The following is a 57671-nucleotide window of genomic DNA, read 5'->3' on the forward strand; positions in this document are numbered from 1 at the left end:
GGGGGCTTTGTTAAACGCCGTCTTTGATAAAATACATGCGGATTACCCGGATCTGGAACTCCGTCTTCATGAAATAATGCCTGCAACCCGGCTGACCCAGAGTGCCCTGTTTACAGGTGGAAATTTCGGCCTGTCCTTGGATAGTGAGTTAAAAAAAGAAATCAGATCCGCTAACCGTATTGACTTTTTGGTATCCTTTATTAAATGGAAGGCTATAGTGATCCTAAGAGAAGCTTTAGCTGAGTTTATCAGCAACGGCGGACATATAAGGATTATTACCACTACTTATATGGGCGCAACCGACGCAAGAGCGATTCAGGAGCTGGCGGCAATGCCTAATACGAAAGTTAAAGTCTCCTATAATAGCGGTAACGAAAGACTGCACGCGAAAGCTTATTTGTTTTACCGAAACTCAGGCTTTCATACCGGCTATATCGGATCCTCAAATTTTTCCAGATCCGCACTTACGGATGGGCTGGAATGGAACGTTAAAGTGACCACGAAAGAGATTCCACATATCATTGATAAGTTTCAGAAGACTTTTGAAAGCTATTGGCAGCATCCGGAGTTTGAAGCATATGATGGATCACAGGTGGAAAAACTTGAAGCTTCATTGAAAGCCAGCCGCATGGGCAAAACAGATCTGGCGGCTATCCATTTTTTTGATATCCGGCCTTATCATTACCAGTCAGATATTTTAAGCAAGTTACAAGTAGAGCGAACCCTGCATGGACGTCGCCGAAATCTGGTCGTCGCGGCTACAGGAACGGGCAAAACCATTATTTCGGCTTTTGATTTTAAGGACTATTATCAGCAACACCCCACCTGTAAATTTTTGTTTATAGCCCACAGAATTGAGATCCTGAAGCAAGCCTGCGTGGCTTTCAGAAATATTCTCAAGGATCAGAATTTTGGCCAGATACTGGGTGGCGGCGAACAGCCGGGAGATCTGCGCCATCTGTTTGCGACGATCCAATCGTTTTCCAATCGCATTAAAAACGGGTTGTTAGAATCGGATTACTATGATTATGTTGTGATCGACGAAGTGCATCATGCCCAGGCGGACAGCTATCAGCGGATTATTGAGCACCTGAAGCCGGATATCTTACTGGGATTGACTGCGACGCCGGAAAGGGCCGACGGAAAAAGTGTTTTAAAGGATTTTGAGGATCATATCGCAGCGGAAATCCGCTTGCCGGATGCCCTGAATCATAAGTTGCTCTGTCCCTTTCAGTATTTTGCGGTATCCGACTCAGTGGATTTGGATAAAGTGAAATGGGTGCGCGGACAGTATGATACTGTTGAACTGACAAAAATCTATAACAGTAATGATCAAAGAGTCCGGGATATTCTGAGTAACCTGCATAAATACTGTAAAGATATGCATCAGGTCAAGGCCCTGGGCTTCTGTATCAGTATCGCCCACGCAAAGTTTATGCAACAAAAATTTGAGATGGCCGGCTTGAAGGCGGGAGCGCTGACATCCGAGAACGCGCACCAGCGAGGGGAACTGTTGCAGATGTTTAAGCAGGGACAGATCAATTACCTTTTTGTTGTTGATATCTTCAATGAAGGCGTAGACATCCCGGAAATTGATACTGTTTTGTTTTTAAGACCTACAGAAAGTCTGACTATATTTTTACAACAGCTTGGTAGGGGACTTCGGTTGTCACATAAAAAGGAAGTTTTAACCGTATTGGATTTTGTGGGGAATGCCCATGAACAGTATGATTTTGAATCTAAATTCCGGGCGCTTATTGGCAAGACCAATACCACGGTAAAAAAGGAAATAGAGAATGATTTTGTACACCTGCCTTTAGGCTGTTCAATACAGCTGGAAAGAAAGGCCCGGGAGGTTATTTTAGCTAATATTAGCAGGGCGACTTCTCTGCGTAAAGAAGATTTCATTAAAAGAATACAACGATTTGGTAGTGAAACAACTCAGCCACTGAACCTCGCCAGTTTTTTTGAGATTACGAATATTCCTTTTCAACGATTGTATTTAAGAGGCACCTGGACTTCCTTATTACACGCTGCAGGGAAGCTGGAGAGCTATGATACTACGTATGAGGAAAATTATCACAGAATGCTTTCTAAGAAATGGGCAGCGACTAATTCTTGGTCTTATTTCAAATTCCTGCTGGGTTTGGCCGATAAACATTTTGAGATACTGGATAAGGTATTGACCGACCTGGACCGACGCTATCTTACGATGTTGCATTATGATTTTTGGGGGAAAGCCTTGCCTGATATGGACCTCAGCACATCTATTCGTACCATAGGATCGAATAAGGACTATGTGCGAGAAATACGACAGTATTTGAGCTATCGGATTTCATTGATAGACTTTGAAGAATCACCCTGCGAAAGCCTGCCTTATTTGCAACCCCTACAGCTACACGCGCGTTATACCCGGGACCAGATTCTGGCGGCTTTTGATTTGAGTACCCTCGATCATAAAAACCCAAGCAGGGAGGGTTATGCTGAAAATAAAACGTTAAAAACGGAACTGCTTTTTGTGAACCTGCAAAAATCCGAGGAGGAATTTTCACCCACAACCATGTATGAAGATTATGCGATCAGCGAATACCTGTTTCACTGGCAAAGTCAAAGTACTACTTCCGACACTTCACCTAAGGGTCAAAGCTATATCAATCAACAGCAATTGAACAAAACGATACTGCTCTTTATCCGGGAGACAAGAAAAGACGAACTGGGCAATACCGCTGGTTATGTCTTTGTTGGTCCCGTCAGTTTTCAGGGTTATGAAGGCTCCAAGCCGATGTCCATTACCTGGGCGCTGGAAAACCCGATTCCTGATTATCTGTGGACAGCTTCCGCTAAAATGGCCGTAGGCTGACGGGAGATATTGATGCCGATCCATTGTCTGGTCTAAGTGCAGTTCGATTTGGCCGTTTTGCCTTGGGTAATTGCAGTACGTCTTGCCGAACTGGTGGCTTTAGAATATGCAGTATTAATTGTACCTTTGCCAACTTTTGGAGCTTTCGGGCAGGTTACTGTCTCCGAAAGGCGCAAAATTCAAAAATCAGAGAACATGGCATTACAGGCAGGAATCGTGGGGTTACCCAATGTTGGAAAATCTACTTTATTTAATGCGGTGAGCAATAGCGCCAAGGCCCAGGCCAGCAATTACCGTTTTTGTACTATCGAACCGAATGTGGGCCTGGTTGATGTGCCCGATGAACGCATTACCCGGTTGGCGGAACTGGTCCAGCCCGACAGGACAGTACCGACACAAATTGAGATAGTCGATATCGCCGGTCTCGTAAAAGGTGCCAGCAAGGGCGAAGGCCTGGGTAATAAATTCCTGGCCAATATCCGGGAAGTGGATGCCATCATTCATGTTATACGGTGTTTTGAAGATGACAATGTGCTGCGGGAAGAAGGCGCAATCAATCCTATAAGCGATAAGGAGATTATTGATATTGAGCTGCAATTTAAGGATCTGGACAGTGTTGAAAAACAATTGCAGAAAAAAGAAAAACAGGCCAAGACAGACCCTAAAGTTAAATCGGAAATTGAAGTATTGCAGCGTTGCAAGGCCCATCTGGAAGCCGGGAAAAGCATCCGTTCGCTGGATCTGTCGAAAGAGGAACAGGCGGCCATTACTGATCTTTTTCTGCTTACCGGTAAACCGGTGTTGTATGTCGCCAATGTTGACGAAGCTTCGATGCATACCGGGAATCGTTTTTCTGAGGCGCTGTCGCAGGTAGCTGCAGCAGAAGGGGCACAGCTGATCATCATGAATAATAGCATTGAAGCCCAGATTTCAGAAATGGAAGATCCTGACGATAAAGCCATGTTTATGGATGAATATAAGATGAAAGAGCCTGCCCTGCACCGGCTGATCCGCTCCGCTTATCAGCTTTTGGGATTACAAACTTATTTTACTGCCGGGGTGCAGGAAGTGAGAGCCTGGACCTTTCATGAGGGTTGGAAGGCACCCCAATGCGCCGGCGTCATCCATACGGATTTTGAAAAAGGATTTATTAAGGCTGAAGTAATTGGTTTCGATGATTATATGCAGTACAAGAGCGAAGCTGCCTGTCGGGAAGCCGGTAAACTGCGCATCGAAGGAAAGGAATATCTGGTAAAAGATGGCGATATCATGCATTTTAGGTTCAATGTGTAAAAGGGACCTGCCTAAATGCCATTTCGATTAATAATCAAGCCTTTACCTCATTATATTTTTCGACGTTTGATTTCTTTTTGTATCAGGCCCAGTTCACGTCCGGTCTGTCCTTTTACTGAAGTGTTTTCCTGCGCCCGCCGCATCAAATAGGGGATTACGTCTGCAATGGGTCCAAAAGGGAGGTATTTGCTGACATTACAACCTGTTTTAGCCATATTAAATGTGATATTATCACTCATGCCGTACAATTGGCTGAAATGTACTTTGGTACTGCCCACCGGTATATTCAGTTGTTCCATGTGCTCAACCGCTTTCAGATTACTCTGTTCATTGTGGGTGGCGACCAGGGTAAATACCCGATCATGGTGCTGGAGGGCCAGGTGTACTGCGGCATTAAAATCCCTGTCAGCGGTTTCTTTATCCGGCTGAATGGGATCCGGATAGTTTTTTTGTGCCGCGCGCTGTCTTTCCTTTTCCATATAAGCCCCCCGTACCAGTTTTACCCCTAGCTTAAATTTTCGCTCCTTAGCAGCGTCAATGCAATCTTCCAGAAAAGAAAGACGGTCGCGGCGGTATAATTGAACCGTATTATAGATAATTGCCCGCTCCTTGTTAAAGCTGTCCATCATCAACATGACCAGGGCATCCACCGGATCCTGTATCCAGGTTTCTTCCGCATCTACCAGCATGCCAATGCCTTTTTCGGCTGCCTGTTCACATATTCGCATCATTCGAAGTCGGACCCGGTGCCAGTCTTCTCTTTCCTCGAAGGACAGTAATTCTAATGCGCCGAGGTATTTTTTGATCAGCGAACCTTGTTTTTGATGCATCAGCATATCCAGTTTCTCCAGCAATTCGAAGGCTGTCAGCCCGGTAACTTTGACACTGATAAAAGGAATATTGGGCTGGGTAGCTGCATAATTGATGACATTGATGAACTGGTCAGCAGCCTGGTCATAAGCCTTGTCCCCACCTTCTCCTCCTTCAACACCATAGTCGAGAATGACATCGACCTGGAATTTGCCCAGCTGGTTGGCCACAGCCGCCGTCTGCTCCAGTGTTTCCCCACCTGCAAATTGTTTAAATATGGTTTTGCGGATCAAGTTCCTTACCGGTAATCCGGTTTTGATCGCCCAGGGTGTGAGCCAGGTTCCAACTTTTACCAGAAAAGGGTAGTTCATCAGGCTGAATAACCTGCCGGAAGCTTTTAGTTCGCTGTCAGATTTATACTGGAACGCCAGCTCCGTATTGTCGAAGGAAAGGATTCGGTTGCTCATTTAGAAAGCAAATTTACATGCAAGAATCCATTCGAAAATTGTCAACCTATAATCGGAAATTATCCAGTAAGGGCAGGGAAAGAGAATATTTGAAAGCGTATGATATCGGAAGCGGGAATTTACTGTTTTCCCATCATTGGGGATTCCAGTTCCTTCACTTGATTGTCGGAGATAATTATATGTTCCCCCATCCACCATTTAGGTTCAATATTCGCCTCTCGCAGGGTCTGAGACACCGTGCTGCGGCGTCGCTTCCCGTAGAAGTTTCTAATGGCAATTCTGAGTTTAGTTATAGGGTGTTTCATGACGCCTCTATTTTTACTTTTAGCCGTTGTTATATAATTCATTAGGTTTGAAAGGTCACGAAGTTAGGATGTTTTCACGGAAAAACAAATCCCCTAATTTAGTGATATCGACTATATTTCATAATTTTACGAATGGCCGTAGCTTGGGCGGATTGTTTTTTAGCAGGGAAAGCCTTTTAAACCTTATAGCTGTTTGTTAAATATGATTGGCTGGCAAAACATAAACATTTCTGAAAAAGTTAAGATCACGATTGCATTATGTGTTAGTGCATTGATATTGGTCGCCTTGGGCATTTATGCCAACTCTAAAACGATCCGGTACAAGGAATCCATGCGGGATGTCAATCTGTCGGGCATCATCATCACTCAATCGCAGGATGTTTCCAATGGGGTTCGTGACATTCAGTCGCTTTATCGGGGCTATATTATCACTAATGATTCCACGCTGGTAGAATCATATGAGATTTCCAGCAGACTGCTGAGTCGCCGGGTCACTTCTTTGAAAAACCTGCCGATGACTTATCCGCAACGTTTGTTGCTGGATACCATATCCACATTGCTGGCAGATCAGCGTAGTATCGCAGAACAGATCATTACACGCAGAAAATCAGCTTCTTTTTTAGATGCCTGGAATTACCTCAACAATGGTGATGAAGCAACCGTAATTCATAAACTACAGTATTATATTTCCAGGTTTATTAATGAAGAGAAAAGTATTCAGGCCCAGAAATTAAAAACAGAAAACGAAAATTTTGATAAGGTAATTTATCTGGTAACCATTTGTGTTACGACGGCCGTAATTATAATTCTGCTGACGCTTTTTTACATTAGGAAAATATACGAGCGACTGACCAAGGCAGAGCGTCTTTTGATTAAATCGCAGTTACGACTCGAAAGCATTCTGGATAAACTGCCGATTGGGGTCATTATAGTGAATTCTAATAACAATGAATACCATGCCAATCATAAGGCGGTTCAATTACTGGATAAGCTTTTATTGCCCGATGGCCATCTTTTTGACGAACCCAATGCCCGTATCGTGCATGAATCCACCGGAACCTATACCTTTTCGGGTTCATTGAATAAAGTTTTGCGGGAGAAATTACTGATATCGAATGCCATTCACGGAGAGGAGAATATCGGACAGAATGAAACCCTCATTAATATAGATGGCCGGCAGGTTCCTTTCCGGGTAAGCGCGATCCCCTTATATAACGAAAGAGGCCGGCTGGAATATGCCATCTCGGTCTTTGATGATATCAGCAATCTGAAACAGGTAGAAAATGAACTGATAGAAGCCAAGAAAATTGTGGAAGAGTCCCTCAGATTAAAGGAGTCTTTCCTCAGTAATATGAGCCATGAAATCAGAACGCCTATCAACTCCATCCTGGGATTTGCGGAACTGCTCAGTAAAAAGGATTTGGGTGTACAGGAGAATGAGTACGTCCGGATTATTGGTTCTGCGGGGGAAAACCTCCTCAGGCTTCTGAACGATATCCTCGATTTCTCCAAACTGGAGTCCAATATGATGGTATTTGAGGAACACCCTGTCACAATTGACGGCATCCTCAGTTCCATCTGTAATTTATTTTTACCAGGTGCCCGTTCTAAAGGGATCACGATAAGCTATGATTGTGATGAAAAAATTCCGGATATTGTTACCGGTGATCCCGTACGCCTGACTCAGGTACTCACCAATATTGTTGGCAATGCCATCAAGTTCACGCCCAAAGGCAGTATCCTTATCAATGCTAAATTGTTAGAATCGGATGATCAGCAGACGGTAGTGAAATTCGACGTTAAAGATTCGGGAATTGGTATTTCTAAGGACAAGCTGCCCCGTGTTTTTAAACGATTTGAACAGGCTGCTGTCGATACGACCCGTTTTTATGGCGGCACCGGACTGGGGCTGAGCATTGCCAAACATATTGTAGAAAGCCAGGGAGGCTCCATCAGTGTTAGCAGTGAACTGGGGGTGGGTTCGGTATTCACATTTATTCTACCGTTTAAGAATTTTAATACCGAAGTGGAACTGGAAAAGCAGCAGGAGAATCGGGAAGTATTGGATCTTTCCTTTCTAAACAAACTGAGTATTTTACTGGTGGAAGACAATCAGCTTAATATTAAACTTATTCAGGGCATTCTGGCACCGGTAGAGATTGATGTAGCAGAAACAGGCAATGACGCCATTAAAAAATTACAGTTAAACCGGTATGATATTGTATTGATGGATATTGAGTTGCCGGATATGAACGGTTATGCGACGACCCGGATCATCCGCAATGATATGCAGCTGGACCTGCCCATTATCGCACTGACAGCGCATGTGCTGGCCGGAGAGAAGGAGCGTTGTCTCAAGGCGGGGATGAATGACTACCTCACCAAGCCGGTCAATACCCGGCAACTTTTTGAGAAGATGAAAGTGCTGGTACAGAAAAAAGAGGGACCAGAGGAAGAAGCTGACAACGGGAAACTGGTTGTTAAGGCTCCTGATCTGGTCAGTCCCGGTAATGATTTATTTGCACAGACCAACCTGATCGACCTTAGTTATTTGCACGAGCTATCTGACAATAACAAGGAGTTTGAAAAGGAAATTATTGAGTTGTTCCTGGAACAGATTCCTTCCCAGACCGAGGAATTGGAACGTTCCTTTCGGGAAAAGGATTATACCGGACTTAAGATGATCGCTCATAAACTTAAATCTTCAACAGCCGTAACACTGGGCCGGCATTTGATCCCGCATTTTGAACTGTTGGAAGATAATGCGCAGCGTGGTCTTCTTTCTGAAAGTGCAGAAAGCAGTTTTAAAATGATCCATGGAGCGTTGAAAGAAGCAGTGGTTCAGTTGAACCATTTGCTGGCGGAACAATACCAGGAAGCGTAGCCAAAGGCTGCAATGAAAGCGCCTTTTATCCCTGAGGCTGGATTGCTTCGGTAATTTGGCTTGTGGTTCGGGCGCCGGGGAAAAAGCCCGCAACTTTTTCTATTACTTCTTCGACCATGGCATCCGGACAGGAAGCACCACTGGTAATCAGCATATTGACAGGCCGCGATGCTGGCAGGTAGTTGTTGCTCAGGACTTCCTGTTTTTCATGAAAATTAAAATGGAGGATTTCGTCGGGACTGATAATTTTTTCCGCGCTGCTGATATAATAGGTCGGGAGCCGCTGCTCACAGAGCTCCACGAGATGTGAAGTATTGGATGAATTATAGCCTCCCACGACCAGCGCAAGATCAGCCGGTACTTCCAACATGGCCGCCACAGAAGTCTGATTGTCGTTGGTTGCATAACAGAGCGTATCCCGGGTATCGGCAAATCGTTCCGTAACCCGATCCGGGGAGAGACTATATGTCACCGTAATAACCTGTTTCAGATAGTCGGCAATAGCCTGTGTGTCGCTAGCCAGCATGGTGGTTTGGTTGACGACGCCAATACGGTCGAGGTCCTTTTCCGCATCGAAACCGGGACTGTATTGTCCCTCAAAAGCCTGATAGAAATCGGCTTTATTCGCCTGCCCATTTATAAATTTAGCCAGTTTCCTGGCCTCTTCCATATCTTTTATAACGACCGCCGGCGCATTGGCCGCTGCATGGGAAAATGTGGCCCGGGTTTCCTCATGACTGGGTTTGCCATGAATAATGATGGTGTAATTCTTCTTGGCGATAGCAGCACTCCGGTTCCAGACTTTTTGTACAAAAGGGCAGGTCGTATCATACTTCTCCGTCTGAATTCCAATTTCCCGAAGCCGGGATTCGATGGGCAGGGTCGTACCAAAAGCAGGAATAAGTACAATATCTTCGGAACCAAGTTCACCGAAATCGACAAGCTGTCGGCCCCGGGTATCCTGTAAGAACTGCACTCCATGGCTGACCAGATCCGCATTTACCTGCGGGTTGTGGATCATTTCACTGAGTAGAAATATACGTTTGTCCGGGTTTTCTTCTACTGTTTTGAAGGCAATTTCAATCGCATTTTCCACCCCGTAACAAAATCCGAAATGGCGGGCCAGGTGCATGCGAACCGGCCCGAAATCCAGTAAAGTCGGCGAAAAATCCTTTTTCAGCTTATCCTGCTGTTTCCGGTGCGATTTAATCGCAGAAATGAGCGAACTCCGGTAAAAAACAGGCACTTCAAATTGCTTCATAAGCGCAAAGATACTAAGTAAAAAAATACCGATTTTTGATGCCGGATCTTGTTTCGTCTGGAATCGACCCGGCCGGAGGAATATTCGTTAAAAGTGGTATTTTTAGGGATTTGCAGCAATTCTTCAGCACTTGCTGAAAAAACGATAGTTCACGGGAGGGTGCATCGGGTGGCTGTTGCTGCAATCGACCGGATCAGGGTTTTCCCTGAGATGAAATGGTTAAAGTGAATCTGTTATGAAATATAATGTCTCCTGTATGCTTTCCTATACGGTACATTCCAGGGCTGAATTTGTATTCAGCATACAGGCGGCTGTCCTTGAAGTACAGCAGGTCCTGGAGGAGGAACTCATCCTCTCACCTGAAGGAATCTGTATGGAAGCTTTTGAAATACCGGGGAGGCCCGAACGACTGGTTCGCATAAGGGTCGATCAGCCCTGTTACTTTACCATCGGGTATCGGGCACTGGTAGATTCCCGACCCCGGATCCTGCAGCCACCTGCCCCGGATACGGATCGTACCGTAACACAATTATCTCCCGCTGTATTGCCATATCTTTTTCCCAGTCGTTATTGTCAATCCGATCGCCTTTTCAGATTTGTCCAGATGGAATTTGAATCCGCTGAAGGAAATTATGCAAGAGTGGAAGCGATCTGTGACTGGATTTATAAAAATGTCTCCTATGTCAGTGGCAGTACCAATACCCATACATCCGCCTTGGAAACAATTTCCGAACGGCAGGGGGTTTGCCGTGATTTTGCGCATCTGGGTATTGCTTTCTGTCGGGCGCTCTCCATACCCGCCCGGTATTTTACCGGGTTTGCCTACCAGCTCCTGCCACAGGATTTTCATGCTTGTTTTGAAGCCTATATCGGGGGGCAATGGATTGTCTTTGATCCTACCCGTATGGTGCCCCTGGAGGGGCTGGTCAAAACAGGTCATGGGCTGGATGCAGCAGACGCCGCATTTGCCAACATATTTGGAGATGCCACTCCGGTATCTGTCCAGGTGGATTGTACAGCGATGGAGGATGAAACGCCGGATCCCCCGGCTGGCGGCCATCTGCTTAGTTTCAGCTGATACCAACGGTACAGCGATTTTTAGAAAGCTAGCTGCGTCCGGCAGTATTTGCAGGTTACTATTAAACTTTCAATTAATTTTGCTGTTCCTTAGTTAGGATCAGCGATCCAACGGGTACCCGACTGAAAAAGTAATCTGGGTGACCCATGTTGGGTTCGCAACTGACGCGGTACTAGAAAGATATATAGGTATGAGCACACAAAAAGTCCATTTGCTTCAAAAGGAAGTAAAACCCAGGAAATCGACAGGTTATTTGGAAAATTTACTGTTTTGCCGGTGTCCCCGTTGCAGACAAGGAAGTATGTTTGCGGTTGCCAATCCCTGGCGGCTCAAAACGACCATGAGAATGAATGAAACCTGTCCGGTTTGTACCCAACCCATGAATATTGAAGTCGGGTTTTACTACGGGGCAGGGTATATTTCCTATGCGTTATGTGTTGCATTGACGGTTGCTTCCCTTCTTATCTGGTGGATGACAATTGGTCTTTCCATACACGACAACCGGTTGTATTACTGGCTGACGATCAATTCAATACTCCTGGTATTGATGCAGCCGTACCTGATGCGCCTGTCCCGGTCGCTCTGGTTATCGGTCTTTGTGAAATACAATAAGAACTGGGAGACGGAAGCACCTGAACTTCCGGAGCGGACCAACGAGGCCCATGAGGGGAACTGGTAGATATTAGAAATGCCTAAATATGAGAAAAGCAGCCCGATCAAAGCTGCTTTTTTTAGTATTGTTCCGTGAGGCCTTATTTTCCAAAAATCTTCAAAATCGCTCCCATCCCCAACGACCCTTCAAAGGTAGAAATCAGCCTTTTGTTTTTATCGTAGAATGCAAGATAAGGCAGGTTCTTGACCTCATAATAGGAAGGAATCACGTAAGCGATATCCCGGCCTACTGTAATATTACTGTATTTATTGAGTCCGTATCGTTTAATGAAAGCCTTCATTTCAGAAATGGATTTGGTCGTTGCCATTACGATCTGAATATCCTTGAATTTAGAAATATTTTTTATAAGTGCTTCAGTTTCATGCTGGCAATGATCACAATCCGGATTAAATAACATGATAAATAATTGTTTGTTTTTCGCATACCGGGCTTTCAGGGGCCATTTCGTCACACTGTCTGCGAGTAAAAGGGTAGTGGGTGGCGGTGTTTTCTGACTCAAATATAGGGGCGTTCCCTGTGCCTGGGCATTTATCACCATTATCACTGTGAACAACACACTAAAAAAATACTTCATGATTTTATACCGTTTATTTGAATAAAGATAGTTGATTGATGCTTATTTGCCGGGAAAGGCTGCAAGTGGAAATGTTTTTTTGATTAGTTACGAAAATATCGTAGTTTAGCATCAAAGTCGTAAAATAATGAAAAAGCTTACATCACAGGAAGAACAGTTGATGATTGCGGTCTGGAAAGTGGGCGAAGGCCATATAAAGGCCTATATGGAGCAAATGGATACGCCCGGCCCCTATACCACTATAGCCTCTACCATCAAGAATCTGGAGAAAAAAGGATATGTTACCGGACGTTTATTTGGTAATACCTATGTATATCGACCCTCAGTTAGCGAAGATGAGTACAAAAAGAAATTTATGGGAAGTGTCGTCAGGGATTATTTCAGCAATTCTTATAAGGAACTGGTTAATTTTTTTGTCGATCAGAAAAAACTTTCAGCCAACGAATTAAAGGAAATTGTAAAAATGATCGAAGCCGGAAAAAAGAAATAAAGGGGAGATTTTGAAGTTGCAGCTCCCTCTCGCTCGACCACCTAAATAAATATCTCATGCCTGTCATCATTGATTATATCCTGAAAGTAAATATCTGTCTGGCCATTGTATATCTGTTTTACCAGTTATTCTTACGACGGCTGACTTTTTATAACTGGAATCGCTGGTACCTCCTGGGTTATACCGCCCTGAGCTTTATCATGCCGTTGATTAATATTATGCCTTCGCTGGAAAAGCGTAACATTCAACAGGCGCCGGTGATCGATTGGGTTCCGGTGCTGAATTTTACGACTTTCACTAAGGAAGGATTCTGGACGGCCCTTTCTTTCTGGGATTGGGTGAGTGTCGTTGCAGCGTCAGGTGCCCTTTTGCTCGCCCTCAGATTTGCTATCCGTTATTGGTCGTATCGTCGTATGAAGTCCAGGGCGCAACTGATTTCAACCGATAACATTTCCATTTATCAACTGGAAGAACAAATGTCGCCATTCTCTTTTGGCAACGCCATATTCATCAATGTCCACCTGCATCAGGGGGAGGAGCTTGAAGAAGTGATCCGCCATGAGTTTGTTCATGTAAAACAAAGGCATACCATCGATATTGTCTGGTGTGAGCTACTTTGTATTCTGAACTGGTTTAATCCCTTTGTCTGGTTGCTCAAGCATAATGTCAGGCAGAATCTGGAGTTTATCGCGGACGACCGATTGTTGCAGCAGGGCCTTGACAAAAAAAACTATCAGTACCTGCTTTTAAAGGTTATGGGCAACAGACAGTTTGCCTTTACCAATCATTTTAATTTTTCTTCACTCAAGAAACGCATTGCCATGATGAATACCCTGAAAACTGCCCAGGTGCACCTGTTGAAATTTTTGTTTTTACTGCCAGTGGCGACGGTACTTTTATTGTCCTTCCGCAAAAGATCGGAAATGCAGGAACAGGCTTTTCGAACACCTGCCCCTGCATCGAAATCATTGGGGGCAGTTAATTCGAATCCGGTAACACCCCATCGTGGCAGCGATTCGGAGTTTTTCATTGCAGGCGATACGACACCCGCTGTTACGGGGGCTGGAATCAGTGTTCAGTCGGACAAAACAGGGAAAAATACCGGGACGCCCAAAAAGAAGCCACTAATAATTATAGATGGGAACATGCAGTCTCCGGACTTTAATCTACATGAAGTCGACAGAGATCATATTGAATCGATTGAAGTCATTAAAAGTTCCGCGGCTGTAGATACTTATGGGGAGCGGGCTACTAACGGAGTAATCAACATTACTACCAAGGCGTTTGCCACAAAAAAGGTTCCCGGAACGAAGCCCCTGGTCATACTCGACGGCGTGGAGGGCGCGGATATAGAGTCGCTATCTCCGGACAGAATCAGCAGTGTCGATGTCCTTAAAGGCAGTAGCGCTACCGCAACATACGGCGACAAAGGAGCCAATGGTGTTATTATCGTCAGAACAAAAAATAATGTATCCGCGGGCAGCCAGCCCGGCAGTAACCTGGAAGCGGTCACCCTGAAGGGGGTTAACGCCCGCCGGTCTCCCCACCCCGGGCCTGTCGATGGATCTGAAGTGAAAGTTATCGGCGTAAAGATCCGGCCGGATTCGGAAAAACCGCCGGTTGAAAGGATTAAATCTCAGCGAGAGGTTGTGGTTAAGGGATATGCCATTCAGAAAGAAAGGCCGGTTTCGGGGCTGAAGCTTCGAAAGAACGAAGTGTTTAACGTGGATAAGAAAATCTACTACGTTCTTAACGGTCAGAAGGCTACCGCGCGCCAGATTAAAAAGCTGTCTCCAGGTTCGATTAAATCAATCGATGTTTTAAAAGGAGAATCTGCCCTCAAATACTACGGAAACAAGGCAGCGCACGGGGCGATGATCATTACCACCCGTTAAATGAGCACCCCACTAGAACGTTCCGGTCGTTGGACGGCTGTCTTGTTCGAAGGGCGGGTGATCCCCGGCTAATTCGTTTGAGTTCGGTGGATGGTTGGTCTTTTTTTTGGTCAACGCAAAAAACAAGCAAAGGATAGCCCCGCCCAACCAGTATAAATAAATACCAAGGTGGAAACGTTCGCCCAACAACCGATGGGTCAGGTCATTACGGAAATCACGGAACGTAAGGTACAGGCCGATCATCATGATTCCAAAGCAAAGCAGCAGGATGGATTTACGAAGCAGGCCCTTTAATCTGCGGTCAAGCAGAAATAATAGCAGACCGATGACCCCCATAAATACGGCAAATACCAGCGCAGCCTGCCACCATATTTTCAAAAAGCCATAGGCCTTATAAAAAAAATGAATCCCCAACTGTCCCAGCAGCGACACGCCGGCTGTCAGGTTACCGGACAGGACTGCCATAAATAACAGGATAAAAACAAGTAAAGGATAATTACGCCGCATACTAGATTTTAAATAGGGTTCACACAGAGGCCTCTGCTATTAAACTGGCAGAACTTTCCGCTAAGATAAAAATAAGTGAAAGGCGGCTTTTGCCGCTGATTTTTAAGCAGTTTCTGCTAATGGGCTTCCAGTGAGTCCCTGCCATCAATGAGGTAAATCCGTGTGGTACTGTCTTTTTCCGGCGTATATACTTCGCGCCATTTGTTGTTGTTATTGAAAAAATTTACGGTATCCAGCTGGCAATCCTGCCGGTCATGTGTTTGGGGAAAATCCGCACAATTCATATCCCGTTTGGTTTTGTTATTGATGGTCAGGAGAATGGCCTGATAGCCTGGGAAACCGTTTGCAGTAGACAGACTATCCTCGCCAGATCCCGGAATAGGGCCGGTAAAGGCGAGGGTCCTGCCGGGCAGGATCTCCTGGCGAATCGTATAATGCATACGGTCCGCCCCATCCTGGGTAAGATATCCCTGCTGAAAATAAACCGGTACACTTAAATTGTTCTGTAGATACCAGGCTTCAACCGGCTGGTTGTTCTCGGATAATTCGGTCTTTTCGCAGGAACTGACGGCCACCAGAAGCAAAAATGCCGCCGCTAATATGGCAATTCCTTGTTTCATTACAGGGCTTTTCGGTTTACGCTCTTAAAGTTACTTAACTTTTAACATTTCCAGGCGACCTTAAGTTTAATTTACGCAAATAATTGTTAAAGATTTGGGTATCCAGGGCGGTAAATAAACATAAAAACAGATATTTTTGATTGTTTTTAATAGCGTATATGGATAAAGTAGCGATTATAGTAGCCGGTGGTTCCGGAAGCAGGATGGGTAGTGAACTGCCAAAACAGTTTATGATACTGAACGGCAGGCCGGTACTTTATTATACCCTTCATTCGTTTTTGCAGGCTTTTGAGGACTTGAAACTAATTCTGGTGCTGCCTGAGGCTTATATGGATCTGGGTCAGGAGATTATCGACGCTTATTTCGATAAGGACAGAATCCGGTTGACAATCGGCGGGGCCACCAGATTTGAGTCCGTCAAAAAAGGTCTTGAACTCACGCAAGGGGAATCGATCATTTTCGTACATGATGCAGTTCGCTGCCTGGTTTCCATCCCATTGATCCGGCACTGTTATGAATCAGCCCTGGAAACCGGCACTGCTGTACCGGTCATTAAAGCCAATGACAGCCTGCGACTGATCAGCGAAGACGGCAACAGCGAAGTGCTGGATCGGGATAAAGTCGTTTTGGTGCAAACGCCCCAGGTTTTTCACAGCCGGATATTAGTTCCGGCCTTTCAGATCGATTATAAGGACCGTTTTACGGATGAAGCCTCCGTCGTCGAATCTTTTGGTATGAAAGTGACGCTGGTGGAAGGGAGCCGGACGAATATCAAGATTACCCATCCGCTGGATATGGAGCTGGCATCCAGGATTCTCGAAGGTCAACACCTCGAAGCTAGCTCTTGAACAGCCGTAATGGCCAGGACAGGCGGTTCCAATGAACTACATAATAATGTGCCAGCTGTGCGCCAAACTGCCGGAAAAAGAAGGCGGTACCGGGGGCATTTCCACCTTCGAAATCCAGGATCAGGTCCTGACTGCTGAATTCCCGAATCAGCTGGTCGTATAAAAATCGGACGGCTTCGAGCCGGCGTCCCTGCGGTGTGGTAGCCGAGATTATATTATAAATACGCCCCCGATACTTAAAGAATAAACTGGCTGCCAGGACGGTTCCCCGACCATCTTTTACCAGTCTCGAAAAGACTTCAGCACCCAGCGGCGGTTGCGAAGTCAGGTCCTTCAGTCCCCGGAGCGACCGAGATTTCAACCGGAGTTTTCTTCCGTATAAATTTTCGAAAAGCCGGATCGGCAGCAGATTGTCGGTTCCTTCTTCAAAATACAATAATTGTCTGGCCGCTTTTTTCAGGTTTTTTATCAATACCTCCTGATAGCCGGCGGAAATCGATCCGTAATCTTTGTTCAGCGGTAGGATATAATTGTTTCGACGGTGTTCCTTTGCTGCATCAATTTCCCAATTGACAGAAATCCTGCCATAGGAACATTGTTGTAACATGACGTCCAGAAATTGCTGTCCATGGTCCCCGGGTCGTCCTGTGTCGGCAAACAGACCGGTTTTTTGGGTAAAATCCGGCTGTACCAGATAACGAATGCCATATTTCTTTTTAAACGTAAGTGGCAACACACATTGATAGTCATTCAGTATCAATGCACCCCAGCCGGGTGAGAGACAGTCGAGCCAGCGTGAAGTGGCATAAATATCAGGCGTGGTGCTGCGGGCTATGGCGGCATTCCAGCGCGCATCGTTAATCGCTGCACGGTTCAGGTATACTATTTGCCCTTCCATGTTTTTTGGTTATTTGCCTTTGCCCTGCAATATAATTTTTAATGTGTAGATCATTACCTTCATATCAAAAGGCAGGGATATCCTGCTCACATACTCCAGATCGTAACGACTTCGGCTAATCATTTCCTCCACATTATGCGCGTATCCAAACTGAACCATTCCCCAACTGGTTAACCCGGGACGTTCATTGAGCAATAACTGATAGTCTGGATGAAATTGGCTTATTTTGTCAATAAAAAATTTTCTTTCTGGGCGAGGCCCCACAAAACTCATATCACCTTTGAAGATATTCCAAAGTTGCGGCAATTCGTCCAGACGCCACTTACGCATTAGTTTTCCAAAAGGTGTTATGCGGCAATCGTCATCAGAAGAAAGCTTGGGGCCATCTTTTTCCGCATCGGTTCTCATCGACCGGAATTTATAGATATAAAAAGGACTTCCCTTATATCCGATCCTTTGTTGCTGGTAAAGGATGGGACCACGATCCTGCAGATATACCCGAAGGGCGACCAGGGCCATTATGGGGGACAGGAGTACCAATCCCAGAAAGGATCCAATGATATCTGTAAGACGTTTAATATAGTTACGGTAGGCTCTTATGGCTGCCTTATTTAAACTGCACAGGAACTGTTAACAGTCAAGGATTAAAATAAATTGTCATTTTCAACGGGCAATGCTGCTATTGCCAATTTTGGCAAGGATTTGATGGGCTACATCCATTGCCTTGAGGCCGTCTATTTCCGAAACAACCGTTTGGGTATTGTTAAGAATAGCGTCCCTGAATTCTTCCAGTTCTTTTTTAATTGCATTGACCTCGGGAATCTGGGGATTGGCAATCGCTATTGTTTTATTCCCTCCCTGTGTGGCAATGTCAAACGAAAAAACGTCTTTGTCTGTTGGTTCTTTGAGCTTGATTATTTCCGTTTTCTTATCCAGAAAATCAATGCCAATGTACGCATCTTTTTGAAAAACCCGCATTTTTCTCATTTTTTTCATGGAAATGCGACTGGAGGTCAGATTGGCAACACAGCCATTATCAAATTCTATGCGGACGTTGGCGATATCCGGGGTGTCGGTCATAACGGCTACACCGCTGGCGGAAATCTTTTTAACATCACTTTGGACCAGGCTTAAAATGATGTCGATATCATGAATCATCAGGTCGAGGATAACACTAACCTCCGTTCCCCTGGGATTAAACTGGGCCAGACGATGCACTTCAATAAACATGGGATTGAGCGGAATGCCTTTCAATGCAAGAAAAGCGGGATTAAACCGTTCAACATGCCCTACCTGTAATTTGATATTGGATTCCTTCGCAAGTTTTACCAGCTGTCTGGCTTCTTCCATTGTATGGGCAAACGGTTTTTCAACAAAGACATGTTTGCCGGATTTTATCGCCCGCTCACACCAGTCATAATGAAAATTGGTGGGGGCGACGATATCAATCGCGTCACATTGATTGAGAAAGTCTTCGGTATCATGAAACCTTTTTAATCCATATTTTTCAACAACTTCAGCGGCAGTTTCCTCATTTGGGTCGACGAATCCCATTACTTCCACATCTGCAATATCCAGCCAGTTATTTAAATGGAACTTACCCAGATGGCCTACGCCGACAATTCCGATTCTAAGCATTGCCAAAAGTATTCATTTTTAGATTAATGAACCAGAGATTTAGTTTGGAAATTAAAGGCAGCCGGCGGTAGGTTGGCTTGACCGGCAAGTAGTATATTTTTTAAGGCCGCCTCGAATGTCTGGGAGTGAAATCCGCAGATATCCGGTAGTTAGATCAATTTATCGGACGGGAATTTTACTGCTTACCATCGGGTCCTGTCTCCGGCGAATCATTTAAGTTTATAAATCGATAAGATCAATGAGATGGATATTACTTTTTAATGTAGTTCCGAATCCTGGCCCGGTAGTTCATTATTGGGAGGTGTTTAAAGTTGGCCGCCTGTCTGATGTTTTTTGCGCCGGCTGTATGCTTTAAAATGCGGCAGTGTTCCCTAATGGAGTTCGATGGTTAGTCCTGGCGGGGGCGCCTAAGGAAACCGTGCCGCTATTTACCTACCGGAATAAAAAAACCACTCATATAATTGAAAATCAATTTAATAAGTGGTTTTTTACTGTTGACCCATAAGGATTCGAACCTTAACTGACTGAACCAAAATCAGTAGTGCTACCGTTACACCATGGGTCAATCCTTTTCCGATTTTTATTTCGGGTTGCAAAAATAAGGAAAAATTTATTTGGAAAGTCACGACAACCTAAAAATTTTGCACCCCTTTCGGAGGAACTGACCAGGTCGGGGATACCGGTTATCCTGAATGATGGTCCCGGTTTTGAACCGGCCTGAACCGGGGACCAATCCGACTGAAACTGCCGGGAACTTTTGAGTTCCTTCAACTTCAGGGACTGGAGATTTTACACAGGACCCTGTTTTTTTGAAGCTACCAACAATTCTGTTTCATTACATTTGCAGGGATACATTATTTCATCTAAAATTTGAATAACAATGAAAGTAACCGTAGTGGGGGCTGGCGCAGTAGGAGCAACCTGTGCTGATAATATTGCCCGCAAAGAGCTGGCATCAGAACTGATCTTATTAGATATTAAAGAAGGCGTCGCGGAGGGGAAATCCATCGATATGATGCAAACAGCGGCACTGCTGGGCTTTGATACCAAAATAAAAGGCGTTACCAATGATTACGCGGCCACGGAAAATTCCGATGTGGTCGTAATTACTTCCGGATTGCCCAGAAAACCAGGCATGACAAGGGAGGAATTGATTGGCGTTAATGCAGGTATTGTAAAGAGCGTTACTGAAAATATTCTGAAATATTCTCCCAATACCATTATTATAGTGGTGTCCAACCCTATGGATACCATGAATTACCTGACCCTGAAAACTTCCGGATTGCCGAAGAACAGGATTATTGGTATGGGTGGTGCGTTGGATTCCGCACGTTTTCGCTACTACCTCAGTCAGGAATTGCAATGTTCGCCTGCCGACCTGAATGCAGTGGTGATTGGCGGACATGGAGACACAACGATGATCCCGCTGATTCAGCATGCAACCTGGGGCAGTACGCCGGTAACCAATTTCCTGAGTGAAGAACAGCAGCAGAAAATCGTTGCGGATACCATGGTCGGCGGCGCGACACTGACAAAACTGATCGGAACATCTGCCTGGTATGCTCCCGGAGCCGGTACGGCGGCAATGGTGGAAAGCATCTTAAGGGATGAGAAAAAGTTAATTTCCTGCGGTGTGTATCTGGAAGGTGAATATGGGCAGAATGATATATCTCTGGTAGTGCCGGTTACGCTGGGGCGCAATGGCTGGGAGCAAATCATAGACTTTAAACTGAGCGAACAGGAACAAGCAGCCTTTGATAAGAGTGCTGCCGCTGTAAGAACGATGAATGATGTTTTAAAAACGCTTTAATATTGTCACTGTTTCATTGTTGTGGTATCCCGGCCTGAAGGCCGGGATATTTTTTGTCCTCCTGGTTCGGGAATCCGAATTATTTGGTGATCAGATAGCACCATCGCTGTAGTTTTCCTTCAAAATCGAAGGGGGTGGTTGCCCGGGTGATGTCTTTTATGGCGCCGGCATTCAGTTGTTCCGCGTCCAGTCGAAACCGGGTGTAATTATTACTGAAATAAATACTACCTCCCGGGTGTAACAAACGCAGACATTGGTTAATCAGTTGTACATGGTCCTGCTGAACGTCCAGTACACCATTCATTTTTTTGCTATTACTGAAGGTCGGCGGATCCAGAATAATCAGATCAAATTCCGGCAAAGTTGCCTGATTCAGGTATTGCAATACGTCTGTGGTTATAAAATGGTACCGCTCCGGGTCTTCGAAACCGTTTAATGCCATATTGCGTCTGGCCCAGTTGATATAAGTGTTGGAGAGATCTACTGTTGTTACCGAGGCGGCTCGGCCTGCACCAGCATAAACCGAGAAGGAACCGGTATAGGCAAACAGGTTGAGCACCCTTTTGGCTTCGGATTGCTGCCGGATCATCTGGCGGGTAGTCCGGTGGTCCAGAAATAGCCCGGTATCCAGATAGTCACTAAGATTGACAATGAAATTCAGGTCATTTTCATTGATGGTAAATTCGTTTTTTTCCTCAGCAGTTTTCTGGTATTGACCTTCATGTCCTGGTTTTCGTTGCCGTTGCTTCAGGTAGATATTCGCTACCGGGATCGCCAGCACTTCCGACATGATAGCCAGGCTTTCCTTCAGCCAGTATTGATGGCTTTCTACGGAGAGCTGGTGCTTTTTTTTATATTCAGCGACATATAATTTATCGGCATAAATTTCGATGATAAAAGGGAATTCGGATAAGTCATGGTTATAAATCCGGTAACAACTGATATGTTGCTTTTTGGCCACTTTCTGTAAATGCCTGTAAACCTTGGTCAAACGATTACGGAACATTTCAAATTTATGGGATTCTTTCATGGACCGGTATTTTTCGCGAAATTAGCATTTCAAATGCTCTGAAGACGATAAACCGGATGGATTTGTCCCGGAGCGATAAATACCGACTACCATCGAGTATGCAATTGTAGATATTGAAACCACGGGTTCTTATGCAGCCGCCAGCGGAATTACCGAAATAGGGATCGTTGTATTTGATGGTGACAGGGTTGTCGATCAATTTGAAACCCTGATCAATCCCGTTCATCAGATTCCATCTTTTATACAGGCGCTGACCGGAATTACCAACGAAATGGTGGCTGATGCACCTTTATTTGAGGAGGTGGCTGCGCCCATCTATGAAATACTGAAAGACCGGATTTTTGTAGCGCACAGCGTCAATTTTGATTATTCTTTTGTAAAAAGCCAGTTGCAGGCACAGGGCTATGACCTGGATGTTCCCAAACTCTGTACCGTCCGAATGAGCCGGAAAATCCTTCCCGGTTACCAGTCCTACAGTCTGGGTAAGCTATGTACCGCTTTAGGGATCCGGCATGAAAATCAACACCGGGCCGGTGGTGACGCTCGGGCGACGACTGCGCTATTTAAATTATTGCTGGACAATGATACCGAAGGCCATGTTCAGAAAAGCCTGAGTCGCCGGTCCAAAGAGCGGGTGCTGCCGCCCAATGTACCCCAGTCTGATTTTGAACAGTTACCTTATGCACCTGGCGTTTACTATTTTCATGATGAAAAAGGAAAGGTCGTATATGTGGGAAAAGCTAAAAACATACGTTATCGGGTAAACAGCCATTTTAGCAATAACGCTACCAGTCGGCAAAAGCAGCATTTTATGCGTCATGTGCACCATATAAGTTTTGAAGAGTGTGGAACAGAGCTGATGGCTGCCGTTAAGGAATCCACTGAGATCAAACGCCTCTGGCCAAAGTTTAATGCCGCCCAGAAAAAAAGAGAAGACCGCTACGGCATTATTTGTTATCCGGATCAACATGACTATCTCCGTCTGGCGGTTGATAAAATCAACAGCCGCTATGAAGTAATCAGTAGTTTTCATCAAATCGCCAATGCACATGCGGCCTTGCGACAGCTTATAAAGGAATTTGATCTTTGTCCTAAAATGTGTTTTATTCCCGAAGCGGTATATGATCCCCGATTGCACGATTTACTTTGTAAGGGGGCTTGCAGGAATGAGGAGCGGCCGCAGGACTATAACAGCCGGGTATTGGACGCCATCGAAGAACTGAAGCGGATGCCCTCTTTTGCCATCATCGACAAAGGGCCTGATGCGGATCAACAGTCCTGTATTTTGGTCTGGCAGGGTAAGTTTTACGGGATGGGATTTATACCGACCGATCTGCAAGTCGGTCTGGCCACTGATTTTAAAGAGCTGGTCCGTCCTTATAAGGAGAACAGCACAATTACCCACATGTTGTTTTCCTACGCCAAACGTTATCCGGCCAAAGTGCTCAAACTGGATCAGAACCCATAAATTTGCTCCTTTAAATCGCTGTCATTCATACTTCTATTAGATGAAACTGCGGCGGCTATTGTAGTAAATTCCTATTTAAACTTGTCATTCATATGAAGTATTTTGTCGCCGTGCTGCTATTCGGTTTGTTTGCCTTCCAACCGGTTAAGAAAAAGAAAGTGATATTTTTCGGCGATTCCATTACACGCCAGGGTGCGGGAAAAGGCGGTTATATTCCCAAAATTGACAGTCTTAGCCAACTGGATCCTTCAGCTGGGGATTTTGAGTTTGTAGGAAAAGGTGTTTCTGGAAACAGGATATATGATCTGTTTTTTCGATTTCAGGAGGACGTACTGGATCAGCAACCGGATATTGTAGTCGTTTATATTGGTATCAACGATGTCTGGCATAAAACAACCAGGGGCACAGGGACGGATCTGGATAAGTTTGGAGCTTTTTATGACAAGATGATTCGCCAAATGAAGGAACAGGGTATTCAGCCTGTTATGTGTACACCTTCCGTAATTGGTGAACGCAACGATATCACGAATCTCCAGGATGGAGATCTGAACCTCTATTCTAAATGGATCCGGGATTATGCAGCCAAGAACGATCTGCCTCTGGTGGATTTGCGGGAGGCTTTTACCGGTTACCTGAGAACCCATAACCCCGAAAACAAGGAAAAAGGTGTGCTGACGGTGGACAAAGTCCATCTGAACAACGCCGGAAATCTGTTGGTTGCCCAGCAGATGTGGCAGGTAATCCGACAGCTAAAATAGCCGGGGAGCGGGTCAGGGCTGCGAAGTAGAAACAGAAACTTTTTTATTTCGATCTGCTGCTATATATTTGCATCGTCTTTAGACGAAACCAGTTCTTTAATATACTTATCAAGAAAGGCAGAGGGTGTGGCCCTGTGAAGCCTTGGCAACCTGCCCACTTCTAAAGGAGCAAGGTGCCAATTCCAACCATTTTCGCTGATAGCGCAATGGATAGATAAGCTGGTAATCTTAGCGCTGATAAATTATTGAATAATATACGGGCCTGCCAGTTTAACTGGCAGGCCTTTTTTGTATCGCGTATATGAACTTTATCAGTGCGGATTCATTAATATTAGAAAATACATAAGCCATGAAGAAAAGATCAATTGTACTGGGGAAATTACCCCGAGGGGAAATTCGATGTTATCAGCAAGCAGTTTTTATTTGCTGTTGTTAACCGGTTAATTTGACAATTATCTTTTTACATTTTTAATACATACAATCATGAGCAATAATTTACATTTCGATACTTTACAGGTACATGCAGGCCAGCAACCCGATCCCACCACCGGCAGCCGCGCCGTTCCGATTTATCAGACAACTTCATTTCAATTCAAGGACGCTGCCCATGCGGCAAATTTGTTCGGTTTGAAAGAGTTTGGTAATATCTATACCCGCATCATGAATCCAACTACTGATGTGTTCGAGCAGCGCATGGCCGCACTGGAAGGCGGCGTTGCAGCACTCGCCACTGCTTCGGGTCAGGCAGCCCAATTCCTGACCATTACCAACCTGCTGGAAGCTGGTGATAATTTTGTGACCTCTCCCTATTTGTATGGTGGTACTTTCAATCAGTTCAAGGTTTCATTTAAAAGACTGGGCATCGATGTCCGTTTTGCCGAAGACGATCAGCCGGAAAACTTCCGCAAACTGGTAGACGACAAGACAAAGGCGATTTATATGGAAACGCTGGGTAATCCCCGGTTGAATGTACCGGATTTTGAAAAATTCGGCGCCCTGGCCAAAGAGCTGGATCTGCCATTGATTGTGGACAATACTTTTGGTGCTGGGGGCTATCTGTTTCAGCCACTGAAGCATGGTGCCAATATCGTTGTGCATGCAGCTACCAAATGGATTGGTGGTCACGGAACCAGCATCGGAGGTGTTATTATTGACGGAGGTAATTATAATTGGGGGAATGGCAAATTTCCGCAGTTCTCAGAACCTTCTGAAGGATATCATGGCCTGAATTTCTGGGAAGTATTCGGTGAAGGCAATCCCCTGGGACTGCCGAATATTGCATTTGCCATCCGGGCCCGGGTGGAAGGACTCCGGGATTTCGGACCTGCGCAGAGCCCCTTTAATGCTTTCCTTTTCCTGCAGGGACTGGAAACCCTGTCCTTAAGGGTACAACGTACGGTAGACAATGCACTGGCCCTGGCCCAATGGCTGGAACAGCATGATCAGGTGGATTTTGTCTGGTATCCGGGATTGGAAAGCAGCCCCTATCATCAGCTGGCACAAAAATACCTGCCAAAGGGCGCGGGTGGTGTACTGCAGTTCGGTATCAAGGGAGGTTTGGAAAACGGAAGGGATTTTATCAATGCCCTGAAATTGACCAGTCATCTGGCCAATGTGGGTGACACCAAGACACTGGCCATTCACCCTGCCTCTACAACCCATGAGCAATTGTCAGAAGCGGAGCGGAAAAACGCAGGAGTACTGGATAATTTAATTCGCATCAGTCTGGGTATAGAATATATTGACGATATTAAAGCAGATTTTGAACAGGCATTTCAGGCAGCAGCCAAATAAATCATTTGAGGTACGACCCGCCTGAATTTGTGGCAGATTTTATATGAAGCAAGGGCATTTTAATTACGAGCAGGCTTTCAGGCTGGAGCGCGGCATTGTTTACAACCAGCTCCATCTGGAGTATACGACCTACGGTCAGATCAATACAGCCGGAGACAATGTTATTTGGGTTTTTCATGCATTAACTGCAAACAGCCGGCCGCATGAGTGGTGGCCGGAGATGATAGGAGCCGGCCGGCTGTTTGATCCGCAGAAGGACTTTATCATTTGTGTGAATATGCCGGGGAGCTGTTATGGCAGCAGCAGCCCCTTGGATACGGATCCGGAAAGCGGTCAGCCTTATTTTCAGCATTTCCCATTTTTTACCATCAGGGATATGGTGGAGGCTTACCGATTGCTCCAGCAGGCGCTGGGGATACGCAGGATCAAAGTCGGTATCGGCGGCAGTACAGGCGGACAGCAATTGCTGGAATGGGCTGTTATGGATCCGGATTTGTTTGAGTACATTTTCCCAATAGCCACCAATGCCGAACTTTCTCCATGGGGCAAGGCTTTCAATGCCTCGCAACGCATGGCTATTGAAGCGGACCATACCTGGTTGCAGCCTTCGCCAGCGGCAGGAAAGAAGGGCCTGGAAGTGGCAAGGAGTATTGCACTGCTTTCCTACAGAACCGGTACGGCTTACAACAAGACCCAATCGGAAACTTCTGATGAACTGATTGAGGGTTTTCGCAGTGAGAGCTATCAGCGGTACCAGGGGACCAAGCTTTCTGCCCGGTTTAATGCCTATAGTTACTATGCGCTGACCAAGAGTATGGACTCCCATAATCTCGGCAGGGGAAGGGGGGGTGTCATCAAGGCCCTGGGGCGCATCAAGGCCCGGACCCTGGCCCTGAGCCTCGAAGGTGATCTTTTATTTCCGCCTCAGGAACAGGAATTCATGGCCAGTCATATACCCGAGGCCAGGGTGAAGCTGATTCTTTCAGACTACGGACATGATGGGTTCCTGCTGGAATACCAGCAACTCACGGAAACGATAGCGGCTTTCATGAGCGAGCAGGCCTGAGTTGATTAAAAATTAAAAAGTAGAAGCAGATGAGCAAGCACAGACAATTAGTGATCGGTATGTTTGGATTTGGTGTGGTGGGGGAAGGGCTATACCGTGTCCTGGAACAAACACCTTCATTATCCGCAAAAATAAAGAAAGTGTGTATCAAGCATCCGGGAAAGAAAAGGAGTGCACCGGCAGATTTATTTACCACCGATAAGAATGAATTGCTTGAGGACGAGGAAATCAATGTGATTGTCGAAGTGATTGATGATGCCGATGCCGCTTTCGAGATTGTGACAACCGCACTGACAAACAAGAAGGAAGTGGTCAGCTCCAGTAAGAAGATGATCGCAGAACATCTTGAGGCATTACTGAAACTTCAGCAGAAAACCGGTCGCTCCTTTTTATATGAGTCTTCTGCCTGTGCCTCAATCCCGGCAATCCGGAATCTGGAAGAGTACTATGATAATGATTTACTCCATAGCATCCGTGCCATTGTTAATGGAAGTACCAATTTTATACTCACCAAGATGTTCGACGAAGACCTGGGATTTAAGGAAGCATTATTGCTGGCCCAGCAATTGGGATTTGCGGAGAGCAACCCCAGTCTGGACGTAGAAGGTTTTGACGCATTGAATAAGTGGACCCTGTTTCTCTGCCATGCTTACGGCATTTTAACGACCCCGGACCAGATTCTGTTTACGGGCATTCAGAATATACATAAATCTGACGCTGCCGTGGCCAAATCGCGCGGTCAGCAGATACGGCTGGTTGCCCAGGCAAAAAAACTGGTCAGTGGTGGTGTAGGCGCTTTTGTTTTACCGCAGTTTGTTAAGGCGGATAACCCGCTGGCATTTGTAAAAAATGAATACAACGGCGTAGTGATTGAAAGCGGTTTTGCTGACCAGCAGTTTTTCTATGGTAAGGGGGCGGGTAGTTTTCCTACGGCTTCCGCTGTCTTAAGTGATCTTTCCGCATTGCGTTATGGATATAAGTATGAGTATAAAAAACTCTACCATCATGATCCCCATGTGCTGAACGACGATATTTATTTGAGGGTTTATGTGAGTTTCAACGATATCAAGAATATACCAACGGAAGATTTCGAATGGATTGAACAGTGGCATGCCCAGGAAGACCGAAAATACCTGTCCGGCATTATTGCCCTGAAGAAGCTCAAAGAGGGGCAGTGGTGGAAAGAAAACGGGAACTCCCTTATACTGGAGCCGGACCCAATTCTTGAAAGTATAGAAGAACGACAGGTAAAGAAAAAGAGTCTGGAATTAGCAGGACTGCTCTGATCCACTGCAGGACGATGATAAAGCCAGGTACGGCCCTTTTGGCGGTACCTTTTTCGTTAATAGCTGGAAAGTCCGGTGATCAGGTATTGATTTTAGACGAAGCATGTATGGCCTGACTCATTTCGGCAATCAGTGCCGCATCTTTTTCAATGGCATTGCCGACAACAATTACGTCCGCCCCATTTTTACAGTTAAGATAGGCTTTTTCGGGATCTGTAATACCGCCTCCGACAATGACTGGTACATCCACATGCTGGGCCACGGCATGGATCATCGACTCCCCGATAGGCATTTTAGCACCGCTACCAGCATCCATATATATCAGTTTCATTCCCAGCATTTCCCCTGCCATCGCCGTACACATGGCAATATCATTTTTATTGGAGGGTATCGGAGAGGCGTTACTGATATAGGAAACCGTAGTTGGGGCGCCACCGTCCACGACGATATAGCCGGTTGGGATAATTTCCAGGCCGCTTTTTTTTACGAATGGCGCAGAAACGACATGCTGGCCTATCAGCAGTTCGGGGTTACGCCCCGAAATCAGCGACAAATACAATAAGGCATCCGCATATTTACTTATTTGGGAAGCACTGCCGGGAAACAGCACGACGGGTATGCTACAGGAAGCTTTGATCTGCTGAACGACCTCGTCCAAATGGCTGGAAATCACCAGGCTACCGCCGACAAAAAAATAATCGACACCGGCATCCACACCCAATTGCACCAACTGATCCAATGAAGAAGGGCTGATCTCATCGGGATCAACCAATACGGCGAAAGACTTTCGCGCGTCCCTTTTTTTTTCAATCAAGGAATTATAAATATTCATCTTCATCAGGAAGGCAGGTTTCCTGCAAAAATGCAAAAACTTTTTGGAAAAATAGCCAATTTCGGGCTGAATTTGGTGAAGCCCTAAAACCGTGATCCTTACAGGATTAAATAGTTTTGTTTGTCCTGGGTCAGTAAAAGCCGCTGCAAACAGGCCGGCAATCATCGAATCTATGGGTTTTCGAGATAATTCAGGAGTGCCGTGACGCCCTCAAATACCCGGATACGTTCCAGCGGGTTTTCATAAAGAAAACCATTTTCATACATCGTTTGCATATGTGTCAGCAGGTGATCGTAATAATGATGGATATTTAGCAGGAAGATTTCCTTGTTATGGATGGAAAGGTTGTTCCAGGTGACCATTTCGAAAAATTCATCCAGCGTACCGAACCCTCCCGGCAGTATTACTGCCGCGTCACAACGTTCGTACATCAGCTTCTTGCGGGTATGCATATCCTCAACGATCAGTAATTCCGTAAGCAATTTATGCGAACGTTCCCGCTGGTCCAGTAGCTGGGGAATGACCCCGGTGACCACACCACCACCTTCCAGGACTGCATTGGCGATCGTTCCCATCAAGCCGACATTTCCGCCCCCGTAAACCAGTCGGACCCGATGGCGGGCCATCCATTGACCCAATTCCCGGGCCGCTGTAGAGAATACTACCTGTCGGCCGTCTTGCGAGCCGCAAAAGACAGCCAGCGCTTTTATCAACATCGTATGTATATTTTATTTGCAAAAGAGTGAGTTTTTTCCCTATCTTCAAAAATTATTTTATCGAATCTTGCTTAATTAATTATTGTTTAATATGTCTGCAGGTTTTTTGTTTTCTGTAGTAATCCTTTATTTTCTGCTTTTGCTTTTTGTCGCCTGGAGGACCAGTAAGGGAAGTAATAATGAATCATTTTTTATAGGTAACAGGAGCAGCAATTGGATGTTGGTCGCCTTTGGCATGATCGGCACCTCGCTGAGCGGTGTTACTTTTGTAAGTGTGCCGGGAGCGGTTGGCAGCGATGCTTGGGCCTACATGCAGATTACGCTGGGGTATATGATCGGTTACCTGATCATCGCTTTTGTCTTACTACCGCTTTATTATCGTTTAAAGTTAACGTCCATATATGGTTATCTGAAAACCCGGATGGGGATGTTGTCCTATAAGACGGGTGCCTGGTTTTTTATCATTAGCCGGCTGGTAGGTGCCACCGCCCGACTTTATCTGGTAGTGAATATCCTGCAGATAACCATTCTGGACAGTTTCGGGATCCCTTTTGGCGTTTCCACCCTGATTATTCTGGTAATGATCATCCTCTACACTTTCGAAGGCGGTGTGAAGACCATTGTTTGGACGGATACCCTGCAGACCACCGGGATGCTGGCGGGGTTGATTATCTGCACCATTTATTTGTTGCAGCATATGAATCTGAATATTACGGACAGTCTGGAAGCCATGCGTAGTGCTGGTCTGTCCCGAATTTTTCATTCGGATATAAATTCCAAATCGTATTTTATCAAACAGATACTGGCGGGGGCTTTTATTACATTGAGTATGACCGGCATTGATCAGGAAATGATGCAGAAAAGTATTTCGGTCAGCAAACTCAAAGATTCACAGAAGAATATGGTCTCCCTGGCGTTTATCATGGTTGTGGTAATCGGACTTTTCCTTTATCTGGGCGGGCTGCTTCATTTATATGCTGCACAGGAACAAATCACTGCCACAGGTGATGCGCTTTTCCCGGAAGTGGCGCTCAATCACATGCCGCCGGTGATATCTGTAATTTTCATCATCGCATTGATTTCTGCCTTGTTCCCCAGTGCCGATGGCGCTATGACGGCACTCACTTCTTCATTCTGTATTGATATTGCGGGGCTGAACCGTAGAACAGATATGGATGAGAAAGCCAAAAAAAGATTCCGTCAGCGGATACACCTGCTGGTGGCTTTTCTGTTTCTGTTGATGGTCATTCTTTTTCATAAAATCAATGACAACAGCATGATCGGGATTATTCTGAAATTGGCGGGTTACACCTATGGTCCGCTGCTTGGTTTATTTGCGTTTGGAATTTTTGTGAAGCGCAGACCGGTAGACCGGCTTGTACCGTATGTTTGTTTTATTGCGCCGATACTTTGTTTCCTGATTGACTGGAATCAGGAGCGGATTTTCGGTGCCTTTCAGATCGGACTGGAATTGATTATTATAAATGCCCTTTTAGCTTTTATCGGACTGTATTTTATTTCGAAACCGGTTTCCAGGGAAATGATGGAGCAGGATACCGTGCATTAGAGAGCTGATTCAATATGGAGCTGATAGCGGAACAACTCAATAGGTTTGCTGAACTGTACAGCAGTCCCCAGGATAAACTGCTGGAGGAAATTCAGACCTATACCTATAGCTCTCATGCCGAGCCACATATGCTTAGTGGTCATGTACAGGGCCGATTGCTGAGCATGATCAGTCATATGGTGCGCCCCCGGCGTATTTTGGAACTGGGAACTTTTACCGGCTTCAGTGCGCTCTGCCTGGCAGAAGGACTGTGTGATGATGGCGTGCTGCACACCATTGAGTACCGTGAGGAAACAGCCGCTGTAGCCCAGGGCTTTATTAATAAATCTGCGTATGCAGACAGGATTCAACAGCATATAGGCAATGCACTGGAAATTATACCGAAGCTACAGGAATCCTGGGATCTGGTATTTATTGATGCGGATAAACCCGGATACATCGCTTATATAGATTTGATACTGCCTGCTGTACGTAAAAATGGTTTTATACTGGCCGATAATATTTTTTTTCATGGGAAAGCGCTGGAGGAAAATCCTTCGGGCAAAAGTGCCAAAGCCATCGTGGCATTCAACCAGTATATTCAGCAACGCGATGATCTGGAAAAGCTTGTTCTTACCATCCGGGATGGTTTGTATGTTCTAAGGAAAAAATAAATAAGAGATGGGTTTTCGTCGATTGAGAATAATGTTATTTTGGGTACTGCTCCCCACAGTTTTTTGTAAGGCGCAGGTCAGTGAGGTAGTAACAGGGTATATCCAAACCTACCGTAGGATTGCTATTGAGGAAATGCGCCGTACCGGTGTCCCGGCAGCCATCAAGCTGGCACAGGGCATTCATGAGACCATGGCAGGCCAGAGCGTACTGGTGTTGAAGTCCAACAATCATTTCGGTATCAAATGCAAGGCAGGATATAGTGGCCCTTATGTATTGCATGACGACGACCGAAGAAACGAACGTTTTATGAAATATGAGGATCCTCAGGCTTCATACAGGGATCACTCGGATTTCTTAAGACGGGGCGCCCGTTATGCCTTTCTTTTTGATCTGGACCCGCTGGACTACAAAGCTTGGGCCTATGGGTTAAAGAAGGCAGGTTATGCGACCAACCCCCGTTATCCGCAATTGCTCATCAGGTTGATTGAAAAATACGATTTACAGCAATATACACTTATGGCGCTGGGTAAAATGGACCTGCCGGCTGACATGCCGTTCATGGCCATGGAGTCTGCGGCACCGGAACCATCCCGCTATCCCGAAGGCTTGTTCACCATTAATGGCAGTCGGGTAGTTTACGCCACCAGTGGAACGGAACTCAACAGCCTGGCAACGCAGTATCATACCCCTTTGGAATGGATTTACCGGTTTAATGATTTCAGTGATCCGGCCCCAAAACTTAAAAGCAATCAACTGGTTTTTCTACAATTAAAAAGAACGGTCGGACAGCAGGATTTTCATGAAGTGCAGGCGGGCGAGACCCTGGCCGCAATTGCACAGCAGGAAGGCATCAGACTGGAATCACTTTTACGATACAACAGGATGGGGGCTTACGACCGACCGGCACCAGGCAGCCGACTACACCTGAGAGAACCCGGAACAGGGGTGGCCGTCAATTAATCAAACTACAGACATGTCCAACAATATAAAAATACACGACAAGGTTTTTGAAGTTTACCTCAGTGAACTGCAATTGCAAAATCGTATCCGCGAACTGGCCGAAGCACTGAACCGGGATTATGCCGGTAAAAAAGTGGTGTTTCTGGCCATATTAAACGGGTCATTTATGTTTGCTGCCGATATGTTTAAAGAATTGAGGGTGGACAGCGAGCTTTGTTTTATTAAATTGGCTTCTTATAAGGGAATGAAATCCTCCGGGGCTGTAACCACCGCAATCGGCCTGGACATGGACCTGCACGACCGGCATGTAGTCGTATTGGAAGATATCATTGATACCGGGAAAACCCTGCATTATTTTCTGCCACAATTGGAACATCACCATCCAGCTTCTCTGAAAATCGTTACGCTCCTGCATAAATCAGAAATGACCAAATATCCGGTGCAGATAGATTATACGGGTTTTGTGATACCCGACAAATTTGTTGTAGGTTACGGATTGGATTATGACGGATTGGGGCGCAATTACAGAAATATATATCAATTGGCCGGTTAAGCGCCCGTTCCGGAGGCCTGTTCCGTAATGCGGTGTCAGGTAATCTGGATAGGTTCCGGAAGTAGGGTCTTGTCAAGTCCGGTTAGGAAATCCCCACAGACATACGGCAATTAGCTGGTACATTTGCAGATATTAATATATATCCATGACTTACGGGGAGACGATCGATTTTATGTATGCCAGGCTGCCGATGTTTGCCGCGGTTGGCAGTCCGGCATTTAAACCAGGATTTGAAAATATCAACCGGCTGTGCCACCTGCTGGATCATCCCGAACAAAAGGGTAAGTTTATTCATATTGCCGGTACGAACGGTAAAGGGTCGGTAAGTCATATGCTCGCTTCCGTACTCCAGACGGCGGGATATACAACCGGCCTGTATACGTCACCTCATTTAAAAGATTTTCGGGAACGAATTAAGATCAATGGATCGATGATTTCCGAAGCGGAAGTGGTTTCATTTATTGACAGAACCACACCTTTGATTGATCAGGTGCACCCCAGCTTTTTCGAAATTACCGTGGCGATGGCCTTTGATCATTTTGCGCGTCATGGCACTGATATCGCTGTTATTGAGACAGGATTGGGCGGCAGGCTGGACAGTACCAATATTATTCGGCCGGAACTGTCCGTAATTACCAATATCGGCTATGATCATATGCAGATACTGGGAAATACCCTCGCTGAGATAGCCGGTGAAAAAGCCGGAATCATCAAGGAGGGCGTTCCGGTCGTTATCGGAGAATACCATGAACAAACCGCCCTGGTATTTAAACAGCATGCAACTTCTAAATCCGCCCCACTAACCTTTGCGACCGATCATTTTTCTGTACAGTCCTGGCGTATGGAATCAACGTTGTTAAGCGTAGAGACGGCCGCCAGCCATCAGACAGATCATCAGCTGTATCAGCTGGATCTGACAGGTCAGTATCAAACCCGGAATCTGTTGACAGTTCTCGAGTCCGTCCGTCAATTGCGACTGGCAGGCTGGGATATTTCGCAGCAGTCACTGAGTAGGGGACTCAAACAGGCCCGACGGCTTACGGGTCTTTGGGGACGCTGGCAAAAAATACATCAGCATCCTGATATTATACTGGATGTGGCACATAACAGCGCCGGAATCACGCAGGTTTTGCGGCAGCTGGAACTGAGCAGCTACCATCAACTGCACATCATCCTGGGCATGGTAAAAGACAAGGATGTGGAAGCCGTGCTCCGTTTGCTGCCCCGGACCGCCCGCTATTATTTCACCAATGCAAGCCTGACCAGGGCGATGCCTGCGGCTGAATTACAGGCCACCGCGGGCGGGTTCGGGTTGGAAGGTACCAGTTATGCAAATGTGAATCAGGCCATTGCAGCAGCAAAAGCCCATGCGCATCCCGATGATCTGCTGCTGGTATGCGGCAGTGTGTTTTTAGTAGGAGAAGTGAACGGGTAACCTGATGAATGCTTCTGGATCATCCGATCAGCCGCATACGGTAAGCATTCATGGCTGTTTTACCCAGTTTTCTGATTAAGGTATAATTCGCTACCAGACCGACCGGGGCTCCGACGACCGGCAGTAACTGGGCCATCTTGGCCAGGTCCAGGTAGTCCCGGTATTCCTGTTGGAACCGGCGCCAGTCAAACCCGTGTATGTCCGGAGGGAGCGAAGCGGCAGTTTCGGACCACTGCGCCAGTTTCAAATAAATTTCTTTGCGATGACGGTCGCTGGAAAAAGCCAGTTCAAAAATATGCAACAGGTATACTCTTTCCTTATAATCATTGGTATCGAAACCATATGCGGCAGCAATTTCATACAGTAATTTCAGTTTAAGAGTCAGCAGGATCGGAAAATCTGCCAGTCCCAGAAAAAAACCTCCGGCTCCGGTAATGCCACCCTCCAGGGCTGCGGTACTTCTGTAAAATTTTATTTTTTCTTTTACGATCAATTCCCGTTCTGCGAGCCCGGCTTCCAGCAGGGGCGTGGCAGTAGTATACTGGGCACCGAACAGGACGCCCCGAACCAACTGTTTGATGAGGGTGGTAATCGCCCGGTGTATTTTCTCGGGAATGTATTGATTGATGCGGTCCTGGGTCTTCTTGGATATCCTCGACATCCATCCGGGAGACCTTTGCATCCGGATCTGCCATTTTCTAAGCTCGGAAGCCGCCATTTGTTCGTACAGGGTCATATTGCAGGGGTTCGAATGGTAATGCCCCGCTTCAGGGACGAAAAAACCGGCCGGAATATTATGCCGGCCGGTTACTAAGTTAGTAAATAATGGAGGTTTACCAGAACCTTACATAAATAGCGGATAATAACAACAGGGTTATTACAATCAGGATCATGGTCCTGGGATCCACCTTAAACATACTTTTGTCTATTGCAAATGCTTTGGGGTTGACTTTAGGACCGGCTAAACTGATACCTATCATTACGAGCACCGTGATTACGAAAGACCAGCCCATATTAATCAGGAAAGGTATTTCAGTTATCGTATGGACAACGCCTTTCTCCATTTTTTCATAAGTGAAGGCACTGTACATCCAGGTTTCGGTACCAAAGAGGTCGACAGCATAGCTGTTGAAAAATATGGCCAGCACAAAACCAAGAATTACGCCTACCAGTGCTGCGGTGCCCGTGGTACGTTTCCAGAACATACCCAGGAGGAACATGGCAAAGACCCCAGGACTGATATAACCGGTATATTTCTGAATAAAAGTGAATCCGCCTTCGCCACCAATACCCAGGGCATCACTCCAGGTGAATGCCAGGGCCACGAGCATCGCAATGATGATCGCCCATCGCCCGGTTCTGACCATTTGTATTTCTGACGCATCTTTTCGCAGATACTTCTTAAAAATATCCAGGGTATAGATTGTGGATATACTGTTGACCTTTCCGGCCAGTGAAGCCACGATTGCAGCAGTCAGGGCGGCGACTGCCAGCCCTTTCAGGCCTACCGGTAGAAAACCCAGTATTGCAGAATAAGCGCCATCCTTGACGCCGTTAAATCCGGGAAGCTGGTCGTTTTTAAACAATACATAGGCCGCAATACCTGGCAGCATCACGATGATTGGCATAAAGAGTTTCAAAAAGCCGGCGAATAAAATACCGGTACGGGCGGTTTTTAAATCGGCACCCAGGGCACGCTGGGTAATATACTGGTTACAACCCCAGTAATTCAGATTCACGATCCACTGACCCGCAAAGTACATGGCCAGACCCGGCAGTACAACATATTTCTGTACATCAAGGTTCTCAGGCATACTCAGTGTTGTGGCCCGAACGGTAGGTTTATCCAGCATTAGTTTGAAATGACCGGGTGCTTCATGGAGCAGGGCTTTAAAGCCCGCAATAGCACTTCCTGACACCGCACCATTGATCCGCTGGTCAACGATCTGAAGGGCCATAAATACAGTCGCAAATCCTCCGATGATGAGTACGGCCACCTGAATCACATCCGTGTAACCAATTACTTTCATACCTCCCAGACCAATCAGCAGTGCCATCACCAGAAGGGTGATCATAATGATATGCAAATAGCCACCGCCCAGCAGGGTATCGATAGCCAGGGCCCCCAGATATAAAATTGACGTGAGGTTGACGATAACATACAGGAAAAGCCAGAAAACGGCCATAATGAGCGAAACAGATTTGTTGTACCGCCTTTCCAGGAATTGCGGCATCGTGTAAATTTTGTTTTTCAGATAAATCGGAATGAACCAGACGGCAATCACGATCAGTGCCACAGCAGCAATCCATTCGTAGGCCGCCACAGCAACCCCCACAAAGAATCCTTCACCGCTCATACCAATAAACTGTTCCGCAGAGATATTGGACGCGATCAGCGAAGCACCGATCGCCCACCAGGTGAGCGAACCTTCCGCCAGAAAATAATCGTGAGAGGCCGAAACTGTTGCTTTTTTCTTGCGTAGATAGACCCAGTAGCCATAAGAAGCGACCAGGATGAAATACACAAAAAATACCACATAGTCCAGTGTGCCTAAATTATTCATATTGACAGCATTAAAATTTTTAATAAAAAAGAGTGCTAATATAGTTAAATAAATAATCGGTAAAATGAAATTTTATCAGGATTTGTTCAACTGGTAATACACATCACTCCAACGTAATTCGTTTTTGAATTGGTAAAGTTTGGTTTCAGCGCCAATCAATGTAAACTCGATACCTGCCATATCCGCAAAGTCTTCGAGGTGTTCTGCGGTCAGGTTCTGCGAATAGGCGGTATGATGGGCACCTCCTGCCAGGATCCAGGCGGCACAGCCGGTCTGCATATCGGGCAGCGGTTTCCAGAGCGCCCGGGCAACCGGTAGTTTCGGCAGGTCCTCCTGGGGGGCTACCGCTTCCACTTCATTGACCAGCAAACGGAATCGATTGCCCATATCCACCACAGAAGCGTTTAATGCCGGCCCGCCGGGAGCATTAAATACGAGACGTACGGGATCTTCCTTACCGCCGATCCCCAGCGGATGCAATTCCACACGGGGTTTTCCAGATGCGATACTGGGACAGATTTCCAGCATATGAGAACCCAGCACCATGGGCCCCGCCGGATCAAAATGATAGGTATAATCTTCCATAAAACTGTTGCCACCTTCCAGGCCGGTTCCCATGATTTTCAGGGCTCTCACCAGCGCGGCTGTCTTCCAGTCTCCTTCTCCGGCAAAACCATAACCGGCCGCCATCATTCTCTGGGTACCGATGCCAGGTAATTGCTTCATGCCGTATAAGTCTTCAAAAGTATCACTGTATCCCTTGTAGTTGCCGGCTTCCAGAAATTGCTTTAATCCCAGTTCAATCCGGGCAGCATCTACCAGTGACTGGTGCCGGGCGCCTCCGCTGACCAATTCCGGCGCCAGTGTATATAAAGTTTCGTATTCCTGGATCAGTTCAGCTACGGCGCTGTCACTGACTTCATTGATCACAGCAACCAGATCACCAATACCATAAGTATTGACACTGAATCCGAAACGGAGTTCTGCCTCTACCTTATCACCGTCGGTAACGGCGACAAAGCGCATATTATCTCCGAAGCGGACAAAACGGGCACCCTGCCAGTCATGCCAGCCTGCGGCCGCTCGGCTCCATACCGCGATACGACTGATCGCATTGGGGTCTTTCCAATGGCCTACCACGACTTTGCGTCTTTTGCGCATCCGGCTAACCATGAATCCGAACTCCCGATCTCCATGGGCCGATTGATTGGTATTCATAAAATCCATATCAATGGAAGTCCAGGGTATGTCCTGGTTGTATTGGGTGTGAAAATGTAACAGCGGTTTGTGCAGTATTTTTAAACCGTTGATCCACATTTTAGCGGGAGAAAATGTGTGCATCCAGGTAATGACACCGATACAGTTTGCATCATGATTGGCAGCCGCACAGAAAGCATATATTTCTTCTGTCGATTTCAAGGTTCCCTTATAGACCACACGCACCGGAATCTCCTGCTGGTCATTTATATAGCCGGCGATTTCCCGGGAGTGCTGATCCACTTCAATCAGGGTTTCTTCCCCGTAGAGGTTCTGACTTCCCGTGGCAAACCACAGTTCTAGTGTTTTTAAATCCTGTATCATTTTTATTTTCTGATTTTAATTTGTTATGCTTAAACGTGGCTGTGACTGATGAAACCTGTTGATCCATATCCCAGTTTGATCACTGCGTAACTGCGCTTCCGGCTTTAATAAAATCCGTGCGCGGTGGCGTTCAGGGTGTGGGGAGGGGTGCTGTAGTTTCATTATCGGACTATCAGGACATCAATGTCAGGACTGCCCATAATAGCTGTCCGGTCCGTGTTTGCGTTCATAATGTTTATTGATCAGGGCGGTTTTTAGCCGGGGAGCCGCCGGATTGACCAGTTCGGTGATAAAGGCCATTTTGGCTACCTGCTCCAGAACCGCACTGTTATGCACCGCCTTGGCGGCATTTTTACCCCAGGTAAAAGGCGCATGGTTACCGACCAACACCATTTCTACTTCTTTATAATCGAGTTTTTTATCTCTGAAGCAGTTCATTATCTGAAATCCCGTTTCGTACTCGTAATTACCCTGGATCATTTTATCATCCATGGGTGGCGCGCAGGGGATGTCAACCGTATTGTAATCGGCATGGGTGGTTCCGAAGATGGGGATGTCCCGTTGGGACTGTGCCCATGCCGTGCCATAGGTAGAGTGGGTGTGGACAATACCACCAATGGCTTCCCAGTGTTTGTAGAGCACCGCATGGGTTTTGGTATCTGAGGACGGGTTCAGGGAACCTTCTACTGTCCGGCCTTCAAAATCTACTATTACCATCTTATCTACAGAGAGTTCCGAATAAGCCACACCGCTCGGTTTAATGGCGAATACGCCTTTATCGCGGTCGGCCTGGCTGACATTTCCGAATGTAAACAAGACCAGGTTCAGTGCGGGTAACTGCATATTGGCTTCGTAAGCTGCTTCCCGGATATATTTATAGTTCATACCGATATATATATACTTAATTCAACGGAGCCCCCGGCTCCTTTATTTCTCTTGCTCGATATAGGCCCCCAAGGCTTCATATCTTTTCATTCGCGCATCGTAGTAGGCCTTGTATTCCTTTCTGGGATGGTATTCCATATCAAATCCCTGACCCATGGCCTGCATGGCGGATTCCACTTCAGGGTAAATGCCGGCGGCTGTGGCAGCGAACATCGCAGCTCCAGACGCGCAGGTTTGTTCTGATTGGTGGATTTTAATCGGCATATTCATCACATCTGCCATGACCTGCATGATATACGCGGATTTCCGGGCAACACCACCAACGCCAATCAGGCCTCGGACAGGTACGCCCTCATTGTTAAAGCGGTCCACAATCGCTCGCGCTCCGAAACAACTGGCTTCCACCAGCGCTTTGAAAACCGAAGGTGCATCGCTACCCAGATACAGTCCGGAAATGGCGGCTTTGAGCGATTGGTTGGCATCTGGGGTACGCCGTCCGTTCAGCCAGTCCAAGGCCAATTCATCACTATCCCGCAGGGGGAGTGCCGATGCTGCCGCTGACAGTTCTTTAATCAGGGAGGCTTCTATTTCCTGGCGTTGGCTTTGGTCAGCCAGGTACTGTAGTGGCCAGGAAATGAGTTTCTTAAACCAGGCATAAATATCACCGAAGGCACTTTGTCCTGCTTCCAGCCCCATCATGGAGGGGATCACGGAACCGGGAACCTGACCGCAGATACCTTTTACCAATGTGTCACCAAATGCATCCAGTGGCGCCACCAGCATATCACAGGTAGATGTGCCCATGACTTTACTCAGATAATAAGGTTCAATCTGACCGCCTACGGCACCCATATGCGCATCCATGGCACCTATGCCTACGATGACCTGTTCAGATAGCCCCAGTTTTTCGGCCCACTCCCTGCTGAGCGTACCGGCAGGCTGGTCGGCCGTATAGGTTTCTTTGGGGAGTTTATCAGTAAAACCATCCAATAACGGATCCAGGGAAGCAAAAAAATCATTGGGGGGAAACCCGCCAAAGGCTGCTGACCAGAGTCCCTTATGGCCCGAAGCACAGACGCCCCGTTTCAGCTGCCGGACATCATTGCCGCCAGTCAGCAAAAAGGGAATCCAGTCGCAATGTTCCACCCAGCTGGCGGTTGCCGTTCGAACCTGTTCGTCTGCCCGAAATATATGCAGGAGTTTAGCCCAGAACCATTCGCTCGAATAAATTCCGCCTACATATTGCAGATAATTCGTTTCAAATTTGGTCGCGTGGCGGTTGATGGCTTCTGCTTCAGCAATAGAACTATGGTCTTTCCACAGGACAAACATCGCATTGGGATTGGACGCGAAAGCCGGGTCCAGTGCCAGCGGCATCCCCCGGGCATCCACGGCAACCGGCGTAGAGCCGGTTGTATCCACCGAAATGCCCCTGACAGCGGCGCTAACGGCCGGTCCGGCTTTTCGGATACATTCTGTGATGGTATGTGTAAGTCCCTCGATATAATCCAGTGGATGCTGGCGGAATTGATTGTTTTCAGCATCACAATATAAACCGTCCCTCCAGCGGGGGTAAGCAAATACAGAAGACGCCATCTCCGCGCCGTTACGGGTATCGAGAATCACCGATCTAACAGAATCGGATCCATAGTCTACTCCAATTACATATGCGTCCTGAGTCATGGCAGCAAATTTATCTGGCTAAATTAAGAAAAAAAGATTAATAATTGTATTTATTACAATTATCTTATGATATGGGGTTTGACACCTTCACGGGTGATGCGGACCGGCCGGATCAGACCCTGACTATCAAATTCCATCTTATCGATGCAGACAACCCGGTAATTCCCATCGGTTTCGCCCCGGGGGCGGCGGTGATAGACGATATAACAGGCGTCACTGCCGGGGGGGCAGACGACCGAATGATGACCCGCTCCGGTTGCGATCTCTGGGTTCTGTTTGAGGATCGTACCTATTCGCTTGAAAGGGCCCAGGGGAGAATCGGCAATGGCATAAGCCACGCTGTAATCCGGCCCTGTCCAGCCGCCTTCTGACCACATAAAGTAATATTTATCATTGTGGATAAACATGAAAGGACCCTCCACATATTTTTCTGGCGTGATTTCTTTGAACAGGCTGCCATCTTCAAAAGGGAGGAATCCGGTGAAATCCGCGTTCAGTTTGGCGACATTGCAATGTTTCCAGCCACCATAATATATATAGTACTGTCCATCCCGGTCCTGGAATACAAATTGGTCAATCGGCTGGGCGCCGTTGTAAAATTTATCAATCAGGGGCTTACCCAGGTAATCCCGGTAGGGCCCTTGTGGCTGATCTGCCACTGCAACACCGATACCGCCCGGCTGGTCGTCGGACTGAATGTCGTTACCTGCAAAGAAAAGAAAGTATTTCTGGTCTTTTTTTACGATTGCCGGCGCCCACATAGCCTGCCAGATCCAGGGCACAGCAGCCGTATCTATAATTTTTTCATGTTTTTTCCAATGTACCAGGTCAGTAGAAGAAAAGGCATCCAGAAAGACCTGTTGGCGGTAGGGAGCGGAATAGGTAGGAAAGATCCAGTAAGTTTTGTTAAAAACGGCGACTTCGGGATCCGCATACCACCCGGGAAATAAGGGGTTACCGGATGTGGCTTTCTGGGCACTGAGGGCAAGGCTCAGGGTGCAGGTCCAGACCAGAAACATGAGTTTTTGCATGAATTTTAGATTTAAACGCCCCAAGATAAAAAATTAATGGAAAACCGAGGTTTTATCCGCTGCGTCTCCGACTGGTATCAATTTTGTACCCTTAGCCTTAAAGGAGCGACTATGAAAGCAATTTGGACGGGTGCCATAGGATTTGGGCTGGTAAATATTCCGGTTAAAATGTATACAGCGACCGAAGAAAGTAGTCTGGATCTCGATATGCTCGACAAGAAAGACCTGAGCAATATTAAGTTCAAAAGAGTAAATGAAAAAACGGGTAAAGAGGTCGCCTGGGCGAATATTGTCAAAGGATTTAATATAAATGATAAATATGTTGTCCTCACGGATGAAGATTTTCAGAAAGCCTACCCCGAAAAGTCCAAATTATTGAATGTGGATTCATTTGTCGGAATGGACCAGATTGATTCGGTGTATTTTGAGGCGCCTTACTTTCTGGAACCACAGAAAGACGGCCAAACGGCTTATGTCCTGCTTGCGGAAGCCCTGCAAAAGACCGGAATGGCAGGGCTGGGGACCTTTATTTTACGGAACCGGGAAGTGCTGGGTATCATCAGGGCTTATGAGAAAAATCTACTTATCTTTCAACGACTTCGTTTTGCCCATGAAATCCGCAGTAGTACCGACATTGAGGTTACCGGCAAGAAATCGAAACCGGACGCCCTGAAAATGGCCGTGTCTTTGATCAAACAACTCTCCGGAGATTTTGATATTGCGGCTTATAAGGATACCTACACTGAAAAGCTGATGAAAATTATCAAAAGCAAGGCCAAGGGTAAGAAAACCAAAGCAGCGCCTTTAAGAGTCGCCCATGTAAAATCACGTGACCTGATGGCACAACTCAAAGCCAGTCTGGGTTCGAAAAAGAAAGCCTCTTAGGGGCAACGGACGCTTGCTGCTGTTCCTTCCGTTAAAAGTCCAGGGTCCGCCGATGGGGCTTCTGATTTCCGGCTGGGAATATCCCCTTTGGCTCAAATCGGTAAATGGTGGTATCTTTGCGCACTTTTAAGCAGCGAAGATGAAATTCCATGACGAAATAATGCGCCGGCGCAGTTTTGCGATCATCAGTCACCCGGATGCAGGTAAAACGACACTTACTGAAAAATTTCTGCTTTTCGGGGGCGCGATCCAGGTCGCCGGTGCCGTAAAAAGCAATAAGATCAAGAAATCGGCCACTTCGGATTTCATGGAAATTGAGCGGCAGCGCGGTATATCTGTGGCCACCTCCGTTATGAGCTTTGAATACAATGGAATCCTGATCAACCTGCTGGATACACCGGGTCACCGTGATTTTGCCGAGGATACTTACCGTACACTTACCGCTGTGGATAGTGTGATATTGGTAGTTGACAGTGTCAATGGAGTGGAGGACCAGACCCGCAGACTGATGGAAGTCTGCCGGATGCGGGATACGCCGGTAATCGTATTTATTAATAAAATGGACCGGGATGGTAAAAACCGGTTTGATTTGCTCGAAGAAATTGAGAAAGAGCTGAATATTCAGTTACACCCGATGACCTGGCCGATTAACAGCGGCAGGGAGTTTAAGGGTGTCTACAATATCCATGACAGGAACCTGCGCCTTTTTACGGCCAATACAAAGTCAGAAGATGAAGCTCTGATCAGTATCGAAGACCTCGATAATCCGGAACTGGAACAAAAGATTGGTAAAGCTGATGCGGAAACGCTTAGAGAAGATATTGAACTGGTTGACGGCGTAAACGGTCCCCTGAACACTGAAGACTATCTGAAGGCCCGGGTATCGCCCGTATTCTTTGGCAGCGCTATCAATAATTTTGGCGTAAAGGAAATGCTGGATACCTTTATCAGGATTGCGCCCGCACCTCAAAGCCGGGAGACAACGGTTCGCAAAGTTGATGTGGAAGAGGCCAAACTCAGTGGCTTTATTTTTAAGATACATGCCAATCTGGACCCCAAGCACCGGGACCGGATTGCCTTTTTACGGGTTTGTAGCGGCCGGTTTGAAAGAAACAAGTATTTCCATCACGTCCGATTGGGAAAAGATTTGCGATTCAGCAATCCCTACAGTTTTTTGGCCCGGGATAAAAGCATTATAGAAAATGCGTTTGCCGGTGATGTCGTTGGTCTGTATGATTCAGGAAATTTCAAGATAGGCGATACCCTCACGGAAGGGGAAGATTTTTATTTTACAGGTATTCCTTCTTTCTCCCCTGAAATTTTCAAGGAAGTAATTAATAAGGACCCGATGAAGACCAAGCAGCTGGAAAAAGGGCTGCTGCAACTCACTGACGAAGGAGTTGCCCAGCTGTTTACCCAGTTCGGGGGCACCAAGAAAATAATCGGTTGTGTCGGTGAACTGCAGTTCGAAGTCATCCAGTATCGTCTACTCCATGAATATGGGGCCAGCGTTGAATTTCGGGCCCTGCCTTTTTATAAAGCAGTCTGGCTGACCAGTACCGATCCCGGTAAACTACATGATTTCGTGCGGTTCAAACAGGCCAATACCGGCTTGGATAAGGATGGCCATGATGTCTATCTGGCCCAGAGTGAGTGGTTCCTGAACACCGAGATCAGCAATAATCCTGAGATCAGTTTTCATTTTACCAGCGAAATACATAAAGCCGACAAAAGCTAACCGTACCAGTACCGGCCATTGCACCGGCCGGCCTTTCTCCGAATTTTCATATGGAGCCATGAATACGGATTCGTTATTGCCCATCTAACTGCGGGCGGTAGCGCTGTCCTTTGCGTTATTCTTAACATATTTCCACTATTTTGGCATGGCTATTGAACGTTAGTTAATATACGGGCTTCGGCCCTTTGTTTCAAAAGACTAAATTCTACATATATGAATAAGGATCAGGCGGATAAACCGGAGGAAAGGACCGAGGATATCTGGGACAAAACCAGCAAAAAATTAGCCGATCTCAATGAGAAAGCCGGCGATGTGCTGGAAAAAGCGAAGGACAAGGCCGGTGATATCTGGGAAAAGACAAAAGATAAAGCCGAAGATGCCTGGGATGCTACCCGTGAAAAAGCCAGAGATATGCAATCTTCCATTCAGGAAAAATTTGAGGACGCAAAAGAAACACTTAAAGATGATAAGGTGGATGTTGCGCCCAAAGAGACTGAAGAGCGGCGCATGTCCGGAGATGCTTAGTTTAGCTGAACCGGTGCGTGATTGCATTGAAATAAGACGTATGACTCGATGAAAATAAGGCTAACCAAGGTCAACTACCAGACTCCGATCCGTTTCGGGGTCTTTTTTTTGTAGAAGAACGGGGTACAAAGGGGCGTTACGTTTTCAGGCCTGGCAATGGGGGAAGCTGATTACCAATAGATAAAAAAGACCCATTGTCACCATCCGGTTTTGGCGGGTTACTGATAAAGTGCGCTGATGACCGGCTTGGCATAAATCTTGGATAAAGCTAGGGGCCGGTGATAACAGCGCTAATAATTGACCGGTATACCGACGATACTGATACGCCCTGTTCGGATGATCGATTCGAAAGTTTGCGTATAGGTCGGAATTATTTGATTCTTCTGTTAAAATGTACAAAATGAAAATATATTCAAAATTCGTATTGGGCGTTTTGGTCCTGACAATTATGGCTTTAGGCGCCTGCTCCCGTACCAAGGATGCGCTGGGAACAGATACCATTGAAAATCTCGTAACTGTCGGGGTATGGGAAAGTGTTTTACTGGGCGGATCCGGAGGCGTGGACCAGGTTCCTGAAGGCGGCAGGGCGGAATTCTCCAAACAGGACCATCTGATCCACTACTATGATATGGAGGGTAATCAAATTAAAACAGAAAGTTTTTCTTTTGCCAGTTCCAAAAGAATGACCTGGAATGGCACCGAGTATGAAATCAGGGAAAATTTTGTTTCAAGTACGCAGACGATGACCCTTATTGAACCCAGCACTAAAACCGTAGCAGTTTCCTTTCACCGGAAACGCCAGTAATTACAGAAATAGGGAGATCCCGCCGTAGGCATGCAAGGGCATACAGAAGTAAGCCACTGTAAGCGATGCTACCCGCTCATTCCACAACCAGGTTTTCGATGAGACGGATATTTTCTGCTACGTTATCATATTCTGTTTTTCTAATGAACCGCAGTAGCCAACTTACAGGTATGCCCGGTTCCTGTATGGCCTGACCGACACGCAGCACCAGGCCGTCCATGGCCTGAATATGGTTCTGGCGACCGGCTTCTTCCATGCCCGACAGCAGCAGTGCATTGGCCCAGGAACTTTGACGGGCTTTGTTAATACTGAAATTCAATACGGCATCCTGACGATTGTTACTGATTTTAGACAACAATCGCATCGGCAGCCAGATACGGGACAAGCATTCCTGCACATCATCGGTCAATGACCGGATGGTGTCATTAATCAGATTGAAATCAGCTTCCAGCTCATTAATATCACCGCCTGCAGCTGTTAAGGCGGTGGCGATAGCGAGATCGAGGTTGATATGCGTATTGATACCGAGCAATAAATGTTGCAGGACAATATTATCCTTGTTGGATGCAGCTTCAAATGCGAATTGCCAGGACTGGCTGCATGCCTGTTTCCTGTAATAGCAGTTAAAAGCATTGATATAACGCTCGGCAAATAAGATATCCAGTCTTTCCATCCTGGCGCCATCCATAAAAAGCCCCTTGTCAATGGCCGATTTTACGGCCTGCGTCATTCGCAGATAGAGGGCCGAGAAATAACCGGCTTTCAATTGTTGCTTTTTGCAATGATCGGTGATAGATTGGAGGGCCTGAATAATTTCAGAGATGTTGGTATAAGACATGACAGTTGGTTTGGTGGTGCTGCCGATCAATCCTGCGGCCTTTGTGAACGACCAGCGAGGATTTTATGAATGATAACGATCTGTCCCAGGTGATAATGGGTATGTTCAATAATGCCTGTTATATTCCGATAATTATTACCGTATTGCGCATCCCTGAAATCCTTGAAGAATACCGTTGATTCCAATTGCTCAATCTCAGCGGAAAATGCGGCAGCATTGTCCAGGGTTGAACGGATTAAAGACTGCCAGGCTGCTTCACTGTCGAGCGGGGGGACTTCGAAACTGTATTTGTCAGCCCCCTCCAGCGGTCCTCCACGCAGCACTTTAAGCACGTTCTCTACATAGTAATTGATGTGGAATACCAGGGCGGCAATGGTATTCAGGTTGTCAATTTTGGTCACGGCCTCCTCCAGGCTGATGCCTGAAAGCGTATCTTTAAAATTAACGCTGGTCCAGTTACCGCCAAAAAAGACATCCCTGAAGTGTTTGGATATTTGCTGGCTCAGTTCCATAAAGTTGCTGGCGTTTGGTTGAGTATTTTTACCGTTACCAGCAATTGTCCGGCATGTCGCATGGTATGTTCAGCGGCATGGGTACACAATCCTATAATCGTGGAAGGCAACCGGCTCCTGCCCACGGCTCTTGGAGCGATGAGATCCCCGGTAAACCGTTTCATCCGGTGAATGCTTTGGGTGATGGCTTCGGATAATTGTTTTACCAGCTCTTTAGTCGTCAGGTCCTGGGGGAGGGTTTCGTTCCGCAGATAGGCCAACTGGGCTTCCGTCAGACTTTTTTCTTCGGCATAACTGAGCAACCGATCCAGCACACCTGGGATATGCAGCAAATGAAAGCCGGCACTGGCAACACCACCGGGTTTCACCCAAAGCAAGGCGTCGGAGAAGTCCGGCATGAGGGCATTTATTTCCTCTCCGGCCTGTAATAAAGCATCTGCCACCGATTGTAAAACCGGAGACAGCCCGGATGTATGCTGGCCCCGCAGCCAGACTTCAGGAAGATTATCCATATCAAATCAGTTTTACTTTGGGCTGCCGACCGCTGCCGGGAACGAAATTTGTTTTAACTTTAAGACGGCAAACAGCATTTCCTATCAGCGGGCGGCATGCGGTTAGAAAGTCGGACTAATTTAAAGTAATTAATCGGTTAATTCAAATCATCAAATTATGCAAACATTGGTAGCGGCATTGGACTTACAGGAAAATACCAGCCTGGTTGCAGCCAAGGCGGCAGAAATGGCGGAACGGTTTCAGGCGGCACTGCATATCATCCATGTCGTGTTACCTACGGGCTCCTATCTTCAGTCTGCAGTAACAGACTCGCTAACCGGAATTGAACCCATCTTAATGGACAATGAAATGGAACTGATTGAGACCCAGAAAGCACAGGCGGCTGCTGAGTTACAAAAAATAGCGGATCGGCTGCCGGTAAAAGTAACGGCGCTGAATGTCGTATTCGGTGATATCGAGGACGAAATTCTCGGTTACGCCAAACAAACAGGGGCGGGGATGATTGTGATGGGTACCCACCAGCGAAGTGGCCTCGACCGTTTATTAAACGGAGAAACCTCAGTGAGGATTTTGCACGAAACCCAAATTCCCATACTGGTCGTACCGACCCGGAGGCAGAAATAGTCGTTTACAAATACCTTTCCGGCAGATATTGGGCGTTCCTATGCCTCTCTTCAGCGCTTTAATCTAACCCGCTGCAATCTCCGGCGTTCTATTAATTGGACCTACAAATCGGAAAGCCGGAATTTACTGCATACTAAGAGATCAGCATTGCCTGTAAAATCTAAAAGGACTAGGCTGTAACAAAAACCAATAGACCTGCGGAACCTGTTAAGTGGGCGGTACCTTACACCCCCCGGTTTTTGGGATTTGCTGTCCTGCCACGACCAGAAATTCCTCAATAATTAGTCCCCATCGTAAAAACATCCGTAATTTTTATCCAAGAAAATAATTTCTCAGTTATCTTTCGGGAGCGGATGCTGAACAGGAAGCGGAAATACGGGGAGAAATTTCCCGAACAGCCGAAGCATATGGAATATTCTCCCTACGCAGATTTCGTTTTTCGTTCTTCCGGTTGTGGAATTAGCGATGCCGGATCCAGGTAAAATGCGGGAATGAGATTGTGAAGCTTATTTATAGATGCTGATTTGAAATTTTCGGGATAACAATTAGCAGCATTATTTTACCGTTAACAAGCTCCCGGAGGCCATTTGAATTGCAGAAACTTACTAATTTAGTTGATTATGTCTACGGTTATTGACGAGGAGTATTTTACGGAAATATTTAACCGGTACCACGATATTGTATTCACCGGTCTGCTTAATAAAACTAAAAACGAGCAAACTGCTCTTGATTTGACACAGTTAACTTTCATAAAGTTCTGGAAATACCGGGACTCTTTTAATGAGCATCTTTCAGTTGAACAACAGTTGTTCCGGAAAGGCAAACAGGTCCTCATCGACTGGCTTAGGAAAGAGGCGCATCAGAAGAAACTGGTAAGCCAGCTACATCAGGTGCAACAATCGCAACGGCAGTATACCGCCTTTGAATATAAAGATCAACTCAATCAGGCCATCGAGATGTTACCGCTGGTACGGAAGAAGGTATTTGTTATGGCCTATATTGATGGTCTTTCTCATAGGGAAATAGCGGATATGCTTAATATTTCCGTCAAAACCGTGGATGCGCATGTCCTGAAAGCCCTGCAGCAATTGCGCAAAATATTCTCTCTTTCCGTAATATCCGTGTTTCTTCACACCCTTTAGTTTTCAATGATTTACTATCTGAGCAGCAGGAGCCGCTGCGTCACATTTTCGATCTCAGACCTTCGCCCTGTAATAGATAAATTTTGCCGATTCCCTTCTGTAATGATTGGACAGGCGTATTCAGTGTTTTTGTTGCCTCCAGTTTTTTTGTTAAAAAATATTTTTGGGAGAGTAGGTAGTCGCAGACTTTCAAACGTATTATAAAGTATAAGTACCTGATGTCGGAATCGGAAATCAAATATTTAGTCGGAAGATTTTTTGCCAATGATTGCGAACCCGAAGAGGCAAATTGGGTATATGGTTATTTGAAAACGCATCCGGATTTGCTGGATTCGATAAAGATATTTGATGCGGAAGCTGCAGTGGTACAGACGGACCCCCTGTATAAAAGGCGGATGCTGGGCCAGATTTTCATGCGGGAAAGAAGGATCCGGATGCGGCGATGGATGATGGCGGCTTCCATAACGGGCTTATTATTCGCTATGGGATTTTATCTGTTTTCAATGACGAAAACGCCGGGATCAGTAGCAGAAAGTCCGGTTGCTGCTGTGAAAGGGTTCCCGGTAGAAAATCGTACTGCAGCGGATATGTGGTATATGCTTCCAGATAGCAGTCAGATATTATTGCGGCCTTCAGCAGCTATTATTTATGGAGGTGATTTCGAAAGCAATCGTATCGTCAGCATCACCAGTGGGAATGTTTATTTTAAAGTGCAGCATGATAAAGACCGACCTTTCAGGGTGGTTAATAATGGTATTATTGTAACGGTCCTGGGGACAGAATTTTGGGTGCGAACCACGGCGGAACATAAAAATATCCAGGTATATCTGGAGCAGGGAAAGATAGTGATCAGTGCTGATCCTTCTGCAATTTCAATGGATTCCATTTTTATGAAACCGGGAGAGAGTTGTGATATAAATATGGAACAGGGCACCGCCCGGGTAAACAGGGTGGTTTCAGAAGCAGCGCCGTTATCTGTTAAGCGACCCCGCGTGGCAAAAATCCGGTCTGCTGATGAAGTGTTATGGACGAACAACAGTATCCGATTTAGGAATTCCAGTTTTTCTGCGATGATTCCAAAGCTGGAACAACAGTTTGAAGTCAAGATCGAAGTAGGAGACCCGGAAATACTTCGGTATCGTATAACGGGCAGACTGTTTCAGAAGGATTCAATTAAAACCATCATGGATGCCATCTGTGAGATACATGATTTGTCCTACGAGATGCAGGGAAGGAAAATAATATTAACCCAACGTAAAAAATAAACCTCGGATTAATCGGTAATTAACTACTATTCATCAGGCTTCTACAGCCAACAGATTCTATCAGCCCATGTTTAAAAAAATCAAGCCCGCATTAATGGTGCTAATGTCTTTACTATTAATGCAACAGTTGACTGCACAACAGGTACAGGTTAAGGGAAAAGTGCTATCAGAGGACGGAACTGAGATTCCGGGAGTAACTATCCTGATGCTGGATCCGAAAACGGGAATCCAGCGAAGTTTTCTTTCCGATTCTCTGGGATCTTTTGCACTGACAGATGTTTCTATAAGAACCAGATATAATCTGTTTTTTACGCATGTGAGTTACCGTCCCGATTCACTGATAGGTTTTATGGTAGCTTCCGCAGAGAAAAGCAGTCTGCTGATTCGGTTGAGCAGCAGAACCAATGATCTGGAAGCCGTGGAAGTGGTCGCTGTCGGTTACGGAACCGTCAAGAAAAGTGATCTTACCGGTGCGGTATCCACGGTCAAGATGGAAGACCTGGACAATATTCCTGTGCCACGGGTTGATCAGATGCTGGCCGGGCGCATCGCCGGTGCGGAATTTATGTCGACAGATGGTACGCCTGGCTCTGGTACGACGGTACGCATCCGCGGTACCCGATCTATTTCGGCGGACAATGAACCACTGTATATTGTCGATGGTGTAATGGACGGGATCAATAACCTGAATGATCTGAATCCGGCTGATATCGCCAGTATAAGCGTACTGAAAGACGCCTCGTCGACGGCGATTTATGGTTCCAGAGGTGCCAATGGTGTAATCATTATTACTACAAAATCCGGGAAAGATCGAAATGGCAGAGCGGATATTACTGCGCGGATGTCCAGGGGATTTGCCAAAATGTCCGGATACCTGGATTTGATGAATGCGACGGAATTTGCCCAACTGATCAATGACCGGTATTATTATTCCAGCACCGCTAACCGGACCAAACCGCTGGAAGATTACCCTTATCCGGATCCATTGTCACTGGGTACTGGTTCTGACTGGCAGAAGGCCCTGACACGAACCGCTCCGTTTACCAATTACTCGCTGTCTGTGACGGGTGGTTCGGCCAATACCCGGTATTTTATTTCCGGCGGGTACGATGATATCGATGGGGTTATTTTGGGCAGCGGTTTCAAACGTTATCAGTTTCGGTTGAATTTTGATCAGACTTTCAGTAAATATGCCAAAGGAGGGGTCCGCATGGCTTATTCCAACAGCACCCAGGATCAACCGATGCGTTATTTGGGTGCCTACAACAACTGGAGCGTTGCCTTCACCTCCGTGGCACCAGTTGTACCTATATATAATGAAGATGGTACGCTGAACAGCTGGAACTCCCAGAATTATTCGGGGGGCGTGTCGGACCTGCCCTTATTTGATGCCACGCTGAGAAAGAATACATCGCAGACTGGCACCCTGACTTCCATGGCTTATCTGGACATTACTCCGGTAAAGGACCTCTTATTTCATTCCTCGTTATCTTATTCCAAGTATGACATTAATAATAATGCCCTGGTTCCTTCCACCATGCCCAGTCGGGTGAAATCGGGGAATGCAACATCCAAACGGATTGATCAGAATGACAATTTGCTCAATGAAAATACATTAACCTATAAGCATCAGTTTGGGAATGCCCATCATTTGGATGCGATGTATGGTTTCACCGTTCAGAAAAGGAATTTTTACCGGGTATCCGTAGGGGGGAGTGGGTATTATAGTGATGAAACGGCACTCTGGGATATAGGGTCTATCCCTGATAAGCAGAATCTGAATGTCAGCGGCAGCAAAGAGCTGCAAACCAGAATGTCACATCTGGCGCGGTTGAATTATAATTTCGATCAGAAATATTACCTGACTGCGACACTGAGAAGGGATGGGGCATCCAATTTTGCTGCCAATAATAAATGGGCCTATTTCCCTTCTGTAGCGATTCGCTGGAATATTATGCGGGAATCATTTATGGAGCATTCCCCATTCAGCGACCTGGCCTTAAGGCTTAGTGCAGGAACTTCCGGGAATGACGCCATATCCCGATACCAGTCGGTCAGTCGTCTGGGTTCAACTACATCTGGATACATCTTTGGTGGGGAACAGCCCGTTGCCTTCTACCCATCGGGTATTTCCAACTCAGGACTGAAATGGGAGAAAACCACGACTTACAATGCGGGTCTGGATATGTCGTTTTTCAGAAAACGTCTCAATATCACCCTGGAAGCCTATCAAAGTAACACTTCGGATCTCCTGTTAAGTGTTCAGATGCCTACACACACCGGTTTCAGTTCCAGGTTAATGAATTTTGGGAAAACCTCCAATAAAGGACTGGAGCTGACTATGGATTATCAAGTGATCCGGAGAAAGGATTTTGGCTGGACTACAAGTCTTACCGCTGCGCATAACCAGCAAATGGTAGAAGATATTGGCATGGTGGGCCGCGTGGTAACCAATACCTACAGTTATGGCGCCCAATACATGATCAATGGTTACCAGACGGGGCAGCCATTGAATGCCATATATGGTTTTCAGTATGCAGGCGTCTGGAAATCCGAGGACGAACTAACCCGGAATGAAACCGATAAAAAGTACATTTCTGCGTCTGCGGCCTACTACACAGTAGGACGGCAGCGCTATATTGACCAGAATAATGATGGATTGATGAACAGCGATGATATGGTGATTCTCGGCGATGCCGATCCGGATCTGTATGGAGGTTGGCAGAACACTTTCCGTTATAAGAAGGCATTCTTATCTATCTATTTTAATTATTCTCTGGGCGGCGATATGTATTATCCCGGTGGCATGTTCAATATGACCGGCGTCTATCTGGTCAACCAGCAGCAACTCATGGTGAATCGATATCATCCGGTGCGCAATCCTGATTCAGAGATTCCAAGAACAGATTCCAAGGATGACATACCCAATGACCGGTTTGTCTACGACGCCAGTTTCCTGCGGCTGAAAGCTGCCTCTCTGGGATATAATTTTGATTTACAAAAGATCACCCGGTCCAAACTGAAATCACTGGTACTATCTGTGAATGGGAATAACCTGATGCTCCTGAAAAATTACCTGGGCTACGATCCGGAAGTGAATACCAGCGGCACCTCATCCACTTTGCGACGCGTGGACAACGGATCCTTTCCTCCGAACCGGACAATTACTTTCACTGCTGAATTAAAATTCTGATAAATTATGAAATATCACAATAGACATTTGCAAACGCTTTTTAATTGGACGCTGTCACTAATATTGCTGACCCTGGGCAGCTGTGAGAAGTTTCTGGAGGAAAAACCCCAGAGTTTCCTGAACGGGGACAATTTTTATCAGACAGAAGCGCAGGCCCAATCAGCCGTGAACGCCTGTTATATCAAGCTGTATAATATATACCGTGGGGACCTGATGATGGCAACCGAGTATACAAGTGACCTGTCTTATCTCACCAATAACGGCGTGGATCAGTCTTTCGGGATGTCTCCTTCCAATCCAGGTTTCGGTGACGGGATATGGACGGCGGCCTATAATGGAATTATGATTTGCAATTCCGCCATCGCGGGCATACAAAGGTCCACCGGTTTTGAAGAGGAGAAAAAAGCACCCCTGATTGCCGAAGCAGTTACCCTGCGTGCGCTGTACTATTATGTGCTGACCAGTGTGTTCGGTGATGTGCCCTATTATACCAGCGACGCAAGTGCCAGTTTTGATGCCCTGATGGAAGTGGCACAGATGGGAAGAACCTCGGCAACTGCCACCCGGGACAGTCTGATAGCCGATCTGCAGTCCTGGGCACCCCATCTTCCGCAGGTTAAAAGTTCTACTTTAGCGAGCAACCGGGTAGCCGCTCCAATGGCGTATATGCTTATTGGTAAGTTGGCATTATGGAATCAGAAATGGGCGGTTTGTGCTACGGCCATGAATGAAATCAAAAGCATCTATGGCGCACTTTCCCAGTACAGTCTGGAAGATACCTGGTTTAGAAATAAGAACCGGATGGAATCCATTTTCGAAGTACAGTACGCAGGCATTGTGAAGATCAGCAATGTGGCTACACAGATGACGCCCACCAGAACCACGGGTGATCTCTATGACGGCGTCTCCATACCCGAACTGGGATCCATTACGACCACTTTTACGCCGGCTACGCCCACTGATTATTTTATGTCCTTATATGATATTTCTGATCCCCGCAGGAATACGACGCTGGCCTATACCCACAATGGCGAATGGTTCAAGCGTCCGGCTTCTAATAACTTCACCGGAAAGCCCTGGCCAGGACCTAAGTTCTGGTGCCCGGCCATGGATTTACAGAAGGATAATAATAACCAGAAAGTATTTCGATTTGCCGATGCGCTCCTGATGCTCGCGGAAGCATCAAACGAGTTAGGCGATGAAGCTACAGCCATGGAGGCCCTGAATGAAGTGAAAGGCCGGGCTGATATAGGATTGGTACTGGGGGCTTATCCGGGCAAGGAAGCATTCCGGGAAGAGGTTAAGAAGGAGCGGGCACGGGAATTATATGGTGAATACGGTCGGAAATGGGATTTGGTCCGATGGGGAGATTTCTACGAAAGGGTATCTGCCACCTCTGCTGAAGAAGTCGATGCGATTAAAACAAATCTCCGGCCTTACCACGCCTACTATCCCATACCCCAGTCTGAAGTGGACCGGTCGGGCGGGGTTTTAACCAATGAAGCTTATAAATAATCAATACAAGAAGACGATGAATAAATTAATGATAATTTCCGGTTTAGTTTTTCTTCTTATTGCAGGTTGTAAGAAAGAGGATACGGTTTTTAATACTGATCTGGCCCTGGATTCCAGATTTATTATTTTCAATGCACCTGCGGATACGACAAAAATTGTCGTGTATTCCGACCACGCCTGGGTGATGGAACTGAAAGAAACAGCACCCTGGCTAAAAATTCAGAAGGGATCGGGAAACGGTACCGAGTATGCGATTGTTTCCGTTACAGAGAATCTTTCGGATTTCCCCCGGGCCGCAACATTGCTATTTAAGGCAGGTGACAAATCAGATACCCTGAAACTGGGGCAGCGTGGATTGTTGGCACCCAGTCTGGCCATCAAGCCGACTTCCGTATCAGCCACCGCCGCTGGCGGGATTATCCAGGCGGCGATTACGACGACTTTATCTTTAGACCTGTTGTCGCCGGAGATCAGCTATATAGGCGGTAGCGACTGGATCTCCGGTCTGGAACTGGTAGAAGGAAATCTGAATTTCAATACCGCCGCCAATCCGGGAGCGGAGGCGCGATCCGCAATGGTGTATCTGAGTTACCAGGATATCCTGGGTACGAATCTGAAAGATTCTGTGCAGGTCAACCAGCTGGGATTGTAAAATTAGATGTTGGATTTGCGGAAAGCGGCGACCTTATTTATCTTTAACGGGAATGCACTTATCATGTATAATTTCCAAATTTTAAAAATGAGCAAACTTCTCGTCCTTCTGGTCAGCCTGTTTATGTCATATACGGTGTTTGGTCAGGCAACCACAAGCAGTCTTCAGTATACTGACGCACTTGCTTTCACCCGGATTGGACAGGCATTTGCGTTAAATAACTATCAGCGTATTGATACCCTTCAATATCCTGATTTCCCCAGATCCGTTAAAAAACTGCTGACTCATGCAGCTGGCGTGGCGGTGAGTTTTACCACCAATAGTCCCCGAATTGCGGCCAAATGGTGTGTCAGTCCCGGAAAAACACTGAACAATATGACAGCGATCGCCAATAAGGGACTGGACCTTTATATTAAAAAGGACGATAAATGGGTCTTTGCCGGGGTAGGCAGGCCTACCGAGACCTGTAATGAATCCGTAATCGTAGCGCATATGGAAGCGGGTATAAAAGAGTGCCTGTTATACCTGCCTACCTATGATGCGGTTCATAATCTTTCAATCGGTATTGATACCGGCTTTGAACTGCATTCGGCTCCTTCACCTTTCACCCGCAAAAAAGTTGTCGTATATGGCTCCAGCATTACGCAGGGGGCTTCGGCCAGCCGACCGGGTATGGCTTATCCGGCCCGG

General features: G+C 46.4%; 51 protein-coding genes, 1 tRNA gene and 1 riboswitch (2 of these 53 cut by a window edge). Of the genes, 30 read left to right on the plus strand and 22 right to left on the minus strand.

Annotated features, from left to right (window positions below; genetic code table 11):
* Together ACYVI9_RS07400 and ychF are read left to right on the plus strand one after the other, a co-directional pair.
* Positions 1-2860, plus strand: partial view of a DEAD/DEAH box helicase gene (locus ACYVI9_RS07400; protein WP_460762729.1) — the 3' portion only. Its footprint begins 287 nt before the window's first position; 2860 of the gene's 3147 nt are visible here — the last part of the coding sequence; the start codon falls outside the window, past its left edge; the stop codon is at positions 2858-2860.
* A 195-nt stretch (positions 2861-3055) separates the two neighbouring features.
* A complete protein-coding gene (ychF, locus tag ACYVI9_RS07405) occupies positions 3056-4153 on the plus strand; it encodes a redox-regulated ATPase YchF (protein WP_460762731.1) in 1098 nt (365 codons plus the stop codon).
* Positions 4154-4203: 50 nt separating this feature from the next.
* Here the strand turns inward: ychF and ACYVI9_RS07410 are convergent, their stop codons facing one another.
* The gene (locus ACYVI9_RS07410; RefSeq protein WP_460762734.1) at positions 4204-5430 is read right to left on the minus strand and encodes a proline dehydrogenase family protein; all 1227 of its coding nucleotides are present in this window, start codon (positions 5428-5430) and stop codon (positions 4204-4206) included.
* A 119-nt stretch (positions 5431-5549) separates the two neighbouring features.
* Positions 5550-5735: a hypothetical protein gene (locus ACYVI9_RS07415; protein WP_460762737.1), complete on the minus strand. Its 186-nt coding sequence runs from the start codon at positions 5733-5735 to the stop codon at positions 5550-5552.
* Positions 5736-5937: 202 nt separating this feature from the next.
* Here ACYVI9_RS07415 and ACYVI9_RS07420 point away from each other — a divergent pair, with 202 nt between their 5' ends.
* Entirely contained in the window at positions 5938-8619 is a 2682-nt protein-coding gene (locus tag ACYVI9_RS07420) for an ATP-binding protein (RefSeq protein WP_460763015.1), read from the plus strand.
* A 25-nt stretch (positions 8620-8644) separates the two neighbouring features.
* Here ACYVI9_RS07420 and ACYVI9_RS07425 read toward each other — a convergent pair whose 3' ends face one another.
* Positions 8645-9880, minus strand: coding sequence for a 4-hydroxy-3-methylbut-2-enyl diphosphate reductase (locus ACYVI9_RS07425; protein ID WP_460762739.1), 1236 nt, complete (start codon positions 9878-9880; stop codon positions 8645-8647).
* Between the two features lie 235 nt (positions 9881-10115).
* Here ACYVI9_RS07425 and ACYVI9_RS07430 point away from each other — a divergent pair, with 235 nt between their 5' ends.
* The gene (locus tag ACYVI9_RS07430) at positions 10116-10958 is read left to right on the plus strand and encodes a transglutaminase-like domain-containing protein (protein WP_460762742.1); all 843 of its coding nucleotides are present in this window, start codon (positions 10116-10118) and stop codon (positions 10956-10958) included.
* 346 nt (positions 10959-11304) lie between these two features.
* Positions 11305-11637: a DUF983 domain-containing protein gene (locus ACYVI9_RS07435; protein ID WP_460762744.1), complete on the plus strand. Its 333-nt coding sequence runs from the start codon at positions 11305-11307 to the stop codon at positions 11635-11637.
* Between the two features lie 73 nt (positions 11638-11710).
* On the opposite strand, the gene ACYVI9_RS07440 is transcribed toward ACYVI9_RS07435, so the two are convergent.
* The gene (locus tag ACYVI9_RS07440) at positions 11711-12205 is read right to left on the minus strand and encodes a TlpA family protein disulfide reductase (protein ID WP_460762747.1); all 495 of its coding nucleotides are present in this window, start codon (positions 12203-12205) and stop codon (positions 11711-11713) included.
* 127 nt (positions 12206-12332) lie between these two features.
* On the opposite strand from ACYVI9_RS07440, the gene ACYVI9_RS07445 reads away from it, so the two are divergent.
* Positions 12333-12695 (plus strand): BlaI/MecI/CopY family transcriptional regulator, encoded by a 363-nt coding sequence (locus ACYVI9_RS07445; RefSeq protein WP_460762749.1) that lies wholly within the window; start codon positions 12333-12335, stop codon positions 12693-12695.
* A 56-nt stretch (positions 12696-12751) separates the two neighbouring features.
* A complete protein-coding gene (locus ACYVI9_RS07450; RefSeq protein WP_460762751.1) occupies positions 12752-14590 on the plus strand; it encodes a TonB-dependent receptor plug domain-containing protein in 1839 nt (612 codons plus the stop codon).
* A 12-nt stretch (positions 14591-14602) separates the two neighbouring features.
* On the opposite strand, the gene ACYVI9_RS07455 is transcribed toward ACYVI9_RS07450, so the two are convergent.
* Both ACYVI9_RS07455 and ACYVI9_RS07460 read right to left on the minus strand, forming a co-directional pair.
* Complete coding sequence (locus ACYVI9_RS07455) at positions 14603-15055, minus strand: cytochrome d ubiquinol oxidase subunit II (protein WP_460762754.1); 453 nt, start codon at positions 15053-15055, stop codon at positions 14603-14605.
* 158 nt (positions 15056-15213) lie between these two features.
* Complete coding sequence (locus ACYVI9_RS07460; RefSeq protein ID WP_460762756.1) at positions 15214-15717, minus strand: hypothetical protein; 504 nt, start codon at positions 15715-15717, stop codon at positions 15214-15216.
* 158 nt (positions 15718-15875) lie between these two features.
* On the opposite strand from ACYVI9_RS07460, the gene ACYVI9_RS07465 reads away from it, so the two are divergent.
* On the plus strand, positions 15876-16565 hold the full coding sequence (locus ACYVI9_RS07465; RefSeq protein WP_460762759.1) for a 2-C-methyl-D-erythritol 4-phosphate cytidylyltransferase: 690 nt from the start codon (positions 15876-15878) through the stop codon (positions 16563-16565).
* Here the strand turns inward: ACYVI9_RS07465 and ACYVI9_RS07470 are convergent.
* The 4 genes from ACYVI9_RS07470 to ACYVI9_RS07485 form a co-directional block, all read right to left on the minus strand.
* Complete coding sequence (locus ACYVI9_RS07470) at positions 16555-17463, minus strand: GNAT family N-acetyltransferase (RefSeq protein ID WP_460762762.1); 909 nt, start codon at positions 17461-17463, stop codon at positions 16555-16557. The two genes, ACYVI9_RS07465 and ACYVI9_RS07470, sit on opposite strands and share 11 nt — an antisense overlap.
* Positions 17464-17472: 9 nt before the next feature.
* The gene (locus ACYVI9_RS07475) at positions 17473-18087 is read right to left on the minus strand and encodes a sugar transferase (RefSeq protein ID WP_460763017.1); all 615 of its coding nucleotides are present in this window, start codon (positions 18085-18087) and stop codon (positions 17473-17475) included.
* A gap of 39 nt (positions 18088-18126) precedes the next feature.
* Positions 18127-19101, minus strand: a complete 975-nt coding sequence (locus tag ACYVI9_RS07480; protein WP_460762765.1) for a Gfo/Idh/MocA family protein — start codon at positions 19099-19101, stop codon at positions 18127-18129.
* Between the two features lie 494 nt (positions 19102-19595).
* Positions 19596-19666 (minus strand) — tRNA-Gln (locus ACYVI9_RS07485).
* Positions 19667-19981: 315 nt separating this feature from the next.
* Between ACYVI9_RS07485 and mdh the strand changes: the two genes are divergently transcribed.
* Positions 19982-20911, plus strand: coding sequence for a malate dehydrogenase (gene mdh / locus ACYVI9_RS07490; protein ID WP_460762767.1), 930 nt, complete (start codon positions 19982-19984; stop codon positions 20909-20911).
* Between the two features lie 79 nt (positions 20912-20990).
* Here the strand turns inward: mdh and ACYVI9_RS07495 are convergent, their stop codons facing one another.
* Positions 20991-21941, minus strand: coding sequence for a class I SAM-dependent methyltransferase (locus ACYVI9_RS07495; protein WP_460762770.1), 951 nt, complete (start codon positions 21939-21941; stop codon positions 20991-20993).
* Positions 21942-22044: 103 nt separating this feature from the next.
* Between ACYVI9_RS07495 and ACYVI9_RS07500 the strand changes: the two genes are divergently transcribed.
* The 5 genes from ACYVI9_RS07500 (at position 22045) to ACYVI9_RS07520 (ending at position 28313) form a co-directional block, all read left to right on the plus strand.
* Positions 22045-23409 carry an exonuclease domain-containing protein gene (locus tag ACYVI9_RS07500; RefSeq protein ID WP_460763020.1) on the plus strand — a complete coding sequence of 455 codons (1365 nt, stop codon included), beginning with the start codon at positions 22045-22047 and terminating at the stop codon, positions 23407-23409.
* Between the two features lie 92 nt (positions 23410-23501).
* The gene (locus ACYVI9_RS07505) at positions 23502-24167 is read left to right on the plus strand and encodes an SGNH/GDSL hydrolase family protein (protein WP_460762773.1); all 666 of its coding nucleotides are present in this window, start codon (positions 23502-23504) and stop codon (positions 24165-24167) included.
* Positions 24168-24269: 102 nt separating this feature from the next.
* Positions 24270-24388: riboswitch (SAM riboswitch) on the plus strand.
* 262 nt (positions 24389-24650) lie between these two features.
* On the plus strand, positions 24651-25961 hold the full coding sequence (locus ACYVI9_RS07510) for an O-acetylhomoserine aminocarboxypropyltransferase/cysteine synthase family protein (protein ID WP_460762776.1): 1311 nt from the start codon (positions 24651-24653) through the stop codon (positions 25959-25961).
* Between the two features lie 43 nt (positions 25962-26004).
* Complete coding sequence (locus tag ACYVI9_RS07515; RefSeq protein WP_460762779.1) at positions 26005-27027, plus strand: homoserine O-acetyltransferase family protein; 1023 nt, start codon at positions 26005-26007, stop codon at positions 27025-27027.
* Between the two features lie 29 nt (positions 27028-27056).
* Entirely contained in the window at positions 27057-28313 is a 1257-nt protein-coding gene (locus tag ACYVI9_RS07520; protein WP_460762782.1) for a homoserine dehydrogenase, read from the plus strand.
* A gap of 79 nt (positions 28314-28392) precedes the next feature.
* Here ACYVI9_RS07520 and ACYVI9_RS07525 read toward each other — a convergent pair whose 3' ends face one another.
* Together ACYVI9_RS07525 and ACYVI9_RS07530 are read right to left on the minus strand one after the other, a co-directional pair.
* Positions 28393-29151: a phosphoglycerol geranylgeranyltransferase gene (locus tag ACYVI9_RS07525; protein ID WP_460762784.1), complete on the minus strand. Its 759-nt coding sequence runs from the start codon at positions 29149-29151 to the stop codon at positions 28393-28395.
* Positions 29152-29315: 164 nt separating this feature from the next.
* A complete protein-coding gene (locus tag ACYVI9_RS07530; protein WP_460762787.1) occupies positions 29316-29861 on the minus strand; it encodes an LOG family protein in 546 nt (181 codons plus the stop codon).
* Between the two features lie 91 nt (positions 29862-29952).
* Between ACYVI9_RS07530 and ACYVI9_RS07535 the strand changes: the two genes are divergently transcribed.
* The 5 genes from ACYVI9_RS07535 (at position 29953) to ACYVI9_RS07555 (ending at position 35030) form a co-directional block, all read left to right on the plus strand.
* Positions 29953-31428 (plus strand): sodium:solute symporter, encoded by a 1476-nt coding sequence (locus ACYVI9_RS07535; RefSeq protein WP_460762790.1) that lies wholly within the window; start codon positions 29953-29955, stop codon positions 31426-31428.
* 14 nt (positions 31429-31442) lie between these two features.
* Positions 31443-32081, plus strand: a complete 639-nt coding sequence (locus ACYVI9_RS07540) for an O-methyltransferase (protein ID WP_460762792.1) — start codon at positions 31443-31445, stop codon at positions 32079-32081.
* Positions 32082-32112: 31 nt separating this feature from the next.
* Entirely contained in the window at positions 32113-33042 is a 930-nt protein-coding gene (locus ACYVI9_RS07545) for a glucosaminidase domain-containing protein (protein WP_460762795.1), read from the plus strand.
* A gap of 13 nt (positions 33043-33055) precedes the next feature.
* Positions 33056-33595: a hypoxanthine phosphoribosyltransferase gene (hpt, locus tag ACYVI9_RS07550; protein ID WP_460762798.1), complete on the plus strand. Its 540-nt coding sequence runs from the start codon at positions 33056-33058 to the stop codon at positions 33593-33595.
* Positions 33596-33740: 145 nt separating this feature from the next.
* The gene (locus ACYVI9_RS07555; protein WP_460762800.1) at positions 33741-35030 is read left to right on the plus strand and encodes a bifunctional folylpolyglutamate synthase/dihydrofolate synthase; all 1290 of its coding nucleotides are present in this window, start codon (positions 33741-33743) and stop codon (positions 35028-35030) included.
* 19 nt (positions 35031-35049) lie between these two features.
* On the opposite strand, the gene ACYVI9_RS07560 is transcribed toward ACYVI9_RS07555, so the two are convergent.
* From ACYVI9_RS07560 to ACYVI9_RS07585, 6 genes are all read right to left on the minus strand, one after another.
* The gene (locus ACYVI9_RS07560) at positions 35050-35766 is read right to left on the minus strand and encodes an EcsC family protein (protein ID WP_460762803.1); all 717 of its coding nucleotides are present in this window, start codon (positions 35764-35766) and stop codon (positions 35050-35052) included.
* Between the two features lie 97 nt (positions 35767-35863).
* Positions 35864-37594, minus strand: a complete 1731-nt coding sequence (locus ACYVI9_RS07565) for a sodium:solute symporter family transporter (RefSeq protein WP_460762806.1) — start codon at positions 37592-37594, stop codon at positions 35864-35866.
* Between the two features lie 75 nt (positions 37595-37669).
* Positions 37670-39175, minus strand: a complete 1506-nt coding sequence (gene araA / locus ACYVI9_RS07570) for an L-arabinose isomerase (protein WP_460762809.1) — start codon at positions 39173-39175, stop codon at positions 37670-37672.
* A gap of 186 nt (positions 39176-39361) precedes the next feature.
* Positions 39362-40060 (minus strand): L-ribulose-5-phosphate 4-epimerase, encoded by a 699-nt coding sequence (locus ACYVI9_RS07575; RefSeq protein WP_460762811.1) that lies wholly within the window; start codon positions 40058-40060, stop codon positions 39362-39364.
* Positions 40061-40102: 42 nt separating this feature from the next.
* Positions 40103-41743, minus strand: a complete 1641-nt coding sequence (locus tag ACYVI9_RS07580; protein WP_460762814.1) for a ribulokinase — start codon at positions 41741-41743, stop codon at positions 40103-40105.
* Between the two features lie 59 nt (positions 41744-41802).
* Positions 41803-42774 (minus strand): glycoside hydrolase family 43 protein, encoded by a 972-nt coding sequence (locus tag ACYVI9_RS07585; protein ID WP_460762816.1) that lies wholly within the window; start codon positions 42772-42774, stop codon positions 41803-41805.
* Positions 42775-42885: 111 nt separating this feature from the next.
* Here ACYVI9_RS07585 and ku point away from each other — a divergent pair, with 111 nt between their 5' ends.
* The 4 genes from ku to ACYVI9_RS07605 all read left to right on the plus strand — a co-directional run bounded on the left by ku (position 42886) and on the right by ACYVI9_RS07605 (position 46727).
* Positions 42886-43659, plus strand: coding sequence for a non-homologous end joining protein Ku (gene ku / locus ACYVI9_RS07590; protein ID WP_460762819.1), 774 nt, complete (start codon positions 42886-42888; stop codon positions 43657-43659).
* Positions 43660-43798: 139 nt separating this feature from the next.
* Complete coding sequence (locus ACYVI9_RS07595) at positions 43799-45397, plus strand: peptide chain release factor 3 (protein WP_460762823.1); 1599 nt, start codon at positions 43799-43801, stop codon at positions 45395-45397.
* 213 nt (positions 45398-45610) lie between these two features.
* On the plus strand, positions 45611-45922 hold the full coding sequence (locus tag ACYVI9_RS07600; protein ID WP_460762826.1) for a hypothetical protein: 312 nt from the start codon (positions 45611-45613) through the stop codon (positions 45920-45922).
* Between the two features lie 400 nt (positions 45923-46322).
* Entirely contained in the window at positions 46323-46727 is a 405-nt protein-coding gene (locus ACYVI9_RS07605; protein ID WP_460762829.1) for a hypothetical protein, read from the plus strand.
* Between the two features lie 76 nt (positions 46728-46803).
* On the opposite strand, the gene ACYVI9_RS07610 is transcribed toward ACYVI9_RS07605, so the two are convergent.
* Genes ACYVI9_RS07610 through ACYVI9_RS07620 form a run of 3 tightly spaced genes read right to left on the minus strand, consistent with a single transcriptional unit; the run spans position 46804 to position 48589 of the window.
* A complete protein-coding gene (locus ACYVI9_RS07610; protein WP_460762832.1) occupies positions 46804-47565 on the minus strand; it encodes a DUF5995 family protein in 762 nt (253 codons plus the stop codon).
* A 26-nt stretch (positions 47566-47591) separates the two neighbouring features.
* Positions 47592-48077: a DUF1572 domain-containing protein gene (locus tag ACYVI9_RS07615; RefSeq protein WP_460762835.1), complete on the minus strand. Its 486-nt coding sequence runs from the start codon at positions 48075-48077 to the stop codon at positions 47592-47594.
* Positions 48068-48589, minus strand: a complete 522-nt coding sequence (locus tag ACYVI9_RS07620; RefSeq protein WP_460762838.1) for a DinB family protein — start codon at positions 48587-48589, stop codon at positions 48068-48070. The genes ACYVI9_RS07615 and ACYVI9_RS07620 overlap by 10 nt, the downstream gene beginning before the upstream one ends.
* Positions 48590-48746: 157 nt before the next feature.
* Between ACYVI9_RS07620 and ACYVI9_RS07625 the strand changes: the two genes are divergently transcribed.
* The 7 genes from ACYVI9_RS07625 to ACYVI9_RS07655 form a co-directional block, all read left to right on the plus strand.
* Positions 48747-49214 (plus strand): universal stress protein, encoded by a 468-nt coding sequence (locus tag ACYVI9_RS07625; RefSeq protein WP_460762841.1) that lies wholly within the window; start codon positions 48747-48749, stop codon positions 49212-49214.
* A gap of 620 nt (positions 49215-49834) precedes the next feature.
* Positions 49835-50356 (plus strand): RNA polymerase sigma factor, encoded by a 522-nt coding sequence (locus ACYVI9_RS07630; protein WP_460762844.1) that lies wholly within the window; start codon positions 49835-49837, stop codon positions 50354-50356.
* A gap of 305 nt (positions 50357-50661) precedes the next feature.
* Complete coding sequence (locus ACYVI9_RS07635) at positions 50662-51621, plus strand: FecR family protein (protein WP_460762846.1); 960 nt, start codon at positions 50662-50664, stop codon at positions 51619-51621.
* A gap of 103 nt (positions 51622-51724) precedes the next feature.
* Positions 51725-54814: a SusC/RagA family TonB-linked outer membrane protein gene (locus ACYVI9_RS07640; protein ID WP_460762849.1), complete on the plus strand. Its 3090-nt coding sequence runs from the start codon at positions 51725-51727 to the stop codon at positions 54812-54814.
* 6 nt (positions 54815-54820) lie between these two features.
* Entirely contained in the window at positions 54821-56329 is a 1509-nt protein-coding gene (locus ACYVI9_RS07645; protein WP_460762852.1) for a RagB/SusD family nutrient uptake outer membrane protein, read from the plus strand.
* Between the two features lie 16 nt (positions 56330-56345).
* Positions 56346-56981 carry a BACON domain-containing protein gene (locus ACYVI9_RS07650; RefSeq protein ID WP_460762856.1) on the plus strand — a complete coding sequence of 212 codons (636 nt, stop codon included), beginning with the start codon at positions 56346-56348 and terminating at the stop codon, positions 56979-56981.
* A gap of 87 nt (positions 56982-57068) precedes the next feature.
* A protein-coding gene (locus tag ACYVI9_RS07655) for an SGNH/GDSL hydrolase family protein (RefSeq protein ID WP_460762858.1) crosses the window boundary here: on the plus strand, positions 57069-57671 show its 5' portion. 468 nt of this gene lie beyond the right edge of the window; the window shows 603 of its 1071 coding nt (coding positions 1-603); it begins with the start codon at positions 57069-57071; its stop codon lies off the right edge, out of view.

It is taken from the genome of Niabella terrae, assembly GCF_054783135.1.

Coding starts and splice junctions, on each gene's coding strand:
- ychF (WP_460762731.1), top strand. CDS start 3,056: ATGGCATTACAGGCAGGAATCGTGGGGTTACCCAATGTTGGAAAATCT.
- ACYVI9_RS07410 (WP_460762734.1), bottom strand. CDS start 5,430: ATGAGCAACCGAATCCTTTCCTTCGACAATACGGAGCTGGCGTTCCAG.
- ACYVI9_RS07415 (WP_460762737.1), bottom strand. CDS start 5,735: ATGAAACACCCTATAACTAAACTCAGAATTGCCATTAGAAACTTCTAC.
- ACYVI9_RS07420 (WP_460763015.1), top strand. CDS start 5,938: ATGATTGGCTGGCAAAACATAAACATTTCTGAAAAAGTTAAGATCACG.
- ACYVI9_RS07425 (WP_460762739.1), bottom strand. CDS start 9,880: ATGAAGCAATTTGAAGTGCCTGTTTTTTACCGGAGTTCGCTCATTTCT.
- ACYVI9_RS07430 (WP_460762742.1), top strand. CDS start 10,116: ATGAAATATAATGTCTCCTGTATGCTTTCCTATACGGTACATTCCAGG.
- ACYVI9_RS07435 (WP_460762744.1), top strand. CDS start 11,305: ATGAATGAAACCTGTCCGGTTTGTACCCAACCCATGAATATTGAAGTC.
- ACYVI9_RS07440 (WP_460762747.1), bottom strand. CDS start 12,205: ATGAAGTATTTTTTTAGTGTGTTGTTCACAGTGATAATGGTGATAAAT.
- ACYVI9_RS07445 (WP_460762749.1), top strand. CDS start 12,333: ATGAAAAAGCTTACATCACAGGAAGAACAGTTGATGATTGCGGTCTGG.
- ACYVI9_RS07450 (WP_460762751.1), top strand. CDS start 12,752: ATGCCTGTCATCATTGATTATATCCTGAAAGTAAATATCTGTCTGGCC.
- ACYVI9_RS07455 (WP_460762754.1), bottom strand. CDS start 15,055: ATGGCAGTCCTGTCCGGTAACCTGACAGCCGGCGTGTCGCTGCTGGGA.
- ACYVI9_RS07460 (WP_460762756.1), bottom strand. CDS start 15,717: ATGAAACAAGGAATTGCCATATTAGCGGCGGCATTTTTGCTTCTGGTG.
- ACYVI9_RS07465 (WP_460762759.1), top strand. CDS start 15,876: ATGGATAAAGTAGCGATTATAGTAGCCGGTGGTTCCGGAAGCAGGATG.
- ACYVI9_RS07470 (WP_460762762.1), bottom strand. CDS start 17,463: ATGGAAGGGCAAATAGTATACCTGAACCGTGCAGCGATTAACGATGCG.
- ACYVI9_RS07480 (WP_460762765.1), bottom strand. CDS start 19,101: ATGCTTAGAATCGGAATTGTCGGCGTAGGCCATCTGGGTAAGTTCCAT.
- mdh (WP_460762767.1), top strand. CDS start 19,982: ATGAAAGTAACCGTAGTGGGGGCTGGCGCAGTAGGAGCAACCTGTGCT.
- ACYVI9_RS07495 (WP_460762770.1), bottom strand. CDS start 21,941: ATGAAAGAATCCCATAAATTTGAAATGTTCCGTAATCGTTTGACCAAG.
- ACYVI9_RS07505 (WP_460762773.1), top strand. CDS start 23,502: ATGAAGTATTTTGTCGCCGTGCTGCTATTCGGTTTGTTTGCCTTCCAA.
- ACYVI9_RS07510 (WP_460762776.1), top strand. CDS start 24,651: ATGAGCAATAATTTACATTTCGATACTTTACAGGTACATGCAGGCCAG.
- ACYVI9_RS07515 (WP_460762779.1), top strand. CDS start 26,005: ATGAAGCAAGGGCATTTTAATTACGAGCAGGCTTTCAGGCTGGAGCGC.
- ACYVI9_RS07520 (WP_460762782.1), top strand. CDS start 27,057: ATGAGCAAGCACAGACAATTAGTGATCGGTATGTTTGGATTTGGTGTG.
- ACYVI9_RS07525 (WP_460762784.1), bottom strand. CDS start 29,151: ATGAAGATGAATATTTATAATTCCTTGATTGAAAAAAAAAGGGACGCG.
- ACYVI9_RS07530 (WP_460762787.1), bottom strand. CDS start 29,861: ATGTTGATAAAAGCGCTGGCTGTCTTTTGCGGCTCGCAAGACGGCCGA.
- ACYVI9_RS07535 (WP_460762790.1), top strand. CDS start 29,953: ATGTCTGCAGGTTTTTTGTTTTCTGTAGTAATCCTTTATTTTCTGCTT.
- ACYVI9_RS07540 (WP_460762792.1), top strand. CDS start 31,443: ATGGAGCTGATAGCGGAACAACTCAATAGGTTTGCTGAACTGTACAGC.
- ACYVI9_RS07545 (WP_460762795.1), top strand. CDS start 32,113: ATGTTATTTTGGGTACTGCTCCCCACAGTTTTTTGTAAGGCGCAGGTC.
- hpt (WP_460762798.1), top strand. CDS start 33,056: ATGTCCAACAATATAAAAATACACGACAAGGTTTTTGAAGTTTACCTC.
- ACYVI9_RS07555 (WP_460762800.1), top strand. CDS start 33,741: ATGACTTACGGGGAGACGATCGATTTTATGTATGCCAGGCTGCCGATG.
- ACYVI9_RS07560 (WP_460762803.1), bottom strand. CDS start 35,766: ATGACCCTGTACGAACAAATGGCGGCTTCCGAGCTTAGAAAATGGCAG.
- ACYVI9_RS07565 (WP_460762806.1), bottom strand. CDS start 37,594: ATGAATAATTTAGGCACACTGGACTATGTGGTATTTTTTGTGTATTTC.
- araA (WP_460762809.1), bottom strand. CDS start 39,175: ATGATACAGGATTTAAAAACACTAGAACTGTGGTTTGCCACGGGAAGT.
- ACYVI9_RS07575 (WP_460762811.1), bottom strand. CDS start 40,060: ATGAACTATAAATATATCCGGGAAGCAGCTTACGAAGCCAATATGCAG.
- ACYVI9_RS07580 (WP_460762814.1), bottom strand. CDS start 41,743: ATGACTCAGGACGCATATGTAATTGGAGTAGACTATGGATCCGATTCT.
- ACYVI9_RS07585 (WP_460762816.1), bottom strand. CDS start 42,774: ATGCAAAAACTCATGTTTCTGGTCTGGACCTGCACCCTGAGCCTTGCC.
- ku (WP_460762819.1), top strand. CDS start 42,886: ATGAAAGCAATTTGGACGGGTGCCATAGGATTTGGGCTGGTAAATATT.
- ACYVI9_RS07595 (WP_460762823.1), top strand. CDS start 43,799: ATGAAATTCCATGACGAAATAATGCGCCGGCGCAGTTTTGCGATCATC.
- ACYVI9_RS07600 (WP_460762826.1), top strand. CDS start 45,611: ATGAATAAGGATCAGGCGGATAAACCGGAGGAAAGGACCGAGGATATC.
- ACYVI9_RS07605 (WP_460762829.1), top strand. CDS start 46,323: ATGAAAATATATTCAAAATTCGTATTGGGCGTTTTGGTCCTGACAATT.
- ACYVI9_RS07610 (WP_460762832.1), bottom strand. CDS start 47,565: ATGTCTTATACCAACATCTCTGAAATTATTCAGGCCCTCCAATCTATC.
- ACYVI9_RS07615 (WP_460762835.1), bottom strand. CDS start 48,077: ATGGAACTGAGCCAGCAAATATCCAAACACTTCAGGGATGTCTTTTTT.
- ACYVI9_RS07620 (WP_460762838.1), bottom strand. CDS start 48,589: ATGGATAATCTTCCTGAAGTCTGGCTGCGGGGCCAGCATACATCCGGG.
- ACYVI9_RS07625 (WP_460762841.1), top strand. CDS start 48,747: ATGCAAACATTGGTAGCGGCATTGGACTTACAGGAAAATACCAGCCTG.
- ACYVI9_RS07630 (WP_460762844.1), top strand. CDS start 49,835: ATGTCTACGGTTATTGACGAGGAGTATTTTACGGAAATATTTAACCGG.
- ACYVI9_RS07640 (WP_460762849.1), top strand. CDS start 51,725: ATGTCTTTACTATTAATGCAACAGTTGACTGCACAACAGGTACAGGTT.
- ACYVI9_RS07645 (WP_460762852.1), top strand. CDS start 54,821: ATGAAATATCACAATAGACATTTGCAAACGCTTTTTAATTGGACGCTG.
- ACYVI9_RS07650 (WP_460762856.1), top strand. CDS start 56,346: ATGAATAAATTAATGATAATTTCCGGTTTAGTTTTTCTTCTTATTGCA.